At 58.2% G+C, this 55,209-nt stretch carries 59 protein-coding genes and 1 other RNA gene (1 of these 60 only partly in view); 35 read left to right on the forward strand and 25 right to left on the reverse strand.

Annotated elements, in window-relative coordinates:
* Window positions 1-144: 144 nt before the first annotated feature.
* The 4 genes from ACMWKK_RS18455 to mutY all read right to left on the reverse strand — a co-directional run bounded on the left by ACMWKK_RS18455 (window position 145) and on the right by mutY (window position 4,179).
* Window positions 145-1,401 carry a nucleoside permease gene (locus ACMWKK_RS18455; protein ID WP_023618641.1) on the reverse strand — a complete coding sequence of 419 codons (1,257 nt, stop codon included), beginning with the start codon at window positions 1,399-1,401 and terminating at the stop codon, window positions 145-147.
* A gap of 225 nt (window positions 1,402-1,626) precedes the next feature.
* Window positions 1,627-2,703 carry a membrane-bound lytic murein transglycosylase MltC gene (gene mltC, locus ACMWKK_RS18460; RefSeq protein WP_045329300.1) on the reverse strand — a complete coding sequence of 359 codons (1,077 nt, stop codon included), beginning with the start codon at window positions 2,701-2,703 and terminating at the stop codon, window positions 1,627-1,629.
* Between the two features lie 124 nt (window positions 2,704-2,827).
* On the reverse strand, window positions 2,828-3,100 hold the full coding sequence (locus ACMWKK_RS18465; protein ID WP_023309138.1) for an oxidative damage protection protein: 273 nt from the start codon (window positions 3,098-3,100) through the stop codon (window positions 2,828-2,830).
* A gap of 26 nt (window positions 3,101-3,126) precedes the next feature.
* Entirely contained in the window at window positions 3,127-4,179 is a 1,053-nt protein-coding gene (gene mutY / locus ACMWKK_RS18470) for an A/G-specific adenine glycosylase (RefSeq protein ID WP_181663652.1), read from the reverse strand.
* A gap of 144 nt (window positions 4,180-4,323) precedes the next feature.
* On the opposite strand from mutY, the gene trmB reads away from it, so the two are divergent.
* The 3 genes from trmB to ACMWKK_RS18485 are packed head-to-tail and all read left to right on the forward strand — an operon-like array spanning window position 4,324 to window position 6,142.
* Complete coding sequence (gene trmB / locus ACMWKK_RS18475) at window positions 4,324-5,043, forward strand: tRNA (guanosine(46)-N7)-methyltransferase TrmB (protein ID WP_045329297.1); 720 nt, start codon at window positions 4,324-4,326, stop codon at window positions 5,041-5,043.
* Complete coding sequence (locus ACMWKK_RS18480; RefSeq protein WP_045329295.1) at window positions 5,043-5,369, forward strand: YggL family protein; 327 nt, start codon at window positions 5,043-5,045, stop codon at window positions 5,367-5,369. Before trmB ends, ACMWKK_RS18480 begins: the two co-directional genes overlap by 1 nt.
* Window positions 5,370-5,425: 56 nt before the next feature.
* Window positions 5,426-6,142, forward strand: a complete 717-nt coding sequence (locus ACMWKK_RS18485) for a DUF2884 domain-containing protein (RefSeq protein WP_112780577.1) — start codon at window positions 5,426-5,428, stop codon at window positions 6,140-6,142.
* An 82-nt stretch (window positions 6,143-6,224) separates the two neighbouring features.
* On the opposite strand, the gene ACMWKK_RS18490 is transcribed toward ACMWKK_RS18485, so the two are convergent.
* From ACMWKK_RS18490 to ACMWKK_RS18515, 6 genes are all read right to left on the reverse strand, one after another.
* A complete protein-coding gene (locus tag ACMWKK_RS18490) occupies window positions 6,225-6,563 on the reverse strand; it encodes an endonuclease domain-containing protein (protein ID WP_112780580.1) in 339 nt (112 codons plus the stop codon).
* Window positions 6,564-6,626: 63 nt separating this feature from the next.
* Window positions 6,627-7,769, reverse strand: coding sequence for a radical SAM family heme chaperone HemW (gene hemW, locus ACMWKK_RS18495; RefSeq protein WP_112780576.1), 1,143 nt, complete (start codon window positions 7,767-7,769; stop codon window positions 6,627-6,629).
* The gene (locus tag ACMWKK_RS18500) at window positions 7,762-8,355 is read right to left on the reverse strand and encodes an XTP/dITP diphosphatase (protein ID WP_112780575.1); all 594 of its coding nucleotides are present in this window, start codon (window positions 8,353-8,355) and stop codon (window positions 7,762-7,764) included. Before ACMWKK_RS18500 ends, hemW begins: the two co-directional genes overlap by 8 nt.
* Window positions 8,356-8,358: 3 nt before the next feature.
* Window positions 8,359-8,655 carry a DUF167 family protein YggU gene (gene yggU, locus ACMWKK_RS18505; RefSeq protein WP_032643337.1) on the reverse strand — a complete coding sequence of 99 codons (297 nt, stop codon included), beginning with the start codon at window positions 8,653-8,655 and terminating at the stop codon, window positions 8,359-8,361.
* Window positions 8,652-9,218: a YggT family protein gene (locus ACMWKK_RS18510; protein WP_045329288.1), complete on the reverse strand. Its 567-nt coding sequence runs from the start codon at window positions 9,216-9,218 to the stop codon at window positions 8,652-8,654. The genes yggU and ACMWKK_RS18510 overlap by 4 nt, the downstream gene beginning before the upstream one ends.
* A gap of 21 nt (window positions 9,219-9,239) precedes the next feature.
* The gene (locus tag ACMWKK_RS18515; RefSeq protein WP_045329287.1) at window positions 9,240-9,941 is read right to left on the reverse strand and encodes a YggS family pyridoxal phosphate-dependent enzyme; all 702 of its coding nucleotides are present in this window, start codon (window positions 9,939-9,941) and stop codon (window positions 9,240-9,242) included.
* Between the two features lie 17 nt (window positions 9,942-9,958).
* On the opposite strand from ACMWKK_RS18515, the gene ACMWKK_RS18520 reads away from it, so the two are divergent.
* The gene (locus tag ACMWKK_RS18520) at window positions 9,959-10,939 is read left to right on the forward strand and encodes a type IV pilus twitching motility protein PilT (protein ID WP_112780574.1); all 981 of its coding nucleotides are present in this window, start codon (window positions 9,959-9,961) and stop codon (window positions 10,937-10,939) included.
* Window positions 10,940-10,949: 10 nt separating this feature from the next.
* On the opposite strand, the gene ruvX is transcribed toward ACMWKK_RS18520, so the two are convergent.
* The 8 genes from ruvX to metK all read right to left on the reverse strand — a co-directional run bounded on the left by ruvX (window position 10,950) and on the right by metK (window position 18,011).
* Window positions 10,950-11,366, reverse strand: coding sequence for a Holliday junction resolvase RuvX (ruvX, locus tag ACMWKK_RS18525; protein WP_021242076.1), 417 nt, complete (start codon window positions 11,364-11,366; stop codon window positions 10,950-10,952).
* On the reverse strand, window positions 11,366-11,926 hold the full coding sequence (locus tag ACMWKK_RS18530; protein ID WP_045329285.1) for a YqgE/AlgH family protein: 561 nt from the start codon (window positions 11,924-11,926) through the stop codon (window positions 11,366-11,368). Before ACMWKK_RS18530 ends, ruvX begins: the two co-directional genes overlap by 1 nt.
* A gap of 89 nt (window positions 11,927-12,015) precedes the next feature.
* Window positions 12,016-12,963: a glutathione synthase gene (gshB, locus tag ACMWKK_RS18535; RefSeq protein ID WP_045329321.1), complete on the reverse strand. Its 948-nt coding sequence runs from the start codon at window positions 12,961-12,963 to the stop codon at window positions 12,016-12,018.
* A 19-nt stretch (window positions 12,964-12,982) separates the two neighbouring features.
* Window positions 12,983-13,714: a 16S rRNA (uracil(1498)-N(3))-methyltransferase gene (gene rsmE / locus ACMWKK_RS18540; RefSeq protein ID WP_112780573.1), complete on the reverse strand. Its 732-nt coding sequence runs from the start codon at window positions 13,712-13,714 to the stop codon at window positions 12,983-12,985.
* Window positions 13,715-13,765: 51 nt separating this feature from the next.
* On the reverse strand, window positions 13,766-14,473 hold the full coding sequence (endA, locus tag ACMWKK_RS18545) for a deoxyribonuclease I (RefSeq protein WP_112780572.1): 708 nt from the start codon (window positions 14,471-14,473) through the stop codon (window positions 13,766-13,768).
* A 94-nt stretch (window positions 14,474-14,567) separates the two neighbouring features.
* Window positions 14,568-15,065 (reverse strand): SprT family zinc-dependent metalloprotease, encoded by a 498-nt coding sequence (locus ACMWKK_RS18550; protein ID WP_112780571.1) that lies wholly within the window; start codon window positions 15,063-15,065, stop codon window positions 14,568-14,570.
* 58 nt (window positions 15,066-15,123) lie between these two features.
* Window positions 15,124-16,521, reverse strand: a complete 1,398-nt coding sequence (galP, locus tag ACMWKK_RS18555) for a galactose/proton symporter (protein WP_112780570.1) — start codon at window positions 16,519-16,521, stop codon at window positions 15,124-15,126.
* Between the two features lie 335 nt (window positions 16,522-16,856).
* Window positions 16,857-18,011, reverse strand: a complete 1,155-nt coding sequence (gene metK / locus ACMWKK_RS18560) for a methionine adenosyltransferase (protein ID WP_008499745.1) — start codon at window positions 18,009-18,011, stop codon at window positions 16,857-16,859.
* Between the two features lie 138 nt (window positions 18,012-18,149).
* On the opposite strand from metK, the gene ACMWKK_RS18565 reads away from it, so the two are divergent.
* The 4 genes from ACMWKK_RS18565 (at window position 18,150) to speB (ending at window position 21,942) form a co-directional block, all read left to right on the forward strand.
* Window positions 18,150-18,368 carry a hypothetical protein gene (locus tag ACMWKK_RS18565; protein WP_139156891.1) on the forward strand — a complete coding sequence of 73 codons (219 nt, stop codon included), beginning with the start codon at window positions 18,150-18,152 and terminating at the stop codon, window positions 18,366-18,368.
* A gap of 306 nt (window positions 18,369-18,674) precedes the next feature.
* The gene (gene yqgB / locus ACMWKK_RS18570; RefSeq protein ID WP_127312443.1) at window positions 18,675-18,806 is read left to right on the forward strand and encodes an acid stress response protein YqgB; all 132 of its coding nucleotides are present in this window, start codon (window positions 18,675-18,677) and stop codon (window positions 18,804-18,806) included.
* An 8-nt stretch (window positions 18,807-18,814) separates the two neighbouring features.
* Window positions 18,815-20,791: a biosynthetic arginine decarboxylase gene (gene speA / locus ACMWKK_RS18575; protein ID WP_008499744.1), complete on the forward strand. Its 1,977-nt coding sequence runs from the start codon at window positions 18,815-18,817 to the stop codon at window positions 20,789-20,791.
* Window positions 20,792-21,021: 230 nt separating this feature from the next.
* Complete coding sequence (gene speB, locus ACMWKK_RS18580; protein ID WP_014071686.1) at window positions 21,022-21,942, forward strand: agmatinase; 921 nt, start codon at window positions 21,022-21,024, stop codon at window positions 21,940-21,942.
* Between the two features lie 3 nt (window positions 21,943-21,945).
* Here the strand turns inward: speB and ACMWKK_RS18585 are convergent, their stop codons facing one another.
* Window positions 21,946-23,157: an MFS transporter gene (locus tag ACMWKK_RS18585; RefSeq protein ID WP_112780569.1), complete on the reverse strand. Its 1,212-nt coding sequence runs from the start codon at window positions 23,155-23,157 to the stop codon at window positions 21,946-21,948.
* A 414-nt stretch (window positions 23,158-23,571) separates the two neighbouring features.
* Here ACMWKK_RS18585 and ACMWKK_RS18590 point away from each other — a divergent pair, with 414 nt between their 5' ends.
* The 14 genes from ACMWKK_RS18590 to ACMWKK_RS18655 all read left to right on the forward strand — a co-directional run bounded on the left by ACMWKK_RS18590 (window position 23,572) and on the right by ACMWKK_RS18655 (window position 36,266).
* Complete coding sequence (locus ACMWKK_RS18590) at window positions 23,572-23,895, forward strand: Rieske (2Fe-2S) protein (protein WP_112780568.1); 324 nt, start codon at window positions 23,572-23,574, stop codon at window positions 23,893-23,895.
* Window positions 23,892-24,200: a recombinase-like helix-turn-helix domain-containing protein gene (locus ACMWKK_RS18595; RefSeq protein WP_045329274.1), complete on the forward strand. Its 309-nt coding sequence runs from the start codon at window positions 23,892-23,894 to the stop codon at window positions 24,198-24,200. The genes ACMWKK_RS18590 and ACMWKK_RS18595 overlap by 4 nt, the downstream gene beginning before the upstream one ends.
* A 10-nt stretch (window positions 24,201-24,210) precedes the next feature.
* Entirely contained in the window at window positions 24,211-25,233 is a 1,023-nt protein-coding gene (locus tag ACMWKK_RS18600; RefSeq protein WP_112780567.1) for an aromatic ring-hydroxylating oxygenase subunit alpha, read from the forward strand.
* Window positions 25,233-25,982, forward strand: a complete 750-nt coding sequence (locus ACMWKK_RS18605; protein WP_112780566.1) for an SDR family oxidoreductase — start codon at window positions 25,233-25,235, stop codon at window positions 25,980-25,982. Before ACMWKK_RS18600 ends, ACMWKK_RS18605 begins: the two co-directional genes overlap by 1 nt.
* A 12-nt stretch (window positions 25,983-25,994) precedes the next feature.
* Window positions 25,995-26,783, forward strand: a complete 789-nt coding sequence (locus tag ACMWKK_RS18610) for an IclR family transcriptional regulator (protein ID WP_045329267.1) — start codon at window positions 25,995-25,997, stop codon at window positions 26,781-26,783.
* Window positions 26,784-26,861: 78 nt separating this feature from the next.
* Window positions 26,862-27,788, forward strand: coding sequence for a VOC family protein (locus ACMWKK_RS18615; RefSeq protein WP_112780565.1), 927 nt, complete (start codon window positions 26,862-26,864; stop codon window positions 27,786-27,788).
* Window positions 27,785-28,972, forward strand: coding sequence for an NAD(P)/FAD-dependent oxidoreductase (locus ACMWKK_RS18620; protein WP_112780564.1), 1,188 nt, complete (start codon window positions 27,785-27,787; stop codon window positions 28,970-28,972). The genes ACMWKK_RS18615 and ACMWKK_RS18620 overlap by 4 nt, the downstream gene beginning before the upstream one ends.
* Window positions 28,973-28,997: 25 nt before the next feature.
* Window positions 28,998-30,254 (forward strand): MFS transporter, encoded by a 1,257-nt coding sequence (locus tag ACMWKK_RS18625; RefSeq protein ID WP_112780563.1) that lies wholly within the window; start codon window positions 28,998-29,000, stop codon window positions 30,252-30,254.
* A 10-nt stretch (window positions 30,255-30,264) separates the two neighbouring features.
* Window positions 30,265-30,795: a cupin domain-containing protein gene (locus tag ACMWKK_RS18630; protein WP_045329260.1), complete on the forward strand. Its 531-nt coding sequence runs from the start codon at window positions 30,265-30,267 to the stop codon at window positions 30,793-30,795.
* A 9-nt stretch (window positions 30,796-30,804) separates the two neighbouring features.
* A complete protein-coding gene (locus ACMWKK_RS18635) occupies window positions 30,805-31,575 on the forward strand; it encodes an alpha/beta fold hydrolase (RefSeq protein ID WP_112780562.1) in 771 nt (256 codons plus the stop codon).
* Entirely contained in the window at window positions 31,559-32,353 is a 795-nt protein-coding gene (locus ACMWKK_RS18640; protein WP_045329256.1) for an SDR family oxidoreductase, read from the forward strand. Before ACMWKK_RS18635 ends, ACMWKK_RS18640 begins: the two co-directional genes overlap by 17 nt.
* Window positions 32,354-32,362: 9 nt before the next feature.
* A complete protein-coding gene (locus ACMWKK_RS18645; RefSeq protein ID WP_112780561.1) occupies window positions 32,363-33,133 on the forward strand; it encodes an aspartate dehydrogenase in 771 nt (256 codons plus the stop codon).
* A 9-nt stretch (window positions 33,134-33,142) separates the two neighbouring features.
* The gene (locus tag ACMWKK_RS18650) at window positions 33,143-34,612 is read left to right on the forward strand and encodes an aldehyde dehydrogenase (RefSeq protein ID WP_112780560.1); all 1,470 of its coding nucleotides are present in this window, start codon (window positions 33,143-33,145) and stop codon (window positions 34,610-34,612) included.
* A 13-nt stretch (window positions 34,613-34,625) separates the two neighbouring features.
* Window positions 34,626-36,266, forward strand: a complete 1,641-nt coding sequence (locus tag ACMWKK_RS18655; protein ID WP_112780559.1) for a thiamine pyrophosphate-binding protein — start codon at window positions 34,626-34,628, stop codon at window positions 36,264-36,266.
* 112 nt (window positions 36,267-36,378) lie between these two features.
* Here the strand turns inward: ACMWKK_RS18655 and ACMWKK_RS18660 are convergent, their stop codons facing one another.
* Window positions 36,379-37,647 (reverse strand): OprD family outer membrane porin, encoded by a 1,269-nt coding sequence (locus ACMWKK_RS18660; protein WP_112780558.1) that lies wholly within the window; start codon window positions 37,645-37,647, stop codon window positions 36,379-36,381.
* 210 nt (window positions 37,648-37,857) lie between these two features.
* On the reverse strand, window positions 37,858-38,616 hold the full coding sequence (locus tag ACMWKK_RS18665) for a M48 family metallopeptidase (RefSeq protein WP_045329245.1): 759 nt from the start codon (window positions 38,614-38,616) through the stop codon (window positions 37,858-37,860).
* A 272-nt stretch (window positions 38,617-38,888) separates the two neighbouring features.
* On the opposite strand from ACMWKK_RS18665, the gene tkt reads away from it, so the two are divergent.
* From tkt to ACMWKK_RS18700, 7 genes are all read left to right on the forward strand, one after another.
* On the forward strand, window positions 38,889-40,880 hold the full coding sequence (gene tkt, locus ACMWKK_RS18670) for a transketolase (RefSeq protein ID WP_112780557.1): 1,992 nt from the start codon (window positions 38,889-38,891) through the stop codon (window positions 40,878-40,880).
* A gap of 326 nt (window positions 40,881-41,206) precedes the next feature.
* On the forward strand, window positions 41,207-42,226 hold the full coding sequence (gene epd / locus ACMWKK_RS18675) for an erythrose-4-phosphate dehydrogenase (RefSeq protein ID WP_045329242.1): 1,020 nt from the start codon (window positions 41,207-41,209) through the stop codon (window positions 42,224-42,226).
* Window positions 42,227-42,275: 49 nt separating this feature from the next.
* Complete coding sequence (pgk, locus tag ACMWKK_RS18680) at window positions 42,276-43,439, forward strand: phosphoglycerate kinase (protein ID WP_024906565.1); 1,164 nt, start codon at window positions 42,276-42,278, stop codon at window positions 43,437-43,439.
* A gap of 92 nt (window positions 43,440-43,531) precedes the next feature.
* Entirely contained in the window at window positions 43,532-44,611 is a 1,080-nt protein-coding gene (gene fbaA / locus ACMWKK_RS18685; protein WP_014885155.1) for a class II fructose-bisphosphate aldolase, read from the forward strand.
* 186 nt (window positions 44,612-44,797) lie between these two features.
* Window positions 44,798-45,652: a small-conductance mechanosensitive channel MscS gene (mscS, locus tag ACMWKK_RS18690; protein ID WP_045329240.1), complete on the forward strand. Its 855-nt coding sequence runs from the start codon at window positions 44,798-44,800 to the stop codon at window positions 45,650-45,652.
* A gap of 148 nt (window positions 45,653-45,800) precedes the next feature.
* Window positions 45,801-46,436, forward strand: coding sequence for an arginine exporter ArgO (gene argO / locus ACMWKK_RS18695; protein WP_021242063.1), 636 nt, complete (start codon window positions 45,801-45,803; stop codon window positions 46,434-46,436).
* Between the two features lie 91 nt (window positions 46,437-46,527).
* A complete protein-coding gene (locus ACMWKK_RS18700; protein WP_406542910.1) occupies window positions 46,528-47,259 on the forward strand; it encodes an oxidative stress defense protein in 732 nt (243 codons plus the stop codon).
* Window positions 47,260-47,303: 44 nt separating this feature from the next.
* Here ACMWKK_RS18700 and argP read toward each other — a convergent pair whose 3' ends face one another.
* Entirely contained in the window at window positions 47,304-48,197 is an 894-nt protein-coding gene (gene argP / locus ACMWKK_RS18705) for a DNA-binding transcriptional regulator ArgP (RefSeq protein WP_008499727.1), read from the reverse strand.
* 127 nt (window positions 48,198-48,324) lie between these two features.
* Here argP and rpiA point away from each other — a divergent pair, with 127 nt between their 5' ends.
* Together rpiA and serA are read left to right on the forward strand one after the other, a co-directional pair.
* A complete protein-coding gene (rpiA, locus tag ACMWKK_RS18710) occupies window positions 48,325-48,984 on the forward strand; it encodes a ribose-5-phosphate isomerase RpiA (protein ID WP_010435366.1) in 660 nt (219 codons plus the stop codon).
* A gap of 265 nt (window positions 48,985-49,249) precedes the next feature.
* A complete protein-coding gene (gene serA, locus ACMWKK_RS18715; protein WP_045329234.1) occupies window positions 49,250-50,482 on the forward strand; it encodes a phosphoglycerate dehydrogenase in 1,233 nt (410 codons plus the stop codon).
* 154 nt (window positions 50,483-50,636) lie between these two features.
* Here serA and ACMWKK_RS18720 read toward each other — a convergent pair whose 3' ends face one another.
* The 3 genes from ACMWKK_RS18720 to zapA form a co-directional block, all read right to left on the reverse strand.
* Window positions 50,637-51,233, reverse strand: a complete 597-nt coding sequence (locus tag ACMWKK_RS18720) for a 5-formyltetrahydrofolate cyclo-ligase (protein ID WP_112780555.1) — start codon at window positions 51,231-51,233, stop codon at window positions 50,637-50,639.
* Window positions 51,234-51,257: 24 nt separating this feature from the next.
* Window positions 51,258-51,441: non-coding RNA, 6S RNA (gene ssrS / locus ACMWKK_RS18725), on the reverse strand.
* Window positions 51,442-51,482: 41 nt separating this feature from the next.
* On the reverse strand, window positions 51,483-51,812 hold the full coding sequence (zapA, locus tag ACMWKK_RS18730; RefSeq protein WP_006811891.1) for a cell division protein ZapA: 330 nt from the start codon (window positions 51,810-51,812) through the stop codon (window positions 51,483-51,485).
* 168 nt (window positions 51,813-51,980) lie between these two features.
* On the opposite strand from zapA, the gene ACMWKK_RS18735 reads away from it, so the two are divergent.
* The 4 genes in view from ACMWKK_RS18735 to ubiI are tightly spaced (at most 31 nt apart) and all read left to right on the forward strand, a layout consistent with a single transcriptional unit that may run on beyond the window.
* On the forward strand, window positions 51,981-52,559 hold the full coding sequence (locus ACMWKK_RS18735; protein WP_406542911.1) for a YecA family protein: 579 nt from the start codon (window positions 51,981-51,983) through the stop codon (window positions 52,557-52,559).
* A 31-nt stretch (window positions 52,560-52,590) separates the two neighbouring features.
* The gene (gene pepP / locus ACMWKK_RS18740; protein WP_112780579.1) at window positions 52,591-53,904 is read left to right on the forward strand and encodes a Xaa-Pro aminopeptidase; all 1,314 of its coding nucleotides are present in this window, start codon (window positions 52,591-52,593) and stop codon (window positions 53,902-53,904) included.
* Entirely contained in the window at window positions 53,901-55,079 is a 1,179-nt protein-coding gene (gene ubiH, locus ACMWKK_RS18745) for a 2-octaprenyl-6-methoxyphenyl hydroxylase (RefSeq protein WP_112780554.1), read from the forward strand. Before pepP ends, ubiH begins: the two co-directional genes overlap by 4 nt.
* A 12-nt stretch (window positions 55,080-55,091) precedes the next feature.
* Window positions 55,092-55,209 carry the beginning of an FAD-dependent 2-octaprenylphenol hydroxylase gene (ubiI, locus tag ACMWKK_RS18750; protein ID WP_112780553.1) on the forward strand. 1,085 nt of this gene lie beyond the right edge of the window, so only the first 118 of its 1,203 coding nucleotides appear in the window; the start codon lies at window positions 55,092-55,094; its stop codon lies beyond the right edge, outside the window.

Consider the following 55,209-nt stretch of genomic DNA (forward strand, 5'->3'; position numbering starts at 1 on the left):
TAACGGGATAACGCTTGCGTACTACGACCGAAAAACCCAGAGTGTGATCCGGATAGACTAAAAGTGTTACCTATGTTCCCGGTCTGATCTGTCACCTATGTATCCGGTCATACAGCAGCGCTACCGGGCACAACACACCAAAGATTAGTGCGCGATCGGCTGCGCACCGTTCGGCACGCGCACGTGCTTGTACTTGAACAGCGCGATGAACGCGAAGAACAGCACCAGCGAGTACGCCGCGAAGATCAGCCACACCGGCTGCCAGTTGGTGATGCCGTTGGTGGTGTACATCTCAACCACCTTACCGCTCACCACGCCGCCCAGAATACAGCCGAAGCCGTTGGTCATCATCAGGAACATGCCCTGCGCGCTGGCGCGGATCTCAGGCTTCACCTCTTTCTCCACGAACACCGAACCGGAGATGTTGAAGAAGTCGAAGGCGCAGCCGTACACAATCATCGACAGCACCAGCAGCACGGTACCGAACGGGCTTGGGTCGCCGTAGGCGAACAGGCCGAAGCGCAGCATCCACGCCGCAATACTGATCAGCATGACGTTCTTGATGCCGTAGCGGCTCAGGAAGAACGGGATGGTCAGGATGAACAGCGTCTCGGAAATCTGAGAGATGGACATCATCACCGACGCGTGCTCAACGATAAAGCTGCCGGAGAACAGCGGGTTGTTGTCGAAGCTGTGCAGGAAGGTGTTGCCGAACATGTTGGTGATCTGCAGCTCAGCGCCCAGTAGCATGGAGAAGATAAAGAAGATCGCCATGCGTTTGTTTTTAAACAGCGCGAAGGCGTCCAGGCCAAGCATGGTGCTCCAGCTCTGGTTTTTCTGCTGGTTAGACACCGGAATGGTCGGCAGCGTCAGGGTGAAGATTGCCAGCAGTACGGAGAGCGCGGCACCGATGTAGAGCTGCATATGGCTCAGTTCGAAGCCCGCGAAGCTGACGCCCCACATCGCCATGATAAAGCCGATGGTGCCCCAGATACGGATTGGCGGGAAATCGGTCACGATGTCCATATCCGCGGATTTCAGGCGGTAGTAGGAGATGGTGTTGATCAGCCCAAGCGTTGGCATATAGGCCAGCGAGTTAAGCAGGATCACCATGAACATCGCCCCCGGCGTGGTCACCTGGGCTGCCATAAACAGCGTCCCCGCGCCCACCAGATGGCAGAGCATGTACAGCCATTTGGCGCTTAACCATTTATCCGCCACGATGCCCAGCAGCGTTGGCATGAAGACCGCCGCAATACCGAGCGAGCTGTATACGGCACCGATTGACGCTCCGTCGAACTTGAGCGTCACAAACATATAGGAGCCGAGTGTAGTCAGCCAGCTACCCCACAGGCAGAACTGCAGAAACGACAATATTTTAAGCTGCAGCTTAAGGTTCATGTTACTTTCCTCACAAGTGAGCGGGAGATATGTTGTTTTGGGAACATTCAGGGTTGTTATTTGATGCGATTCTATCAGTTGCCAACGATATGTTTTGTTACCTCCCGCAAAAAAATGCAATCCACATTAATTTGCAGTTTGGATTGTGATGCAAATAACATTTTCGTATGGGTGGGAGAGGGGAAGCAGAACACCTTCTCCTTGCAGGAGAAGGTGTGTTGATTATTACCGGCGACGGTAGTTCTTCTGCGCCGTGTTCACCTTATACAGATACCGGCGGGATTCCGCTGACGGGTGGCGGGTGGTGAGGGTGGAGTAGACATCCCCCGGCGCCATGCTGTTGATGATGTTGGCGGCCTGCACTTTGTCATTCGAGAAGACGCGCAGCACGCTGCCCGCGCCGCCGTTATAGGCGGTGATCACCGCATAGCGACGTGACGTCGGGTTATCAATACCGCTCAGGTAGACATTGTTCAGCATCGCCAGATAGGCCGTACCGGTATCAATGTTGCTCTGCGGGTCGAACAGATAGCTGCGGCTCGGCGTGCCGGATTTCCCCTGCGCGCGGAAGACGTCTTTACCGGCGCTGTGCTGCACAACCTGCATCAGCCCCAGGGCGTCGGAACGGCTTACCGCGTAAGGGTTGAACGACGATTCGGTCTGCATAATCGCCAGGATCAGCGACTCGTCCACGCCGTACTTGCGTGACGCCTGACGCACCATCCCAATGTACTTATGCGCACGCTTGTCGAGGTGGTTCGGGACGAGGTTGATGGTGACGCTGTAGATAATCTTCAGGCCGTTAGAGCGGCTCTTCAGACGCGTCTGCAGCAGGTAGTCGGCAAACTTCGTGGCGCGGCCTTCCCAGCGGATCGGCTGACCGGTCTGATCGACGACCTGGCCGTACAGGAACGGCTCTTTCGAGATGGTGATATCGTCGGCATCGGAGTAGAGATCGATTGAGCCCGGATCGTCACCCATCAGCAGGGTTTTGATAATCGCCTGACGCAGTCGTGCCGCAGGATCGGTGCCTGCGATGGTCTCAATGGTGATCGTACCCTCATCAAAGTTGATGTGGCTACGGGTCAGATAGGCGTCGGTGTACTTAACGTAGTCCTTCGGTCCGGCAATAAGAACTTCGTTAAATCCCCATATGTTCTCGATGTTGTGGGCAAACTGCCCCATCAAAATGTCAAAACCGTTGGTGTCCTTGATCCAGGCTTCGTTGTAATCCTCGCCTTTTTTTGACGAACACGAGACAAGCAACGGCGCAACAAGGGCTAGCGCTAAAAGTTTTTTCATCATTCCGGGAGTGCGTGTTGTGTTTGCTTAGTCGTTGCTGTTGCCCGGCGGCGCTTCGCTTGCACGGGCCTACGGTTTTGTAGGCCGGGTAAGCGAAGCGCCACCCGGCAACAGCGGCGCGATACTATTTTTCCGGTGGCGTATAGCCTTCGATGTGCACGTCTTTACCCTCAAACAGGAAGCTCACCATCTCCTGCTCCAGCAGCTTGCGGTGTTCCGGGTTCATCATGCTGAGCTTTTTCTCGTTGATCAGCATGGTCTGCTTTTTCTGCCACTGTCCCCAGGCCTCTTTGGAAATCTCGTTATAAATGCGTTTACCCAGGTCGCCCGGATAAAGCTGGAAATCCTGGCCTTCAGCGTCGCGCTGCAGGAAAGTACAAAAAATCGTTCTGGCCATACTCATTCCTCTTTTTCTTGTCGATGCTAAATCATTGCACCGGCACGTAATTGCTGTAACAGGCGCTCCACGGGAGCCGCCAGCCCGACTGATGGCGGTTGCGCTAAGTTATACCAGAGAGCGCTGCCTTCATCCATGCACGAGGCAAAGGAGGACACGGGAAGCCACATCGGCACAATATCCAGGTGGAAATGGCTGAAGGTATGGCGAAACGCGGTCAGCTGCGTCAGGTTATCGGCAGCAATCCCGCGCTGTTTAAGCCATTCACGCAGCAGGTCTTCATTTTCAAACTGTGGGAAGCAGTATAGACCACCCCACAGGCCGCTCGGTGGACGCTGGGCGAGGAAGACCTCATCGCCGTGCTGCATCAGCAGCATATAGCCGGTGCGCTCCGGCAGCGTCTGTTTGGGTTTCTTACCCGGATACTGCGCCCACGAATGGTTGGCGTACGCTACGCAGAGATTATTCACCGGGCAGAGTTCGCATTTCGGCTTCGAACGCGTGCAGACCATCGCGCCGAGATCCATCATCGCCTGGTTAAAACGCTCGACGCCGTTCGCCGGGGTGACCGCTTCACTGATTTCCCAAAGGCGTTTTTCAACGTCCTTCTTCCCCGGCCAGCCGTCGACGGCGTAGCAGCGCGCCAGCACGCGCTTCACGTTGCCGTCGAGGATCGGGAAATGCTTGCCTAAAGACAGGGAGAGAATGGCGCCCGCGGTGGAACGTCCTACGCCGGGTAGGTCTGCTACTTCATCGAAGGTTTCCGGGAATTTTCCGTTGTGGCGCATGGCGACCTGCTGCGCCGCCTTGTGAAGGTTGCGCGCGCGGGCGTAATAGCCAAGACCGGTCCACAGGTGCAGCACCTCATCCAGCGGCGCGTTGGCGAGATCGGTCACCGTCGGGAAGCGCGCCATAAAACGCTCGAAGTAAGGGATCACCGTGGCGACCTGCGTTTGTTGCAACATCACCTCGGAGAGCCATACTTTGTACGGCGTTTTTTCAATTTGCCAGGGCAGGGTTTTGCGCCCGTATTTGTCGTACCAGTCCAGCACCTGGGCTGAAAATTGAGAGGCTTGCATGGTCATCGATTCGCATAATCAGGGACGCAGATTGCAGCACAGCGTCAATCTGCTGTAAACCGGATCTTTCCCATGCTTGCATAGACGCCTTAACTTTGGATAATGCCCGTTTCCCGAACATTCTCACAAGCAGACAACTCTTTTATGAAAAACGACGTCATTTCACCGGAATTTGATGAAAACGGTCGCCCGCTGCGCCGTATTCGCAGCTTTGTCCGCCGTCAGGGCCGCCTGACAAAAGGGCAGCAACACGCGCTGGACAGCTACTGGCCGGTGATGGGCGTTGAGTTCAGCGAGCAGCCTCTGGATTTTAGCGAGCTGTTTGGCCGCGACGCACCCGTCACGCTGGAGATCGGTTTCGGTATGGGCACCTCGCTGGTGGCCATGGCGAAAGCGCGACCGGAGCAGAACTTCCTCGGTATCGAAGTCCACTCCCCGGGCGTGGGTGCATGCCTGGCAACGGCCCATGAAGAGGGCGTTGAGAACCTGCGCGTGATGTGTCACGACGCGGTGGAAGTGCTGCACAAAATGATTCCTGACAATTCTTTAACCATGGTTCAGCTCTTTTTCCCTGACCCGTGGCACAAAGCGCGTCATAATAAACGCCGTATCGTTCAGGCGCCGTTTGCCGAGCTGGTAAAAAGCAAGCTGAAGCTGGGCGGTGTCTTCCATATGGCGACCGACTGGGAACCGTATGCGGAACATATGCTGGAAGTGATGTCGTCGCTGGACGGTTACAAAAACCAGTCGGAAAGCAACGACTATGTACCGCGTCCGGAATCGCGTCCGGTAACGAAATTTGAACAGCGTGGCCATCGTCTTGGTCACGGTGTATGGGACTTAATGTTCGAGAGGGTGAAATAATGGCAAAGAATCGTAGCCGTCGTCTGCGTAAAAAAATGCACATCGAAGAATTCCAGGAAGTGGGCTTCTCCGTTGCGTGGCGTTTCCCGGAAGGCACCAGCGTTGAGCAGATCGATCGGGACGTGGATGCGTTCATCAACGAGGTGATCGAGCCTAACAAGCTGGCCTTCGACGGTAGCGGCTACCTGGCCTGGGAAGGTCTGATCTGCACCCAGGAAGTGGGTAAATGCACCGAAGAACATCAGGCCCTGGTGCGTAAATGGCTTGAAGACCATAAGCTCGAAGATGTCCGCGTCAGCGAACTTTTCGACGTTTGGTGGGACTAATAAAGCAGTAAGGGGCCAGCATTAGCTGGCCCATTTTGTCTGAGGGAGTGTTTAAGATGCGCAAAACGTTGCTGGCTGTTGCTTTGATGGCAACCGGATTTACCGCCCATGCGGATTATCAATGTAGCGTCACCCCGCGTGATGACGTGGTGTTGAGCCCGCAAACCGTGCAGGTCAAAGGCGAGAACGGCAATCTGGTGATTACGCCGGAAGGAAACGTCACCTATAACGGCAAGCAGTACAACCTGACCGCCGCACAGCGTGAGCAGGCGAAAGATTATCAGGCCGATTTGCGTACCGCGCTGCCATGGATTAATGACGGCGCGCTGACGCGCGTCGAAAAGAGCCGCGTCGCGCTGGATAAGATCATCACCAAAGAGGTAGGTGAGAGCAGCAACATGCGCACCCGCCTGACCAGGCTGGACAAGCAGCTCAAAGAGCAGATGAACCGCATTATCGAGACGCGCACCGACGGCCTGACCTTCCACTACAAGGCGATCGATCAGGTGCGTGCTGACGGACAGCAGCTGGTGAACCAGGCGATGGGCGGCATCCTGCAGGACAGCATCAACGAGATGGGCGCCAGGGCGGTGCTGAAAGGCGGCGGTAATCCGCTGCAGGGCGTGTTGGGCAGCCTGGGCGGCCTGCAGACCTCCATTCAGAACGAGTGGAAGAACCAGGAAGATGATTTCCAACAGTTCGGCAAAGACGTGTGTAAACGCGTGGTGTCGCTGGAAGATAGCCGGAAGGCGCTGGTGGGGACGTTGAAGTAAGATCTCTGCGCGCTGGGCCCCTCACCCCGGGCCTCTCCCCAGGGGAGAGGGTGTAATCGTTCCCTCTCCCTGTGGGAGAGGGTTAGGGTGAGGGCATCAGGCATTGCAGTCGTTGCAGAATAGCCATCAATACTTCTTCCTCATTAGCTCTGAATTCATTATTCCAGAACCGTAGTATTTCCCAGCCATTTACGTTCAAAAATTCAGCACGACGTGAATCATACATTTCGTTGTTCTGATGTTGTCCACCGTCCAGCTCGATAATCAGCTTTGCCTTAAAACAGGCAAAATCGACGATATACGGCCCAATCGGCATCTGGCGGCGAAACTTATAGCCAAAGAAGCGGCGTCCCCTGAGTAAATACCAGAGGCGTAATTCTTCGGGCGTCATTTGTTTGCGAAGCTGTTTTGATTTGTCCATCCCCATACTCTGCCAGCCTTTCCCTCAGCCGGCAGAACGGGATGCAAAATCCTGAATCAGCCTTCAGGAATCTTCGGAGAGGAACAGCTCAAGAAGGGAATTCAGAAACAGTTTGCCGTGCTCGGTGATCTGCCAGTATTCCTCGCTCTCGGTGAGATATCCCTGAGCCAGCGCCTCGTCGATCTGCGGGCGAATCACCGACTCCGGCAGCCCGGTGTAACGGGTAAACTCCGCGCGCGGCGCGGCTTCCAGCAGGCGGAAGCGGTTCATAAAGAACTCAAACGGCTTATCCGCCGCCTCGACGTCGTGCTGACGCTCCAGGTAGCGGCCTTCCATATACCCGCGCGGGTGACGGGTTTTGGCGGTGCGCAGAATGCGCCCGTCCGGGAAGGTCACCTTGCCGTGCGCGCCGCAGCCAATCCCCAGATAGTCGCCGAAGCGCCAGTAGTTCAGGTTGTGCTGGCACTGGTAGCCCGGCTTCGCATAGGCGGACGTCTCGTACTGCTGGTAACCTGCGGCGGTCAAAAGCCTATGGCCCTGCTCGAAGATATCCCACAGCGCGTCGTCGTCCGGCAGCACCGGCGGGCGCGAGCCAAACAGGGTGTTGGGCTCGATGGTGAGCTGATACCACGACAGGTGCGGCGGGTTCAGTTCAATTGCCTGGCGCAGATCGTCCAGCGCCTCTTCGAGCGACTGGTCCGGCAGGCCGTGCATCAGATCGAGGTTAAAGCTGCGAAGATTAAGCCCCGTCGCCAGGTGTGCCGCGCGCTTTGCCTCTTCCGGGCCGTGAATGCGCCCCAGGCGCTTTAGCTTCGGCTCGCTAAAGCTCTGCACGCCGATAGAGATACGGTTCACGCCCGCGCGCTGATAGTCGACAAAACGGTCGGCCTCAACGGTGCCGGGGTTAGCCTCCATCGTAATCTCCGCATCCGCCGCCAGGTTCAGGCGCGCGCGCACGCCGTCCAGCAGCGTTTGCATCGCCGGGCCTGACAGCAGGCTCGGCGTACCGCCACCAATGAAAATGGTCTTAACTTCACGTCCCTGTGCGTAAGGTACATCGGCGTCCAGGTCGGCCAGCAGATGCGCAACGTAGTCATCGTGCGGCACTTCGCCCTTCAGCGCGTGCGAGTTGAAATCGCAGTACGGGCACTTCTGCACGCACCACGGGATGTGAATATACAGACTCAGAGGCGGCAAATTAGCCATTACGCAGTGCTTCCAGTAACAGTTTCAGCGCGCGTCCACGGTGGGAAATCGCGCTTTTCTCTTCGCGGGTCAGTTCCGCGGCGGTTTTGTCCTCGGTCGGGACAAAGAAAATCGGGTCGTAGCCAAAGCCGCCGTTGCCGGCCGCTTCACGGGTAATCATGCCCGGCCAGCTGCCGTGGCAGACGATAGGGGTCGGGTCTTCCGCATGACGCAGATAGACCAGCACGCAGTGGAACTGCGCGGTGCGCTGATCGTCAGGCACGTCCTTCAGGGCGACAAGCAGCTTTTCCAGATTCTGCTGGTCGGTGGCGTCAACGCCGGAATAGCGCGCAGAGTAAATCCCCGGCGCACCGCCGAGAAAATCCACCGCCAGGCCAGAGTCATCGGCAATGGCGGGCAGGCCGGTAATCTGCGCCGCGTGGCGCGCTTTCAGGATCGCGTTTTCGATAAACGTCAGCCCCGTCTCCTCGGCGGACTCCACGCCAAGATCGGTCTGAGCGACCACATCCAGCCCAAAATCATTTAATAGCGAGGCCAGCTCGCGCACTTTACCGGCGTTGCCGGTCGCGAGAACAACTTTCTGCATGGTTTAGTCCTGTTCTTTCAGAGCCGCGACTTCCGTCGGGATAGCTTGCGGATTGAGGATTTTTACCTGTTTATGTCGCCCAAGTTCACCTTTTTCAATGATGACCTGGCTTTTGGCGACGCGAAACTGTTTTGCCAGATATTTGGTCAGATGCGCGTTCGCCTGGCCGTCAACCGGCGGGGCGGTGATGGCGACCTTTAACTCGTCGCCATGCAGCCCAACAATACTGTCGCGGCTGGCTTTCGGCTGAATATACAGCCGCAAAACCAGCCCGTCAGCGCAGGTGCTTACTGCACTCATAGCGCCATCCACAGCCCCGGCAGCAGCATGTTGCCCGTAGACTGTAACAGTTCAGCGATCCCCATGTTGATCACATAGAGCAGCAGAACCAGGATCATCGGCGAAAAATCGATGCCGCCCATGGACGGAAGCAGATTACGGATCGGACGCAGCAGCGGCTCGGCCAGCTGAATCAGGGCGTACTCCACCGGGCTACGCCCCTGGCTCACCCAGCTCATGATCGCCATGACCAGCAGCACCCAGAAAATCAGCAGGCCGACGGTTTTGATCAGAATCAGGACGGCAGCAATCCAGATAATCGGCTGGAAGGTGATGACCATAAACAGCACGATGGCTTTGATCACGCTGAGAATAAATGCCACCAGCAGAGACGAACTGTCAATGGGGCCCATGGCCGGGATAATGCGGCGCAGCGGCCCGACAACGGGCTGCGTGATTTTCACGACAAACTGCGAGAACGGGTTGTAAAAGTCACAGCGGGCCCACTGCATCCAGACGCGCAGCAAAAGCGCCATCGTATACAGCTCAAGCACAGTTGAGAGCAGGAAAGTCAACGTCTTCATGGCGTTCCTCAGGTTTCCTTATTATTTTGAGTAGTCGCGCGCACCGAAAATAGCCGTGCCGATGCGCACCATAGTGCTGCCTGCCGCGATGGCGGCTTCCATATCATCCGACATGCCCAGAGAAAGCGTGTCTACCGTTTCATAGCGCGCTTTAAGCGCCTCAAATGCTACAGCCATTTGCTGTGCCACGGCAAACTGCCTTTCATAACTTGACTCAGGGGCCGGAATGGCCATCAGCCCGCGCAGGGTTAAGCGCGGCAGTTCGGCCACCTCTGCGGCAAGCGCGTCCAGCTCGCTCAGCGCAATGCCGGACTTGCTGTTCTCGTCGCTGATGTTGACCTGAATCAGCACGTTAAGCGCAGGCATCTCTGCCGGACGCTGGTCATTCAGACGGGTAGCAATACGCAGACGGTCAATGGTGTGGCACCAGTCGAAGTGCTCTGCCACCAGACGGCTTTTGTTCGACTGCAGGGGGCCAATAAAGTGCCACTGCAGATTCGTATTCCCCTGTTCCTGGAAGTGGCGAATTTTATCCACGCCTTCCTGAACGTAATTTTCACCAAACGCCCGCTGGCCTGCATTAATGGCTTCTGCGATGGCGCTCGCAGGCTTGGTTTTACTGACTGCAAGCAGCGTAATTTCTTCTGAAGCCCGCCCGCAACGCGTTGCGGCGGCTGAGATTTTGTCCCGGACCTGTGCCAGGTTATGCGCAATGTCGTTCATTTTCCGAGGAGTAGTCTATGGATGTGGAAGAAATTGTGGCCCTTAGTGTAAAGCATAACGTCTCCGATCTACACCTGTGCAGTGATTCGCCACCGCGCTGGCGAAGAACGGGCCGGCTTGAGCCCGCTCCCTTTCCGCCTCCTGACGTGGGGGCATTATTAAAGACGTGGCTCAACGATGAGCAGCAGGGGATATGGTGGGCAAATGGGCAGGTGGATTTTGCCGTGACGGTGGCGGGAGGCCAGCGCCTGCGCGGCAGCGCCTTTAAGCAGATGCGCGGCGTTTCTGTGACGCTGCGGCTGTTGCCGCGTACCTGCCCGCAGCTCGCTTCGCTGGGGGCACCGCGGGCAATCCCGGAACTGTTGTCCAGTGACGCCGGGATGATTCTGGTCACGGGGGCGACCGGCAGCGGCAAGTCCACGACGCTGGCGGCGATGGTCGATTTTCTCAACCACCATACTGACGGGCATATCCTCACGCTTGAGGATCCGGTGGAGTTTATCTACCAGAGCGAACGTTGCCTGATCCAGCAGCGGGAGATAGGTCAGCACAGCCCGTCATTTGCCGACGCGCTGCGCAGTGCGTTGCGCGAGGATCCGGACGTGATTCTGCTTGGGGAGCTGCGCGACAGCGAAACGATCCGCCTGGCGCTCACGGCGGCGGAAACCGGGCATCTGGTGCTGGCGACGCTACACACGCGCGGGGCATCGCAGGCGATTGAGCGGCTGGTGGATACGTTTCCGGCGCAGGAGAAAGACCCGGTGCGTAACCAGCTGGCCGGCAGCCTGCGGGCGGTGCTGGCGCAGAGGCTGCTTCCCGATCTCCAGGGCGGGCGCGTCGCGCTGTATGAACTGCTGGTGAACACCGCCGCGGCGGCGAATCTTATTCGTGAAGGAAAAACGTGGCAGCTGCCCGGCATTATTCAAACCGGTCAGCAGGCGGGAATGCAGAATTTTGACCAGAGCCTGGCGGAGAGGCGGGCGCAGGGCCGGCTGTAGGCCCCTGTGCTTAGAAGCCCTGCTCGAAATAGCTTTCGAGGATGATGACGGCAGAAGCGGAGTCCACGCTGCCTTTGTTGAGCGCCCGGAATCCACCGTGCTCGAACAGACCCGCACGCGCTTCGACGGTGCTGAGACGCTCGTCGTGCAGCTTCACGGAGACGCCAAAGCGGCCATGGATTTTATTGGCGAACTTACGCGCCCGGGCGGTCAGCGGCTGTTCCGTGCCGTCCATGTTGAGCGGTAACCCGACAATCACGTCATCCGGCTGCCACTCTTTGAGCAGACGTTCGATAAGGTTCCAGTCCGGCGTACCGTCGTTGGCCTTGAGGGCCGTAAGCGGGCGCGCGGTACCGGTGATGCGCTGCCCCACGGCGACGCCAATGCTTTTGGTGCCAAAATCAAAGGCCAGAAGCGTTCCGCTCATCAGGCGTGCCCCGCTACGCCAGGCATGGTCAGGATATCAATGCCAATCAGCTTCGCCGCGTCACGCCAGCGATCGGCAATAGGGGTTTTAAACAGGATATTCATGTCCGCAGGCGCGGTCAGCCAGGCGTTATCGAGGATCTCTTGCTCAAGCTGGCCTTTCTCCCACGACGAATAGCCCAGCGCCACCAGCACTTCAGAAGGCTGTTCTGCGGTGCCCAGCGTTTCGAGCACGTCGCGCGAGGTGGTGATGACGGTGTTGTCCGAAATGCGAATGCTGGAAGAGAACACCGGCGGCGTATGCAGGATAAAGCCGCGATCTTCTGCAAGAGGTCCACCCAGCATCACGGGTTTATCGAGCCGGATTTCCGGCAGTCGCGCGTCCGCCGGGATTTTCAGCTTGTCCAGAATGCCTTCAACCTGAAGATTTTCGAGCGGTTTATTGATGATAATGCCCATCGCGCCGTCTTCGTTGTATTCACAGATATAAACCACGGCGCGGCGAAAAATCGGGTCCTGGAGAGCAGGCATGGCAATAAGAAAGTGATGCTGTAAATTCATTGTCAGAGGTACTGTTTCCTGGTTTAAAAAGCGACATCGCCCAGTATGGGGACAAACTCAGGCGCTGTCACTAATAGAGTATTGTAAGGTTATTTCTGTAAACGTTTTTCGATAGCGTCCATCAGCATTCCGGTGATCGAGATCGGGAATTCCGCTTCAATTTCGCGAATGCAGGTTGGGCTGGTGACGTTCACTTCGGTCAGACGATCGCCGATGATGTCCAGACCGACGAAGATCAGGCCTTTGGCTTTCAGCGTCGGGCCAACGCGGCGGGCAATTTCCCAGTCGCTTTCGGTCAGCGGACGAGGCTCGCCGCGGCCACCGGCCGCCAGGTTACCACGGGTCTCGCCACCCTGCGGGATACGCGCCAGGCAGTAAGGGACCGGTTCGCCATCCACCACCAGAACGCGTTTGTCGCCGTCTTTGATCGCCGGAATATAGTTCTGCGCCATGCAGTAACGGGTGCCCAACTCGGTCAGCGTTTCGGCAATCACGCCAATGTTCGGGTCGCCTTCCTTCACGCGGAAAATCGACGCGCCGCCCATGCCGTCCAGCGGCTTCATGATGATGTCGCCGTGCTTCTGCCAGAATTCTTTCAGCTGCGCTTTGCTGCGGGTCACCAGCGTTTCCGGCGTCAGGTCAGAGAACCAGGCGGTGTAGAGCTTCTCGTTGCAGTCGCGCAGGCTCTGCGGCTTGTTGACGATCAGCGTGCCTTTCTCTTCGGCACGTTCAAGAATATAGGTGCAGTAGATGTATTCGGTGTCGAACGGCGGATCTTTACGCATCAGGATGACGTTGAGATCGGCAAGCGCAATGTCCTGCTCGGTGCCGAATTCGTACCATTTGTCGTAGTTCTGCTCGACGTTAACGATACGGGTGCGCGCGCGGGCTTCACCGTTGATCAGGTAAAGATCGTTCATCTCCATATAGTGGAGTTCATAGCCGCGACGCTGCGCTTCCAGCAGCATGGCGAAGCTGGAATCTTTCTTGATGTTAATGTTTGCGATGGGGTCCATCACGATGCCGAGCTTGATCATGTTCTTCTCCGTTAATGCTTCAACCCAGATCGCCAAACCGTACCTGTAGCGCGGTAATGGCCGTGAGTGCCGTTGTCTCAGTGCGCAGAACGCGAGGTCCCAAAAGAATATCAGTAAACTGGTAACGTGCCGTCATTGCAATTTCATCCGCCGACAGGCCGCCTTCGGGGCCAATCAGCAGGCGTACGCGCTCAACGGGCAGCGGCAGCGTATTGATGCTGGCGCTGGCGCGCGGATGAAGGTTGAGCTTCAGCCCACTGTCCTCTTCTGCGCACCAGTCCTCCAGATCCATCGCCGGGCGGATCTCCGGAATACGGTTGCGGCCGCTCTGCTCGCACGCCGCAATGGCAATTTTTTGCCACTGCTGGATCTTTTTGTTCAGACGTTCCGCATCCAGTTTAACGCCACAGCGTTCAGAAAAAAGTGGCGTAATGAGGCTTACACCCAGTTCAATGGATTTCTGGATCGTGAACTCCATCTTTTCCCCGCGCGACATGACCTGGCCCAGATGAATATGCAGCGGTGATTCCCGGTCATCTACTTCACCACGCAGGACGTTAACGTGGACGCTTTTTTTATCAGACCGCGTGATTTCCGCGTCAAAAACCTGGTTCGAGCCGTCGAACAGCAGTATGGCCTGACCGGCCCCCATGCGCAGCACGCGGCCAACGTGGTTAGCGGCGTCATCAGACAGGGCGATTTCGCGGCCTGCGGTAATCGGTTCAGGATGGTAAATGCGGGGAATGCGCATAGTCAGAAATTCCATGTGTCATGCGAGATAAGCGAATTGCCGTAGTGTAGGTTAGCTCTTTTGCGCCTGGCAAGCCCGCTGGACGTAAGGGTTGTGATTCCCCTGGACCCTGGCGATACGTTCGTCGCGCTGGCATTCCCACTCCGTCACCGGGTACTGCTTGTCCCAGGCGTTGAACAGCTGCGTCTGCTGGCGGGAGAGGCTGAGGTCGTAGCGGTCGCGCATGTAGAAATAGGTGCGGGCGATACTGCCGCGCGCGCGGGCAGGGGGCTCGGCCACTTTTTCTTTGAAATCTACCTTCATGCCGCACTGGCCGTACTGGCCTTCGCCACCGTTCCACTGGCCGTACATGAAATTACCCCGGTCGCCGTTCACTTCACCCACGGCGGGCTGCAGGTTGTGCATATCGCTTTCCATCTGGCGATAAACCGGATCTTTGGCGCAGTTTTTACGTCCACCATCCTGCCAGCACTGGCGCTGGTGGCCGAACTGCCATGCCGGAACGACATGCTCCCATTCGATGCGGTTGGCGCGGTTTTCGTTTTTACGCACCTTATAGCCGCAGGACTCAAGGTCGACGACCCCTTTTTTACCCTGCCAGTTAATTTTACAGCCGCAGTAGAAATCGCCCGGCACGTCGGCGTTCACCTTCACGCCTGCCGCCTTGGCCTGGGAAAAACTGTTGATACCGTCGGCCAGCGCGTGGCCGGAAAGCGCCGTCGTCAGAAAGGCGACCGCGAGAGAAATATTACGGGACATCTTACACTCCGTGTCAAAACGAGCCCGCAACGTAACGAATGTTGTTCCTGTATGCAATCAGTCAGATCAGGAAAGTTCCTGAAAGTTCAGATGATTATTCCGCCACCAGCGGCTCGCCGCATTTGACGCAGCGGTAAGTGGCCTCGCCGCGCACCACGCGATTATGGCGGCGGACGGTAAGCTGGTGCTGCTGACACTGGCAGCGATAGGGGAAGGTATTGCGGCGCACCGATTCCAGCTCAAACTGATGGGTCCGGCGTGCCGGTACGCCGAGCACCGCTTCCATCATCCACTTCCACTCTTTTCCGTGGGGGGCGACGCGTCCGAAGTGTTTCCACACCAGCAGATGGGCCAGCTCGTGCGGCACCACTTCCTCAATAAACGCCTGCTGGTTTTCCATCATCAGCACCGGGTTCAGGCGGATCTCATACGATTCCAGCCAGGCGGTGCCCGCCGCGGTGCCGCGCTGTTGATAAACAACCTTAGGTTCAGGGTAGCTGCGGCCGAGCTTCAGGTTCGCCTGGGCGAGCTTTTCCCGCAGGCTGCGCATAACGGCCTGCTGAATGGCGATGGGGAGACGGGGTGCTTTCATAGGGGCAGAGCATAAAGCGCGAAGCGGGGAGGCGCAAGCGGCGCCTCCCGCGTGAGGATCAGTCGTGGGCGCCGATTTCGCGCAGCGGACGACCTTTCATCAGGTTACGTTCAATATGTTCCAGCGAAACGTGCTTGGTTTCTGGAACCAGCCAGATGGTCAGCACAATAAAGAAGATGTTCAGACCGGCGTAGACCCAGAAGGTGTTCGCGTTGCCCAGGGTGTTGAGCATGGTCAGGAACGTTGCGCCGACGATCATGTTGGCAATCCAGTTGGTTGCGGTAGAGCAGGTGATACCAAAATCACGCCCCTTCAGCGGCTGGATCTCAGAGCACAGTACCCAAATCAGCGGACCGGCGCTCATTGCAAACCCGACGATAAACATCAGCAGCATGCCAACGGCAAAGTACTGGGCGGTTGGTGAGTGAATGCCCACATGCATCATGGTACCGAGCACGCCCATACCGGCCGCCATCACCAGGAAGCCCAGCGTCAGGGTAGGCTTGCGTCCCCAGCGGTCCACCAGGCCGATGGCAATAAAGGTCGCCAGCACGTTGGTCAGGCCGACGATAACGGTGCCCCACATCTGCTCGGTGGTGTTGGTATAGCCCGCCAGCTCAAAGATTTTCGGCGCGTAGTACATGATGACGTTCATCCCGGTGAACTGCTGCATCACCTGAAGCAGCACGCCGAGGAACACCGCGCGGCGGAAGTTGCTGTTCTCTTTAAACAGCGCCCAGCCGGACTGCTTCACCTTCAGGCTTTCGCGGATCTCTTCCAGCTCGTTTTTCGCTTCCGCGCTGGTGTCGCGCAGGCGCATCAGGACGCGCTCGGCATCGTGGAATCGGCGTTTGGCGGCAAACCAGCGCGGGCTGTCCGGCAGGAAGAAGACGCCAATCAGCAGCAGAATAGCCGGAATGATGATCACGCCAAGCATCCAGCGCCATGCGCCGCTGTAGCTGAACGCGGTGTCGGAAAGGTACGCGCCCAAAATACCGATGGTGATCATCAGCTGGTACATGGAAATCATGCTGCCGCGAATTTTCTCTGGCGCGATTTCGGACAGGTAAAGCGGGGCAGTATAGGACGCCACGCCCACGGCCAGGCCGAGCAGCACGCGAGAAACCAGCAGAACCTCAACGTTAGGCGCTGCGGCAGAGAAGAGTGAACCGGCAACGAACAGGATCGCGCCGATCATCAGGCTCTTTTTACGTCCGAGCTTGAAGGAGAGCCAGCCGCTGCCGACGGCCCCGACGGCAGCGCCGAACATCATCGAGCTGACTACCCACTCCTGGGTGTGAGCGCTGATCTTGAATTCGTCAGTGATGAAAGGTAACGCACCGGCAATCACGCCGATATCCAGGCCAAAAAGCAATCCTGCCAGGGCGGCGAGGAAACAGACGAAGAATGTCATCGCCTTGTTGGACGTACGCCCCTGTTTTTTATTGTCAGGCATTATGCCCTCCAGTTGGGTTATCAGTTTTATTGATGTTAAGGGTAGGTGAGTGACCCGTAAAAATATGTGAGATTAATCACATAGGTGTAATCGGTTACACTCGTGTGCAACCGTAAATAAAATTAAAGCTTTGAAAATATAGAGGTAAATGAGGTGATGCGCATCGCGAAAGGACACATTTCAGACTTAACTGAAAGGGAATGTAACAGCATAAGAAATGGCATCACGCAAAGAGATTATTCTGAAAGCGGGATATATTCGGCATGGTGTAAGCGGTTTCAAACATAAAAAAAGCCAGCACAAAGGCTGGCTTTTTTAACGCGCGTGTCAGTCGATTATTTCAGACCGGCAGCTTCACGCAGCAGCGCCGCTTTGTCGGTTTTTTCCCATGGGAAATGTTCACGACCAAAGTGACCGTATGCCGCGGTTTCTTTGTAGATTGGGTGCAGCAGATCCAGCATCTGAATCAGGCCGTACGGACGCAGGTCGAAGAACTCGCGCACCAGCAGCGTCAGCTGTTCTGAAGGCACTTTCTCGGTACCGAAGGTTTCAACCATGATGGAGGTTGGCTCAGCCACGCCGATAGCGTAGGAAACCTGGATCTCACAGCGGTCAGCCAGGCCGGCAGCAACGATGTTTTTCGCTACATAACGTGCCGCGTACGCCGCAGATCGGTCAACTTTAGACGGATCTTTACCAGAGAACGCACCGCCGCCGTGACGCGCCATGCCGCCGTAGGTATCCACGATGATTTTACGACCGGTCAGGCCGCAGTCACCCATTGGGCCGCCGATAACGAAGCGTCCGGTTGGGTTGATGAAGAATTTGGTCGCAGAGCTCAGCCATTCGGTCGGCAGCACCGGCTTGATGATCTCTTCCATCACCGCTTCCTGCAGGGATTTCTGATCGATATCTTCAGCGTGCTGGGTAGACAGAACCACCGCGTCAATCCCGACGATTTTACCGTCGTCGTACTGGAAGGTGACCTGGCTTTTCGCATCCGGACGCAGCCACGGCAGGGTGCCGTTTTTACGCACTTCTGCCTGACGCTGCACCAGACGGTGTGCGTAGGTGACAGGGGCTGGCATCAGCACGTCGGTTTCGTTGGTTGCATAGCCGAACATCAGGCCCTGGTCGCCCGCGCCCTGTTCCAGCGGATCGGCACGGTCAACGCCCTGGTTGATGTCTGGAGACTGTTTGCCAATCGCGCTCAGTACCGCGCAGGAGTTGGCATCAAAGCCCATATCAGAATGCACATAGCCGATCTCACGCACCGTGTTGCGGGTGATCTCTTCGATATCAACCCATGCGCTGGTGGTGATCTCACCGCCAACCAGAACCATGCCGGTTTTGACATAGGTTTCACACGCGACGCGCGCTTTTGGATCCTGCGCTAGGATCGCATCCAGCACCGCATCGGAGATTTGGTCAGCAATTTTATCAGGATGTCCTTCTGATACGGACTCGGACGTAAACAGGTGTTTTGCCATGTTTTATTTCACCTAAGAGGAATTTGGTTAGCTCAAGCTGCTGTGTGGATTAGCCAAAGGAGATAATTCTACCAAGGCCTGCAGGTTTTTGACACTGGCAGTATGAGTGTTAATCAGTATAGATGGATTAACATCTGGATGGCTATTTTAGGTCACTTCTTCGCCCGATTTCCAGTTTTTTTTGACTTACCTCTCACTGAGTTGAAAACACCGCTGGAAATATTTCCTGACGCTGCTGCCAACATGCGCATTTTTATTTTGCTTTTTAGCGGCCTTCTCGGTATAAAACGCGGCGCGCGGCTCATACAAAAAAAGCGCTCGATGAACTCATCGTGTCGCCACTTCCAGCCGGGTTGAGCAGTGAACTTTTAGCTTTGGCTTGGGGTCCGTTTCAGCAGAGGCGGCCGTGGAGGTGATACGAGATAATGAACCATCGTTTTCCGCTAATTCAGCGCTGCCGTTCTGGCGCGCATTTGATTCCCGCAACCCGCATTTCTAGTCTGCAAACCTGCCGATGTTATACCCATCTCGGCGCTTCTCAGGATTCCAGGGCCGGTCACGCTTTGTGAAAACTGAACAAGGGCGCTCTTGTTAATACAAGAGTTTTCTCGTGGTTTCGCCGAACCTTGTCATACAGAGTTCGGATACGTGTTTTACAATGATATGAATAAGAAACCGGTCGCACGGTCTGGATTTCAGCATACTCTGCTGGGAAACGGAGCCGTTTATGGGTTGTTATCGCCGTATAACGCTGCGATAGTAGTCAACTGTTTTACACTTAATACAAAGAGTTGAGGTTCGCTATGTCTGACGACATGTCTTCTTTTTCGCCTTCGTCAGCGGGCGAACAGGGTGTACTACGTTCTATGCAGGAGGTTGCGATGAGCTCCGAGGAAGCCAGCAAGATGCTGCGCACTTACAATATTGCCTGGTGGGGCAATAACTACTACGACGTCAACGAACTGGGCCACATCAGCGTCTGCCCGGATCCGGACGTCCCTGAAGCGCGCGTGGACCTTGCTAAGCTGGTGAAAGCCCGTGAAGCTCAGGGCCAGCGTTTGCCTGCACTGTTCTGCTTCCCGCAGATCCTGCAACATCGCCTGCGTTCGATTAACGCCGCGTTCAAGCGCGCGCGTGAATCTTACGGCTATAAAGGCGACTACTTCCTGGTTTACCCGATCAAGGTGAACCAGCACCGCCGCGTGATTGAATCCCTGATCCACTCCGGCGAGCCGCTGGGGCTGGAAGCGGGCTCCAAGGCGGAGCTGATGGCGGTTCTGGCCCATGCGGGGATGACCCGCTCGGTGATCGTTTGTAACGGCTATAAAGACCGTGAATACATTCGTCTGGCGCTGATTGGCGAGAAGATGGGCCACAAGGTCTATCTGGTTATCGAAAAGATGACTGAAATCGCCATCGTGCTGGAAGAGGCTGAACGTCTGAACGTGGTGCCGCGCCTCGGCGTGCGTGCGCGCCTGGCGTCCCAGGGTTCCGGTAAATGGCAGTCCTCCGGCGGCGAAAAATCCAAGTTTGGCCTTGCGGCAAACCAGGTGCTGCAACTGGTGGAAATTCTGCGCGAGCGCGGTCGTCTGGACAGCATTCAGCTGCTGCACTTCCACCTCGGCTCGCAGATGGCCAACATTCGCGATATCGCCACCGGCGTGCGTGAATCCGCCCGTTTTTACGTTGAGCTGCACAAGCTCGGCGTGAATATTCAGTGCTTCGACGTGGGCGGCGGCCTGGGCGTGGACTACGAAGGGACCCGCTCGCAGTCTGACTGCTCGGTGAACTACGGCCTGAACGAATACGCCAACAACATCATCTGGGCGATTGGCGATGCCTGTGAAGAGAACGGCCTGCCGCACCCGACGGTGATCACCGAATCCGGTCGCGCGGTGACCGCGCACCATACGGTGCTGGTCTCTAATATCATCGGCGTTGAGCGCAGCGAAACCACCGAAGCGACGCCTCCGGCAGACGATGCCCCGCGTTCCCTGCAGAGCATGTGGGAAACCTGGCAGGAGATGCACGAGCCGGGCACGCGCCGCTCCCTGCGCGAATGGCTGCACGACAGCCAGATGGATCTGCATGACATCCACGTCGGTTATTCCTCAGGCACCTTCAGCCTGCAGGAGCGCGCGTGGGCGGAGCAGCTCTATCTGAACATGTGCCACGAAGTGCAGAAGCAGCTCGACCCGAGCAACCGCGCGCACCGTCCGATTATTGACGAGCTGCAGGAGCGTATGGCGGATAAGATCTACGTCAACTTCTCGCTGTTCCAGTCGATGCCGGATGCCTGGGGTATTGACCAGCTGTTCCCGGTTCTGCCGCTTGAAGGGCTGAACCACGCTCCGGAACGCCGCGCGGTGCTGCTGGACATCACCTGTGACTCCGACGGCGCAATCGACCACTACGTTGATGGCGACGGTATCGCCACGACGATGCCAATGCCGGAGTACGACCCTGAGAACCCGCCGATGCTGGGCTTCTTTATGGTTGGGGCGTATCAGGAGATCCTCGGCAACATGCACAACCTGTTCGGCGATACCGAAGCGGTGGACGTGTTTGTCTTCCCTGACGGCAGCGTGGAAGTTGAGCTGTCCGACGAAGGTGACACCGTGGCGGACATGCTGGAATACGTTCAGCTTGATCCGAAAACCCTGCTCACGCAGTTCCGCGATCAGGTGAAAAACACCGGTCTGGACGATGCGCTGCAGCAGCAGTTCCTGGAAGAGTTTGAAGCGGGTCTGTACGGGTACACCTACCTGGAAGACGAGTAACCGCTGATGCCCGATGGCGCTGCGCTTACCGGGCCTACGAATGTAGGCCGGATAAGGCGAAGCCGTCATCCGGCAGAATGCTATACTCACTTGAACCCGCATGCATTACCGGCGATAATTCGCCCCAATTAGCGATTTACGAATCAATCCCTTCCTCGTCGGGTTTAACGACGCGGAGGGGATTTTTTTTCATCTGTTTTTAATGTATCGACTTTAAAAGAGGTCAGGACATGAGCACTTTAGGTCATCAGTACGATAACTCTCTGGTATCTAACGCGTTTGGTTTTTTACGCCTTCCGATGAACTTCCAGCCGTACGACAGCGACGCTGACTGGGTGATCACCGGCGTGCCGTTCGACATGGCAACGTCAGGCCGCGCGGGCGGTCGTCATGGCCCGGCGGCGATCCGTCAGGTCTCCACTAACCTGGCGTGGGAGCACAACCGCTTCCCGTGGAACTTCGACATGCGCGAGCGCCTGAACGTGGTGGACTGCGGTGACCTGGTGTACGCCTTTGGCGACGCGCGCGAGATGAGCGAGAAGCTGCAGGCGCACGCCGAGAAGCTGCTGGCTGCCGGTAAGCGCATGCTCTCCTTCGGCGGTGACCACTTCGTGACCCTGCCGCTGCTGCGCGCCCACGCGAAGCACTTCGGTAAAATGGCGCTGGTACACTTCGATGCGCACACCGACACCTACGCGAACGGCTGCGAATTTGACCACGGCACCATGTTCTTCACCGCGCCGAACGAAGGCCTGATCGATCCGAACCATTCCGTGCAGATCGGCATTCGCACCGAGTTCGACAAAGACAACGGCTTCACCGTGCTGGACGCGGGCCAGGTGAACGATCGCGGCGTGGACGACATCATCGCGCAGGTGAAGCAGATCGTCGGCGATATGCCTGTCTATCTGACCTTCGACATCGACTGCCTGGATCCGGCCTTTGCGCCTGGCACCGGTACGCCGGTGATCGGCGGCCTGACCTCAGACCGCGCCATCAAGCTGGTGCGCGGCCTCAAAGACCTGAACATTGTCGGTATGGACGTGGTGGAAGTGGCGCCTGCCTATGACCAGTCCGAGATCACTGCGCTGGCCGCAGCGACCCTGGCACTGGAAATGCTCTACATTCAGGCAGCCAAAAAAGGCGAATAAGCCCTACGCGCTGAGTGCTGCTGCGCGATGCATGCGCAGCAGCAATATTCCGCCCGCCAGCAGGGTAATTCCCTGCGACACGATCAGCACCGAAAAACCTGAACTCACCGACCCTGCCGATTTCATCACTATCCCCATCAGCAGCGGAATAAACGCCGCGCAAATATTCCCAATCCCATTAATGATGCCGTATGCGCTACCTACCGCTTCCCGCGCGGCGTGGTGCTGTAGCACCGCGGGTATCGCGGCACCCTGCAGTCCCCAGAACATGTTGGCGGACAGCATAAACAGCGCCAGCCATGCGGGCTGATGGCTGAGCATCAGCGCAACTACGGACAGCGCCGTCAACGCTCCGCCCACCACAAACAGCACCGGTGCCTGCTCCGGGCGCATTTTGTCGAGCAGTACGCCGCCGAGGAACTTAGACCCCAGGCTCAGAAGGAAGGGAATGGCCGCAAGCATTCCCGTGGCCTGCAGCGAGAAGTGATGCTCGTCGCGCAGCCATGCGGGCAACCACGCGCTGCTGCCCCACAGATAGCTCAGCGTGGCGATTTCAACCAGCAGGATCCAGCCCAGTAGCGGCGTTTGCCATGCAAGCATGAAGATCTGCATAAGCCCGGGTTTTTTTAGCCGTATCGGATTTTCTGGCGCGGGCAGAAAACGCCAGATTAACCCGCCGCCCAGCAGCAGATTGCCTGCCGCCAGCGCATAGAACGAGCCGGCCCAGCCGAGATGGGCCATCAGCCAGGTGACCAGCGGAAAACCCACCGCCAGCCCGAGGGAAACGCCCAGGGCGGTCACGGCATTGGGCTTGCCGATCTCCTCTGCGCGAAAGTTCTCGCTGATAAAGCGCGTTTTCATCGAAAAGAGCGGCCCTTCGGCAATACCCAAAATCACGCGGGCGATAAGCATCCCCATCAGCGAGCCCAGCAGCGGAGAAACTGCGCAGACCACGGCCCAAACCGCAATGCTGCTTAATAATCCCTGCCGATAATGGAGCTTGCTTTCAATAACTGGTGTTAATAATAAAGCCGAAAAACCATAACCCAGCAGAAAGCAGGTCATCAGCATTCCCTGTAACATTCTGTTTTCATTTAGCTGAAAATGTTCGGCAAATTCCGGATTTAAAATCATTATCGAGATATTTACCCGATCGACGTAGGAAATAATAATGAGTAATAACAGTGCAATTGTGCCTTGCCATCTTGCCGTCATAAATCCTGCCTTGTGCGTGCGGTTATTTATATTTTTATCTGAGTGATTGTCACGGGGCTAAAATGGTTCGCCTGTGAAACTCATTGTTTATTAAACATAAAATAAAAGTGAGTTTCACGGGTGAAACGCGATGCTCTGCAACTCTTTTATTTTTAAGGAAGAAAAAGAAAAGAAGTCAATATCTCTTTCTTTAAATTTATAACCATCGATAAAACGTATTCATTCACGCTGCAATAATGAAAATTTCATATCGCTGCATTTTTTCGTGATCCTTTGCACACTTAGTTAATTAATTGTCCATCAATTAACAAATTCGTCACATTGTCGCTTGACGAAACATTCATCGCTTTTATATTGACCGTATTAAATAAGAAACAGAGTTTCATATATGAAACAAAAGCCTGGAGGATCGTGATGAGCTGGATAGGCGTATGTGACGCAGAACAAGTACAGGAAGATTTCCCTTTTAGCGGCAACGTCGACGGTAAGGAGATCGGCGTTTACCTGATTGACGGCGAATATTACGCGCTGGAAGACGTATGCCCTCATGCCTATGCGCTGCTGAGCCAGGGCTTTGTGGAAGATGGCAAAGTAGAGTGCCCGCTGCATGAGGCGGTGTTTGACGTCAAAACCGGCCAGTGCCTCCACGGCCCGGGCGGCCGCAACCTCAACCGCTACCCGGTTCGGGTCTTTGAAAATCAAATTCAGATTACCTTCGTCGAGGAGACCGTGGAATGAGTGACACCCTGAACTACAACCCGGCGCTGCCGGAAAGCCGCCAGTTTACCCCGCCAGCCGAGGGCGGTAACGGTGCCATTCATAAGCCGGGTGAGTACCAGAACCTGATCTGGCAAACCCGCAGCCGCGTGCCGGAAAGCTGGGAGGTAAATCTCATTGCCACGCTGGAAGAACTCTTTGAGCAGGGCGTTGAAACGCTGCCGGAGCTGGTTAACGGCCTAAACGCGGTGCGCATGCATGACCAGCAGGGGGAGCCGTGGAGCGACGCCAGCTTCCGGGCTTTCTTACAGGTAAACGGCTACTGAGGACAACGCGATGACGACTACCGTACAAAACTATCTCGATAAAGGCCTGCGCGGCCTCTGGTATCCGGTACTGGCGAGCTGGGAAGTGCAGTCTGCTCCTGTGGGCATTACCCGTCTGGGCGAGCAGATTGTGGTCTGGCGCAATAAGGACGGCCAGGTGCAGGCGCTGGAAGACCGCTGTCCGCACCGCGGCGCGCGCCTGTCGATGGGCTGGAACCTTGGCGACCGCATCGCCTGCTGGTATCACGGCGTGGAAGTGGCGGGCAACGGCGAGGTGAAAGACGTGCCCGCCGTGGACAAATGTCCGCTGGTCGGCCAGCAGTGCGTGCGCAGCTATCACGTGCAGGAGGCGCACGGCGCGATTTTCCTGTGGTTTGGCGTCACCGCTGACCAGCAGCCGGACGCGCTGACTTTCCCGGACGAGCTCGCCGATGCCGAAAATTTCAGCAACTTTCTCTGCACCGCTGCGTGGAAATGCAACTACCAGTACGCGCTGGAAAACGTGATGGACCCGATGCACGGCACATATCTGCATTCGTCGTCGCACTCGATGGCGGAAGGGGATCGCAAGGCAGACATGGTGCTTCAGCCGACCCAAACCGGCTTTATCTTTGAGAAAAAAGGGCAGAGCGGCGTCAACTTCGACTGGGTTGAGCTGGGTAATAGCGGCACCTGCTGGATGCGCCTCTCTATTCCCTATAAGAAACGCTTCGGGCCGGGCGGCCACTTCTTTATCGTCGGCATGGTGGTCCCGGAAGATAACGACAGCTGCCGCGTCTTCTTCTGGCGCATCCGCCGCGTGCAGGGCTGGCAGCGCGATATGTGGCGCTTTATGTACCGCAACCGCCTGGAAAAACTGCACTGGGAAGTGCTGGAGCAGGACCGCGTGGTGCTGGAAAGCCTGGCCCCGAACGCGCGCGAGCATGAATACCTGTACCAGCACGATGTCGGCCTCTCACGCCTGCGCCGCATGATGCAAAAGGCGGCGAAAGAGCAGCTGGCATTGCGTGAAGAACAGCAGGGAGCCGCCTGATGAACGGGCTGCTGAACGGAAAGCGCATCGTGGTGACCGGCGCCGCGCGCGGTCTGGGCTACCACTTTGCCAAAGCCTGCGCGGAGCAGGGCGCGGCGGTGGTGATGTGCGACATCCTCGAAGGGGAGCTGGCTGAAAGCGCGCACGGGCTGCGCGAGCAGGGTTACGCGATCGAATCCCACGCTATCGATCTGGCCGATCCGCATTCCATTGGACATGCGTTCAGCGCCATCGGCGAGCAGGGGCAGATTGACGGGCTGGTCAACAACGCGGCGATGGCCACCGGCGTCGGCGGCAAAAACATGCTCGATTACGATCCGGAGCTGTGGGATCGGGTCATGCGCGTAAACGTCAAAGGCACCTGGCTGGTGACGCGCGCGGCCGTTCCGCTGCTGCGCTACGGGGCGGGGATTGTGAACGTGGCGTCCGACACCGCGCTGTGGGGCGCACCGCGCCTGATGGCCTACGTCGCCAGCAAGGGCGCGGTGATTGCCATGACCCGCTCGATGGCGCGCGAGCTGGGCGAAAAACGCATTCGTATCAACGCCATCGCCCCGGGATTAACCCGCGTCGAGGCAACCGAATATGTCCCGGCCGAGCGGCATCAGCTTTACGAAAACGGTCGCGCATTAGCGGGCGCGCAGCAGCCGGAAGATGTCACCGGCAGCGTGGTGTGGCTGCTCAGCGATCTGTCGCGGTTCATCACCGGACAGCTGATTCCGGTCAACGGCGGTTTTGTCTTTAACTAAGGTAGGGCGACGATGGCAAACGATCGGGAAGTGAAGTATCTGGTGCCGGGGCTGGAGCGCGGCCTGCAGCTGCTGTTAGCCTTCGGCGAGCAGCATCGCGAACTGACCTTTGCCGAGCTGCACCGGCTGGTGGATATGCCAAAAGCCACCGCCTACCGCGTGGTGCAGACCCTGGAGTTCATGGGGTTTCTGGAGCGCAACGCGCGCACCAACACCTTCTCGCTGGGCATGAACGTGCTGCGCCTCGGCTTTGAGTACATCGCCTCGCTGGACGTGGCGCAGGTCGGCCAGCCGGTGATTGAGCAGCTGCGCGACGTGAGCCAGTGCAGCAGCCATCTGGCGATCCGCGACGGGCGAGACATTATCTACATCGCCCGCGTCAGCGCCGCCGGGTCGCGCATTAATCAGGTCAGCATCGGTACCCGCCTGCCGGTGCACTGCACCTCGCTTGGCCGCATGCTGTTGACCGATATTTCCCGCGCCGATTTTGAACGGCTGTTCCCGCACGAGCGCCTGCCGGGCAACACGCCGGGTCAGATTCACGACCGCGAGGCCCTGTGGCAGATGGTGCAGCAGGATAAAGCCCGCGGGTACGTGATTGGCGAATCCTTCTTCCGCCACGGCATCTCCTCCATCGTCTATCCGGTATTTGACCGAAGCGGCCGCGTCGCGGCGGTGGTCAGCATCCTGGTGCCCTCGGAGGAGATCCCGCAGGCCGACCGCGAGCGTCTGCAAAACGAGGTTCGCCTCGCGGCGGATAAAATTTCTGGCTTCTTAGGATACCTGTCACAGGCCAGTTAAATCAGCGAGTTAACGCCAGACGCTTGGCTGCGTCGGGCATGTTTTACGCCCAATTTGGGCCAGATGAGGCAACGAACGATGAGTGTAACCGGAATTGAAAAGCTGGAATTTGGCGTCGATGACCTGACGCACTGCGCCAAATTTATGCGTGATTTTGGCCTGACGGGCGATGCCAGCGGCCAGCGTTTTACCACCCTGAGCGGCGCGCGCGTGGAGCTTAACCCGCTCGACAGCCCTGAGCTGCCGCCCGCGTTTGAAGCAGGCAACACCCTGCGGCGCATGACCTGGGGCGTGGGCACAACGGAGGAGCTGGACGCGCTGCGCCCGAAACTCGCGCAGCAGCCCGGCTTTCGCGACGTGGGCGACGTGCTGGAGTGCCTTGACCCGAACGGCATGACGCTGCGCGTGCAGGTCAGCCAGCAGACCGACGTCGAGCTGAACGTTGAGCCGATCAACCAGTGGGGCGACATGCGCCGTATCGACACGCCCAGCCCGGTTTACGATCGCGCCCAGCCGATCAACGTCGGCCACGTGGTGTTCTTCGTCGAAGAACTGGCGGCGGTGGAGACATTCTACCGGGAGGTGCTCGGTTTCCAGGTTTCCGATCGCTACATCAACCGCGCCGTATTTCTGCGCTGCGGCCCGCGCGGCGGCCACCACAACCTGTTCCTGTTACAGCTGCCGAACCGCAGGCGCGGCCTGAACCACGTCGCTTTTACCGTGCGAGACATCCACGAGGTGATCGGCGGCGGCATCGCGATGAATAAAAACGACTGGAGCACCTTTATCGGGCCGGGCCGCCATCCGGTGTCGTCGGCGTACTTCTGGTACGTCAACAGCCCGACCGGCGGCGCGTTTGAGTATTACACCAACGATGACTACCTGACCGAGAACTGGCAGCCGCGCGAGCTGGAGCACTCTCTGGTCTCCTTTACCGAATGGGCCGTGGAAGGCGGGATTGATCACGACACCCGCCGCCAGCAGAAAAAGCCGGAGGCGGTATGACCTCGCGCATTGTCATTATCGGCGGCGGCCAGGCGGGCGGCTGGGCGGCGAAAACCCTGCGCGACGAGGGCTTCAACGGCGAGATTTGCGTAGTTGCGGAAGAAGAGTGGGATTTTTACGAACGCCCGCCGCTGTCGAAAGCCTCTCTGCTGGACGCCAATGCCGCCCTGCCGCGCCTGTTTTCAGAGGAGGCGCAGCAGGCGCTGCACCTGACGTGGTATCGCCCGCTGCGCGCGGAGCAGATCGATCGCGACGGCAAAACGGTGTTTTTGAGCAGCGGCGAGCGTCTTAGTTACAACATACTTTTAATCGCGACCGGTGGGCGGGCGCGCCTGCCGGGCGAGGCGTGGATGAATCATCCGCAGGTGTACACCCTGCGACACTGGCAGGACGCGCAGCGCCTGAAGGGGCGTTTGGCCGAGAGCGCAACGCTGGCGATTGTCGGCGGCGGCTGGATCGGCCTGGAGATTGCCGCCTCCGCGCGCAAAAGCGGCGTGGCGGTCACGCTGTTCGAGCAGCAGCCCGCGCTGTGCATGCGCTCGGTGAGCGCCGACGTGTCACAGCGGCTGGAGACAATCCACCGCGAGCAGGGCGTCGACATCCGCACCGGCTGCGGCGCGCTGGAGCTGGAGGATAGTAACGGTCTGCCGGTCATTCACTGCGACGGCAGGCGGGAAACGTTCGATGCGGTTGTCGTCGGGATCGGCGTCGATCTCAACCTGGAGCTGGCGCGCGAGGCCGGGCTGAAAACCGATCGCGGGATCGTGGTTGACGCGCAGGGCCGTACGTCCGATCCGTCGATCTTCGCCGCGGGCGACGTGGCGCAGCACCACCGCTACGGCCTGTGCATTCAGTCCTGGGCCTTTGCCCAGAACCAGTCGGTGGCAACGGCGAAAGCGATGCTTAATGCGGACGCGCCCGGCTACGACGAAGCGCCGTGGCTGTGGTCGGATCAATACCAGCACAACATTCAGATCCTCGGCATTCCGCAGGCGGGAAGTAAAACCCTCGTCCGCGACGGCGCGCTCTTTTTCTCACTGGACGAGAACGGACGCCTGACGCAGCTGGTGGCGTTTAACGACGCACGCACCGTCAAGCTGGCGAAGCGCTGGATGGCGGCCGGGCGGGATCTGTCCGACGTGCCGCTCGCCGACCCGGCCTTTTCACTGATGTCACTGCGATAGCAAACGCGCGCCCGTAGGGGGAGACATGACCACATTAGACACCAACGCCGCGCCGGAACAGGCGAGCGGCGAGGGCATCCGTACGCCCGAAAAGGCGGTTCGCTGGGCGATCCCGCTGTCGCTGCTGGCCTGCGTGCTGCTGGCGTTTTTCGACAAAATCAGCATTGCGGCGCTGTTCTCTGACGGCCATTTCCAGCAGGCGATGGGCATCGATTTTGACACCACGCGCCTCGGCATTCTGATGAGCGCGTTCCTGCTGAGCTACGGTTTCTCGTCGGTCTTTTTAAGCGGCCTGGGAGACAAAATCCCCCCGCTGCGCCTGCTCACCGGCATGATGGCGGTGTGGTGCGTGCTGATGGTCGCGATGGGCTTCACCCATAACTACACGCTGATGATCGTCCTGCGCATCCTGCTCGGCGTGGCGGAAGGGCCGCTGTTCCCGCTGGCCTTCGCCATAGTCCGGCACAACTTCCCGCAGCACCTGCAGGCGCGCGCCACCATGCTCTGGCTGCTCGGCACGCCGGTGGGCGCGGCGATCGGCTTCCCGCTCTCGCTGTGGCTGCTTAACACCTTCGGCTGGCAGAGCACCTTCTTTGTAATGGCGATGCTGACCGTTCCGGTGCTGATCTTCGTGCGCATTGGCCTGCGCGGTATTCGCCTGGAGGCGAAACCGACCAGCACCCAGGCGTCTCAGGAAGAGCGGCGCGCGGCGCGGCGCGAGCTGTTTGTGAGCCCGCACTTCTGGATCATCTGCGTTTTCAACATCGCCTTTCTCACCTACCTGTGGGGCATCAACGGCTGGCTGCCGGGCTACCTGATCAAAGGCAAAGGCATTCATCTTGAGCACGCGGGCTGGCTGTCGTCGATGCCGTTTATCGCCATGCTGGCGGGGGAAGTGATTGGCGCCTGGCTTTCGGACCGGGTCGATAAGCGCGCGGCGGCCTGCTTTATCTCTATGGCTGGGGCGGCCGTCGGGCTGGCGGTGGTGATGCATCTCGATACGCCGCTCGCCATCATCGCGGCGATGAGCTTCAGCACCTTTATGTGGGGCACCGGCGCACCCAACATTTTCGCCCTGCTGGCGAAAGCGACCCACCCGCGGGTGAGCGCCACGGCGGGCGGTATTTTCAACGGGCTGGGAAACTTTGCGGGGGCGCTGTCGCCTGCGGTGATGGGGGCGCTGATTGCCTTCACCCACAGCATGGATTCCGGGCTTATTTTTCTGGCGGTGATGGCGGCGGTGGGCTGCGTCCTGTTACTGCCGCTGCTGAGACGTTACTGAGGAGAGTGTCATGACTGATTCAACCGTAACCAACACATCAGGCATCAAGCCTGACCACCTGACGATGGAAGAGTGGGTCGAGTCGCGCATTGCGCGCTTCGAAGGCCGTAAATACGACTGGAACGCGCTGAAGTTCCAGGCCGACTTCGACCCGAAATACCGCCGGGCGCAGATGCGCTACATCGGCACCGGCGCGACGGGCGTGGCGAGCGACACCAACACCGTCCAGGCGGAACATTTTACCTTCTCTACCATGGTGCTGCCGTCGAAGTGCGAAGGGCCGCTGCACCTGCACGACGACGTGGAAGAGGTGTTCTTCATGCTGAAAGGGCAGATCACGCTGATGATCCAGGATGGCGACAGCTACACCGAAACCGTGCTGCGCGAGCGGGACCTGATCTCCGTTCCGGCGGGCATCTATCGCGGGCTGTTTAACCACGGCGAAGAAGAGGCGCTGATGTGCGTGATGCTGGGAACCAACAAGCCGGAAATCCCGACCTATCCGGCCGATCACCCGCTGTCAAAAGTGAAGCGGAACTAAGGGGGCGTGATGACGGGCTTTCGTGAACAGGGAAGCGGCATCCCGCTGATGCTGCTCCACGGCATCAGCTCCGGCGCGGCTTCCTGGCATAAGCAGATGGCGCTGAGCGGCTTTCGCGTGCTGGCGTGGGACATGCCCGGTTACGGCGAAAGCCCGATGCTGGCGGTGGCGCGCGCCAGCGCGGGCGACTACGCCGACGCGCTGGCAGCGATGCTCGACCGCGCGGGCGTCTGGCAGACGGTGCTGGTGGGCCATTCGCTGGGGGCGCTGGTGGCCTCGGCTTTTGCGGCGAAGTTCCCGGCGCGCGTGCTGCACCTGGTGCTGGCGGATGCCGCGCAGGGCTACGGCCAGGCCGCGCCGGAGCAGCGCGAGCAGGTCTGGCGCAGCCGCGAGCAGCAGATGGCGCTGGGCGGTGAAATTCTTGCCCAGACCCGCGCGGCGAAGCTGCTGCGCCCCGGCGCGCGCGCGGAGGACATTGCCACCGTCGCGGCGGGCATGCGCAGCCTGCGGGCGGAGGGCTACCTGGCCGCCGCGTGGATGCTGGCGCACGACGATATTCACGGCTGGCTAAAGCGTTATTCCGGCGCGTTTGAGGTGTGGTGCGGCGAGCAGGACGCCATTACCCAGCCGGAGCTGGTTCAGGGGCTGGCGCTGCGCTACGGCATGCCGTTTACCGCGATCCCCCTGGCCGGGCACGCCAGCTATCTTGATAACGACGCGTTTTTTAACCAACGGCTTTTACGCATTAAAGAAGAGGTGCGCGATGAATGCACAAATTGACGGGCGCGTGGCGGTTGTCACCGGCGGGTCTTCGGGCATTGGCTTCGAAACGCTGCGCCTGCTGCTCGGCGAAGGCGCAAAGGTCGCCTTCTGCGGCCGTAACCCTGACCGGCTCGCCAGCGCCCACGCGGCGCTACAAAACGAATACCCCGACGGGGACATTTTCTCTTACCGCTGCGACGTGCTGAAGGCCGAAGAAGTGCACGCCTTCGCGGAGGCGGTGAAATCCCGCTTCGGCGCGGCGGACATGCTGATCAACAACGCCGGGCAGGGCTACGTGGCCCACTTCAGCGACACCCCGCGCGAGGCGTGGCTGCACGAGGCCGAGCTTAAGCTGTTCGGCGTCATCAACCCGGTGCAGGCGTTTCAGCCGCAGCTGGAGCAGTCCGATATTGCCTCGATTACCTGCGTGAACTCCCTGCTGGCGCTCCAGCCGGAGGAGCACATGATTGCCACGTCTGCCGCCCGCGCCGCGCTGCTCAACATGACGCTGACGCTCTCAAAAGAGCTGGTGGGCAAAGGCATTCGCGTCAATTCCATTCTGCTCGGCATGGTGGAATCCGGGCAGTGGCAGCGCCGCTTTGAAAACCGGGCGGATAAAAGCCAGAGCTGGCTGGAGTGGACGGCGGATATCGCGCTCAGGCGCGGCATTCCAATGGCGCGCCTCGGCAAGCCGCATGAGCCCGCGCAGGCGCTGCTGTTTCTCGCCTCGCCGCTGGCCTCGTTTACCACCGGCGCCGCGCTGGACGTTTCCGGCGGCTTCTGCCGCCATCTGTAAGGACGCATCATGAAAAAGGTCATGTTAATTGGTTTTGGCGCAATGGCGCAGGCGGTGATTGAGCGCCTGCCCGCGGGGGTGGCTATCGGTTGGATCGTGGCGCGCGAGCCACACCATGCGGCGATTAGGCAGCAGTTTGGCAACGAGACGGTTGCGCTGGCCTCGCCGATGGACTGCCCCGAATCGCCGGACCTGGTGCTGGAGTGCGCCAGCCAGCAGGCGGTCGCCGAGTATGGCGAAGCGATTCTCCGCCGCGGCTGGCACCTGGCGGTAATCTCAACCGGCGCGCTGGCGGACAGCGAACTGGAAGCGCGCCTGCTGAATGCGGGCGGAAAGCTGACGCTGCTCTCCGGCGCGGTGGCGGGCATCGACGGGCTGGCGGCGGCAAAGGAGGGCGGGCTTGAGCGCGTCACCTATCAGTCGCGCAAAAGCCCGGCCAGCTGGCGCGGCAGCTACGCCGAGCAGCTTATCGATCTCAATGCGGTGTCGGAAGCAAAGGTCTTCTTTGAGGGCAGCGCCCGCGAGGCGGCGCGACTCTTCCCGGCCAACGCCAACGTGGCGGCGACCGTGGCGCTCGGCGGCGTCGGAATGGACGACACCCGCGTGCAGCTGATGGTCGATCCGGCCACAACGCGGAATACCCACACGCTGCACGTCGAGGGCCTGTTTGGCGAATTTCATCTTGAGCTGAGCGGGCTGCCGCTGGCGTCTAACCCTAAAACCTCCACCCTTGCGGCACTCAGCGCGGTACGCGCCTGCCGCGAGCTGGCCCTGCGCTGAGGAGTGACGATGGACGATCTGAAGATTTTTATTGGCGGTCACTGGCGACGCGGAGGCGGCAACCCGATGCAGAGCCACTTCCCGGCAGACGGATCGATCGCTGCGACGCTGAATGCGGCAAGCCTCGACGATCTGCATGACGCAATCGAAGCCGGAGAGCGGGCGTGGCGCGATCCGGCCTGGCGCAGCGCGCTGCCGCACATGCGCGCAAAGATCCTGCATAAGGTTGCCGATCTGATTGAATCCCGCGTTGACGCGCTGGCGCAGATGCAGAGCCGCGATAACGGCAAGCCGCTGGCGGAAGCGCGCGGGCTGGTGATGAGCGCGGCGGGCACGGCCCGCTATTTCGCCGCCGCCTGCGAACTGCTGGAAGGGGAACTTCCGACCCCGCGTCAGGCTGATTTGCTGACGCTGAGCCGCTACGAGCCGCTCGGCGTGGTGGCCGCCATCACGCCGTGGAACTCGCCGATTGCCAGCGAAATGCAGAAGGTTGCTCCGGCCATCGCGGCGGGAAACGCGGTGATCCTCAAACCCGCCGAAGCGACGCCGCTGATGGCGCTGGAGCTGGCGCGCATTTTTGAGCAGGCAGGCCTGCCCGCCGGGCTGCTGAGCGTGCTGCCGGGCAAAGGTTCGGTGATTGGCGACGCGCTGGCGCGCCACCCTCGCGTGCGGAAAATTTCCTTTACCGGCGGCACCACTACCGGTCGCCATCTGGCACACGTGGCGGCGGAAAAGCTGATCCCGGCATCGCTCGAGCTAGGCGGGAAATCCCCGACTATCGTGCTGGAGGATGCGGACGTCGAGCAGGCCGCGCGGGGCATTTGCTATGGCATTTTCAGCTCGGCGGGGCAGGCGTGCATCGCCGGATCGCGTCTGTTCATCCACCAGAGCCTTTACGCGCCGCTGATGGCGCGGCTGCTGGAACTCACCCGCGGCCTGCGCGTTGGGCATCCGTTTACCGAGGGTGTCCACGTTGGTCCGCTGATTAACGAAAAACACCGCCAGAGCGTCATGGAGTACGTTGCGCTGGCAAAACGCGAAGGGGGCCGCGTGCTGTGCGGCGGGGAGATCCCGGCCGATCCGTCTCTGACGAACGGCAGCTTCTTTCTGCCGACGATTATCGAAGGGCTGAGCAACGCCGCGCGCGCCTGCCAGGAGGAGATCTTCGGCCCGGTGCTGGTGGCGATGCCGTTCAGCGACGAGGCGGCGCTTATCCGCGAGGCCAACGACTCGGTATACGGGCTGGCGGCGGGCATCTGGACGCGCGATACCGGGCGCGCGCTGCGCCTGAGCGAGCAGCTGGAAGCGGGCACGGTGTGGATCAACACCTATAAAGTGTTTGCGATTTCGACCCCGTTCGGGGGCTTTAAGGAGAGCGGTCTGGGCCGCGAAAAGGGCATTCAGGGATTAAAAGCCTGGATGCAGCAAAAGAGCATTTATCTGGCGACGGGTAATAGCGTCAACCACTGGTGCGACTGAGAAAGGGTGAGCAATGAGCGAAATGATAACCGTCGGCGACGCCATCGCCAGAACGCTGGAGCAGTATCAGGTTGAAGCCATCTACGGCGTCATCTCCATCCACAATTTGCCGATCGCGGATGCGGTTGGGCAGCGCGGCAACATTCGCTTTGTGCCCGCACGCGGCGAAGCGGGGTCCGTCACCATGGCCGACGCGCACGGGCGATTTTCGGGTCTCGGCGTGGCGCTGACCAGCACCGGCGCGGGCGCGGGTAACGCCGTCGGCGCGCTGATTGAGGCAATGAACGCCTGCACGCCGCTGCTGCACCTGACCGGCCAGGTTGAAAAGGCGTGGCTGGACGCCGACACCGGGTTTATTCATGAAACCCGCGACCAGCTGACCTTCCTCAAGGCCAGCTCAAAGCGGGCGTACCGCATCAGCAACGCGAATCAGGCGATCGCGATTTTGCACAAGGCGATACAGGAGGCGCAGACGCCGCCGTGTGGCCCGGTGTCGGTCGAGATCCCGATTGATATTCAGGGGGCAAAAATTCCGGCATCGCTGGTGACGGCGGCGGTGAAAGCGCCTGCGGCTTCACCCGCTGATGCTGGCGCTGTCGACGCGCTGTGGGCGCAGCTGAAGCAGGCGAAACAGCCGCTGCTTTGGGTCGGCGGCGGGGCGCTGGCAAGCGCTGAGGCGGTGAAACGGCTGGCGGACGCGGGCGTGACGGTGATTTCCAGCACCCACGCGCGCGGCGTGCTGCCGGACGCTCATCGCGCCAGCCTGCGGGCGTTCCACAACTCGCCGTCCGTTGAAGCGCTTATCGCACAATGCGACTTCACGCTGGTCGCGGGCTCGCGCCTGCGCAGCAACGAAACCCGCTCCTGGACGCTCGAACTGCCGCACCCGCGCGTGCAGATTGATATCGATCCGGCGGCGGCAAGCCGTAACTATCTGATGGACGGTACGCTCATTGCCGACTGTTCCGCGCTGCTGACCGCGCTGGCTGAAAAAACGCAGGGGCGCGAGTGGGGCAGCGCCCAGTGGGATGCGCAGGTTCAGCAGGCGGTTGAGCAAGCCGAGCAGGGGCTGCGCGAACAGTGCGGGGCGTATGCGAAGCTTAACGATGCGATTGAAAAGGCGCTGCCGAATGATGGCCTGCTGGTACGCGATATCACCGTGTCCGGCAGCCTGTGGGGCAGCCGCCTTTTTCGCGCCAACGGCCCGCTGATGAACATTCACTCTCTGGCGGGAGCGATTGGCATGGGTCTGCCGATGGCGATCGGCACCGCAATTGCCAACCCGCAGCGTAAGGTCGTGGGGCTGGTGGGCGACGGCGGCCTGAGCCTGAACCTGGGCGAGCTGGCGACGCTGGCGCAGGAAAAAGCCAACGTGACGCTGCTGATCATGAACGACGGCGGCTACGGCGTGATGCGCGGTATACAGGATAAGTATTTCGGCGGTCGTCAGTATTTTAACGAACTGCACACGCCGGACTTTACGCTGCTGGCGCAGGCGATAGGCCTCCAGGCCTGGAGCGTTGAGCGGGCGGAGGATTTTGATGCCGTGATGACCGAAGCGCTGGCAATGCCGGGGCCGTCGGTGGTGGAAGTGCGGATGGGGCAGATTGGCGCGCTGAAGTTCGCCGGACCGCCGCAGAAGACGCTTTACTAGCCGTTGTGCCCGGTGGCGCTGCGCTTACCGGGCCTACGAATGTTAATGCTCTTCAGTGAGAGGGCGAAAACCGTAGGCCGGGTCAGGCGAAGCCGCCACCCGGCCTGTTTCATCAGAACACGTTGAACGGGTATTCCACATAGGCGCGGATCTCATCCCCGCCCACGTTGTACTCGCTGGCGTTGCGGGAGACGCGCAGGACGGAGTAGCGCAGTTTCAGCTTCAGATCTTTCGCCGGGCCATCCTGCACCTGGTACTGGATCTGGTTAAACCACTCGTGCTCTTTGCCGTTGCTGGTTTCAGAGGTTTTGATATTGTCGCCGCGCACGTAGGCGATGGTCCAGCTCAGGCCGGGCAGGCCAAGGCCGCCAAAGTCCAGACCGTAGGATGCCTGCCAGGAACGTTCATCCTCACCGTTAAAATCAGACCAGTAGGAGTTTGCCAGCCAGATGGTGTTACCGCCGTCACCCACGCCACCCTTGTCGCGATAGCCGCCGTAGTTATAGCCGGTGCTGCCGCTGCTCTGCTGATAGGCCACTTTAAACGTGTGAATGTCCCAGATGTAGCTCGCCGCCAGGCTCCAGATGGTGTTGCTGCGGCCCGTGTTGAGGCTGTCAGCGTAACCCTGGTCCAGGCGAGAGTTATAGCCGTTGAAGTCGAGTACCAGCTGTTGCCCGGTGCTGAAAGGCTGTTTGAAGTTCATGCCCAGGTACTGCTTGTTCATCACCTCTTCGTTATGCGAGGCGTACAGCGCGCCGCTGAACTGGTCGTTGAACTGGTAGCTCGCGCCGCCGAAGGAGAGGCTCTTCAGCCCGCTGTCGTGGCGATCGTCGCTTTTGCGCTGCTCGTCGGTGAAATAACCCGCGTTGATTTCCAGACCGTCGATCTCTTTTGAGGTCAACATAGTGCCGGTGTAGCTTTCAAACAGCAGGCGGGAGCTGTCGGCATTCACGATCGGCAGCTCAGGACGCTGGTTCCCGTAGCTCAGTACGGTATTCGAGATGCGCATTTTGGCGGTTGCGCCAAACTTTGCCAGATCGGATTTTGCCCGGCCATCCTCTTCCTGTTTAAAGAAGTCGATGCCGCCCGCGCCGCTTTTGCCACGGCCGCCGTCCAGGCGTACGCCATATTGAGCAATACCGTCCACGCCAAAGCCCACCAGCCCTTCGGTATAGCCGGATGCAAACGTGGCGATAATCCCCTGACCCCACTCGGCTTTGTCCTGCTGGCCCTGATGGTAGTCGCGGCTGATATACGCATTGCGTAAGAACAGATCCAGATGGCTGTCGTTAATAAAACCCTGTCTGTCGGATTGCTGGCTTGCAGCAGCAGGTAATGCGGTAAATAAGCTTAAGGCAATTAATGATAATTCTTTTTTCACGGAGGGAACGTCTCTGTCAGGATATATTAATTTGAATGATTGCGTGGTTGATAATTACCGTAAATATTAACGATTGCAATAAATATGTGACCAGACATTTCAGGGGCTAAATGCAGATGTGGCGGGGCTTGCTGGCGAGTTACCGATACGTGCTTTTAAATTAGCAATTCATGCGAAATAAAAGGGAGGCAAATATGCCTCCCGGTAAAATTATTTAATTCCGTCTGCGGCCATACGGTCGCGAATATGCTGTGCGCGTTCTTCCGAGGCCGGGTGATCGTCAAACATGGAGCTTTGGCGTCCCGCTTCCAGCTTGGCCAGCTTTTCGAAGCTGGTGGCTAAACCGGATGGATTAATGCCGCGTTTGCGCAACAGATCGTAGGAGTAGTCATCCGCCTCGGACTCCTGACGCTGGGAGAACTGGGAGTTAACCAGCTTTTCGCCCACGTCGCCAAGCTGTGACTGCGACAGGCTGCCCACGATACCGCCCGCCGAGGCAGCCGCTGCGCGGATGGCATTGGTGCCCAGCGCAACCTGCATCCCTTTCTTCACGTGGCCCAGGGCAACGTGGCCCATTTCATGGCCGATGACCGCCTCCACTTCGTTGTCGGTCATCATGTCCATCAGCCCGCTGTAGACGCGAATACAGCCGTTCGCCATCGCGAAGGCGTTCACGTCTTTCGCCACGTACACCTTGTAGTTCACCGGCTGGCCGTTGATGTTATCGCCCAGCGCGGAAGCAATCTTATTCAGACGCTGCGTGTAGGTGCTGTCAGCCGGCGCAAGCGTGGCTTTTCCGTCCATATCTTTACAGGCCTGGTCGCTCAGCGCTTTCACCTGCGCGTCGCTCAGGGAGTAGGCCTGAAAGGCTTCTGCGCCAGACGTCATCAGACCGTTAGAATCCATATTCTGACAGCCGCTCAGCAGGAGCGTTGTACCCAGGGCCAGCACTATTGCACGCATTTTCATGAGGTTGCTTCCGTACTCGTTAATCTGAATAAAATCTGAAAAGTGCACCGTCAGCGAAGCCGGTGTCGGGCTAAGTATAAGGAATATCCACAGGGCCGGGCGAGCAGATTGCGCAACATGCGAGCATGATCCAGAGATTTCTTAACAAGCAAAAGAATGCTCCATGTACATGACTTGCGGCTTGGGTTACATTGTTGGCACTTTTTTCCGGCGTAGCCCAAAACGCGCTGTCGTCAAGGGCATGGCCTTTAACAGTCCGATCTGGAGTTAAAATGTCCTCACGTAAAGAGCTTGCTAATGCTATTCGTGCGCTGAGCATGGACGCAGTACAGAAAGCCAAATCCGGCCACCCAGGGGCCCCTATGGGTATGGCTGATATCGCCGAAGTCCTGTGGCGTGATTTCCTGAACCACAACCCGCAGAACCCGGCATGGGCTGACCGCGACCGCTTCGTGCTGTCCAACGGCCACGGCTCTATGCTGATCTATAGCCTGCTGCACCTCACCGGCTACGATCTGCCTATCGAAGAGCTGAAAAACTTCCGTCAGCTGCACTCCAAAACTCCAGGTCACCCGGAAGTGGGCTACACCGCTGGCGTAGAAACCACCACCGGCCCGCTGGGACAGGGTATTGCGAACGCTGTAGGTATGGCGATTGCTGAGAAGACGCTGGCGGCGCAGTTCAACCGCCCTGGTCACGACATCGTTGACCACTTCACCTACGCGTTCATGGGCGACGGCTGCATGATGGAAGGCATTTCTCACGAAGTGTGCTCCCTGGCAGGTACCCTGAAGCTGGGCAAGCTGGTGGCGTTCTATGACGACAACGGTATCTCCATCGACGGTCACGTAGAAGGCTGGTTCACCGACGACACCGCAGCCCGTTTCGAAGCCTACGGCTGGCACGTTGTGCGCGGCGTTGATGGCCACGATGCTGACTCGATTAAACGTGCGGTAGAAGAAGCGCGCGCCGTGACGGACAAGCCGTCCCTGCTGATGTGCAAAACCATTATCGGCTTCGGTTCACCGAACAAAGCGGGTACGCACGACTCCCACGGCGCGCCGCTGGGCGACGCGGAAATCGCACTGACCCGCGAAGCGCTGGGCTGGAAACACCCTGCATTCGAAATCCCCTCTGAGATCTACGCTCAGTGGGACGCAAAAGAAGTGGGCCAGGCGAAAGAAGCGGCCTGGAACGAGAAGTTCGCTGCCTATGCGAAAGCCTTCCCACAGGAAGCGGCTGAATTCACCCGTCGTATGAAAGGCGACATGCCGTCTGACTTCGACGCGAAAGCGAACGAGTTCATCGCTAAGCTGCAGGCGAACCCGTCTAAAATCGCGAGCCGTAAAGCGTCTCAAAATGCGATTGAAGCGTTCGGCCCATGGCTTCCAGAATTCCTGGGCGGCTCCGCTGACCTGGCGCCATCTAACCTGACCCTGTGGTCCGGTTCTAAGCCAATTAACGAAGACGCTGCCGGTAACTACATCCATTACGGTGTCCGTGAATTCGGTATGACCGCGATTGCCAACGGTATCTCCCTGCACGGCGGTTTCCTGCCGTACACCTCTACCTTCCTGATGTTCGTCGAATATGCCCGTAACGCCGTGCGTATGGCTGCGCTGATGAAGCAGCGTCAGGTGATGGTCTACACCCACGACTCCATCGGTCTGGGCGAAGATGGCCCAACTCACCAGCCGGTAGAGCAGGTGGCTTCCCTGCGCGTCACCCCGAACATGAGCACATGGCGTCCATGTGACCAGGTTGAATCCGCGGTGGCGTGGAAATACGGCGTTGAGCGTCAGGACGGTCCAACCGCGCTGATCCTCTCCCGTCAGAACCTGGCGCAGCAGGAGCGTACGCCTGAGCAGCTGGCGAACATCGCTCGCGGTGGTTACGTGCTGAAAGACTGTGCGGGCCAGCCTGAGCTGATCTTCATCGCTACCGGTTCTGAAGTTGAGCTGGCGGTTGCCGCATGGGAAAAACTGACTGCCGAAGGCGTGAAGGCGCGCGTGGTCTCCATGCCGTCTACCGATGCGTTCGACAAACAGGATGCGGCTTACCGTGAATCCGTCCTGCCTAAAGCGGTTTCCGCTCGCGTGGCGGTGGAAGCGGGTATCGCTGACTACTGGTTCAAATACGTGGGCCTGAACGGCGCTATCGTCGGCATGACCACCTTCGGTGAGTCTGCTCCGGCAGAGCAGCTGTTCGAAGAGTTCGGCTTCACCGTTGAGAACGTTGTCGCGAAAGCGAAAGAACTGCTGTAATTGCCGTTTTGCCCGGTGGCGCTTACGCTTACCGGGCCTACAAATGGCACGAAAATTGGCCGGGTAAGCGCTAGCGCGCCACCCGGCTTTTTTGTAGACATTATTCCACCGAAAATGTGACGCAAGTCATATAGCTCGCTTATTCATCTGGACAGACATTCCTTTTATTCCCCGATTCGCTTATTCTTGCTGAAGCGTTTCAGTCGATTAAATGTTCGACAATTGACCAATCAATCGCAGTTTGTGACAGCAAGGATTCCCCTTCGGGCGTAGCTGGATTACTCTTTCAGCCACCTCAAACTCAGGGATTGCTTTGCAGGAGATCTATGACCGTACGCGTAGCGATTAATGGCTTCGGTCGCATCGGGCGTAATGTGGTTCGTGCTTTGTATGAATCCGGACGCCGGGCGGAAATCACCGTGGTGGCAATCAATGAACTGGCGGATGCTACGGGCATGGCGCATTTGTTGAAATATGACACCAGCCATGGACGTTTTGCCTGGGATGTCCGTCAGGAAAGAGAGCAACTGTTTGTCGGTGACGATGCCATCCGCGTGCTGCATGAAAGCAGCATTGCAGGGCTACCGTGGCGTGAACTGGGTGTGGATGTGGTGCTTGACTGTACCGGCGTGTACGGCAACCGCGAACATGGAGAAGCGCATCTGGCCGCAGGCGCGAAAAAAGTCCTGTTTTCTCATCCCGGCAGTAACGATCTCGACGCGACCGTCGTGTTTGGCGTCAACCAGCATGAGCTGCAGGCCGAACACCGCATAGTCTCCAACGCCTCCTGTACCACTAACTGCATTATTCCGGTCATCAAACTGTTAGACGATGCGTATGGCATTGAGTCCGGCACCGTGACCACGATTCATTCCGCCATGCACGATCAGCAGGTTATCGACGCCTACCATCCGGATTTACGACGCACGCGCGCCGCGAGCCAGTCAATCATTCCGGTGGATACAAAACTGGCGGCAGGGATCACCCGAATCTTCCCGCAGTTTAATGACCGTTTTGAAGCGATTGCCGTGCGTGTCCCAACGATTAACGTCACCGCAATCGACCTTAGCGTGACGGTGAAAAAGCCGGTAAAAGCCTGTGAAGTCAACCTGTTGCTGCAAAAAGCGGCACAGGGAGCATTTCATGGTATAGTTGACTATACGGAATTACCGTTGGTCTCAGTAGATTTTAACCACGACCCGCACAGCGCCATCGTCGATGGCACGCAAACGAGGGTCAGTGGCGCACACCTTATCAAGACGCTGGTCTGGTGTGATAACGAATGGGGCTTTGCTAACCGAATGCTCGACACCACGTTAGCAATGGCCGCTCAAGGTTTCAGGTAAGACGCATCGTGCGTCTGCAAAACTTTAAGAATCAACGAGAGGATTCACCATGTCTGTAATTAAGATGACCGATCTGGATCTGGCTGGTAAACGCGTTTTCATCCGTGCCGATCTGAACGTACCGGTTAAAGATGGCAAAGTGACCAGCGACGCGCGTATCCGTGCATCTCTGCCAACCATCGAACTGGCTCTGAAGCAGGGCGCTAAAGTGATGGTCACCTCCCACCTGGGTCGTCCAACTGAAGGCGAGTACAACGAAGAGTTCTCTCTGCTGCCAGTGGTTAATTACCTGAAAGACAAACTGTCCAACCCGGTTCGCCTGGTGAAAGATTACCTGGACGGCGTTGACGTTGCAGCGGGTGAACTGGTTGTTCTGGAAAACGTTCGCTTCAACAAAGGCGAGAAGAAAGACGACGAAACCCTGTCCAAAAAATACGCTGCACTGTGCGACGTATTCGTGATGGATGCATTCGGTACGGCTCACCGTGCCCAGGCGTCTACCCACGGTATCGGTAAATTCGCAGACGTAGCGTGTGCCGGTCCTCTGCTGGCTGACGAACTGGAAGCGCTGGGTAAAGCACTGAAAGAACCTGCTCGTCCAATGGTGGCTATCGTTGGTGGTTCTAAAGTTTCTACCAAGCTGACCGTTCTGGATTCCCTGTCTAAAATTGCTGACCAGCTGATCGTTGGCGGTGGTATCGCGAACACCTTCGTTGCCGCTCAGGGCCACAACGTGGGTAAATCCCTGTACGAAGCAGACCTGGTTGATGAAGCCAAACGCCTGCTGAGCACCTGCGATATCCCGGTTCCAACTGACGTTCGCGTCGCGACCGAGTTCTCCGAAACCGCAACCGCGACCCTGAAATCTGTTAACGACATCAAAGACGAAGAGCAGATTCTGGACCTGGGCGACGTTTCTGCACAGAAACTGGCTGAGATCCTCAAAAACGCAAAAACTATCCTGTGGAACGGTCCTGTTGGCGTGTTCGAATTCCCGAACTTCCGCAAAGGTACTGAAATCGTTGCTAACGCTATCGCAGACAGCGAAGCGTTCTCTATCGCAGGCGGTGGTGACACCCTGGCAGCAATCGACCTGTTCGGTATCGCTGACAAAATCTCCTACATCTCCACTGGTGGCGGCGCATTCCTCGAATTCGTGGAAGGCAAAGTACTGCCAGCAGTAGCAATGCTCGAAGAGCGCGCTAAGAAGTAAGCCATTCAAGGGCAGGGAAACCTGCCCAATTTTCAGCGCGCTTTTAAGAGCTCGCACCTTTTCTAACGGCCGAAGATACAGGACTAAGCAACATGTCTAAAATTTTTGATTTCGTAAAACCTGGCGTTATCACTGGTGATGACGTACAGAAAGTGTTCCAGGTAGCTAAAGAAAACAACTTCGCTCTGCCAGCAGTTAACTGCGTGGGTACCGACTCCATCAACGCCGTACTGGAAACTGCTGCTAAAGTTAAAGCTCCAGTTATCGTTCAGTTCTCTAACGGCGGCGCTGCGTTCATCGCAGGTAAAGGCGTAAAAACTGACATTCCTCAGGGTGCTGCAATCCTGGGCGCTATCTCTGGTGCGCACCACGTACACCAGATGGCTGAGCACTACGGTGTTCCAGTTATCCTGCACACTGACCACTGCGCGAAGAAACTGCTGCCGTGGATCGACGGTCTGCTGGACGCGGGTGAGAAACACTTCGCGGCAACCGGTAAGCCACTGTTCTCTTCTCACATGATCGACCTGTCTGAAGAGTCACTGCACGAAAACATCGAAATCTGCTCTAAATACCTGGCGCGCATGGCCAAAATGGGCATGACCCTGGAAATCGAACTGGGTTGCACCGGTGGCGAAGAAGACGGCGTGGACAACAGCCACATGGACGCTTCTGCCCTGTACACCCAGCCAGAAGACGTTGATTACGCGTACACCGAGCTGAGCAAAATCAGCCCACGCTTCACCATTGCAGCGTCTTTCGGTAACGTGCACGGCGTTTACAAACCAGGTAACGTGGTTCTGACCCCAACCATCCTGCGTGATTCTCAGGAATACGTTTCCAAGAAACACAACCTGCCGCACAACAGCCTGAACTTCGTCTTCCACGGCGGTTCCGGTTCTTCTGCTCAGGAAATCAAAGACTCCGTCAGCTACGGCGTAGTGAAAATGAACATCGATACCGACACCCAGTGGGCAACCTGGGACGGTATCCTGCAGTACTACAAAGCGAACGAAGCTTACCTGCAGGGCCAGCTGGGCAACCCGAAAGGCGAAGACCAGCCGAACAAGAAATACTACGATCCGCGCGTATGGCTGCGCGCTGCCCAGACTTCTATGATCACTCGTCTGGAGCAGGCATTCAAAGAACTGAACGCAGTAGACGTTCTGTAATTTGAGCTGCTAACAGCGTCAGAAGGCCCGCCAATGCGGGCCTTTTTTTATGCTTTTTCAATACCCTGTCAGACCTGTTTTTGTGATCTGTTTGGCAAAGCCGGTGCTTTTTGTTTACCCTTTACTGACCTGCCTGTCTCCATGGGGGATGGATTTTGTGTTTTGGTTTAACAAAAGGAAGAATAAATGGAACAACTCGATGTTGTAGACAGCATCAATAATGCCGGTAACTGGCTGGTGCGCAACCAGGCCCTGCTGCTGAGCTACGCCGTGAACATCGTCGCGGCAATTGCCATCATCATCGTCGGGATGATCGTGGCGCGCATTGTCTCGAATACGGTTAACCGCGTGATGCTGGCCCGTCACATTGACGCCACGGTGGCTGACTTCCTCTCAGCCCTGGTGCGTTACGGCATTATCGCCTTTACGCTGATTGCGGCGCTGGGCCGCGTGGGCGTGCAGACGGCATCCGTGATCGCCGTGCTCGGTGCCGCCGGTCTGGCCATTGGTCTGGCGCTGCAGGGCTCGCTGTCCAACCTGGCGGCTGGCGTGCTGCTGGTGACCTTCCGTCCGTTCCGCTCTGGCGAATACGTTGATCTTGGCGGCATTGCCGGCACCGTGCTGCAGGTGCAGATTTTCTCAACGACCCTGCGTACCGTCGATGGCCGCATCGTGGTGGTGCCGAACGGGAAAATTATTGCGGGCAATATCATCAACTTCTCCCGTGAGCCGGTCCGTCGTAACGAGCTGATTATCAGCGTGGCGTACGACTCCGACATCGATCAGGTGAAGTCGCTGATTACCAACATTATTGCGTCAGACGATCGCATTCTGAAAGACAAAGAGCAGACGGTTCGCCTGAACGAACTCGGCGCTTCCTCGATTAACTTCGTGGTGCGTATCTGGAGCAAAAGCAGCGATCTGCAAACCGTATACTGGGACGTGCTGGAGCGCATTAAGCGCGACTTCGACGCCAACGGCATTAGCTTCCCGTATCCGCAGATGGACGTGAATCTTAAACGCGAGAAAGCCGCCGAGTAATCCCCGACGTTTTAGGCCCGGTAAGCGCTAGCGCCACCGGGCTTTAACTTCATAAGCTTCGCTAATACCCAATTAATATTATCCATTTCCTCTAATGTGATTCGCGCAGTATAGTCAGCTTCCAGAACAACACTGCGAGAAAAACTTCATGCTATCTTATTATTTTCAAGGGCTTGCCTTAGGTGCAGCCATGATCCTTCCGCTCGGCCCGCAAAATGCGTTCGTGATGAATCAGGGTATCCGCCGCCAGTATCATCTGATGATTGCCCTGCTGTGCGCGGTAAGCGATTTACTGCTGATCTGTGCCGGGATTTTTGGCGGCAGCGCGCTGCTGATGCAGTCTCCGTGGCTGCTGGCGCTGGTCACCTGGGGCGGCGTTGCGTTTCTGCTCTGGTACGGATTCGGCGCCCTGAAAACGGCGATGAGCAGTAACCTCGAGCTGGCGAGCGCGGAAGTCATGAAGCAGGGCCGCTGGAAGATTATCGTCACCATGCTGGCGGTCACCTGGCTTAATCCGCATGTTTATCTGGACACCTTCGTGGTGCTGGGCAGCCTGGGTGGACAGCTGGACGTTGAGCCGAAACGCTGGTTTGCGCTCGGTACGGTCAGCGCATCGTTCCTCTGGTTCTTTGGCCTCGCCATTCTGGCGGCATGGCTGGCTCCACGCCTGCGCACCGCCAAAGCCCAGCGCATCATTAATACCCTGGTGGGGCTGGTGATGTGGTTTATTGCTTTTCAGCTGGCAAAAGAGGGGATTCACCACGTTCAGGAATTGTTCAACTAATCCTTGTCTTATGGACATCTGAACAAGACCCGCTAAGCTTGCTGGCATGCGCCCTGTTAATGGGCACTCTTCGCAACATGGAGGAATAACAGTGAAGTTTAAGGTGATGGCCCTGGCGGCATTAGTCAGTTTCGGAGCGGTATCGGCGCAGGCAAACGAGCTGCCGGAAGGCCCGCACATCGTCACGTCAGGCACCGCATGCGTGGACGCGGTACCCGATGTTGCAACCCTGGCAATTGAAGTGAATGTGGCCGCGAAAGATGCGGCTACCGCCAAGAAGCAGGCTGACGATCGCGTTGCGCAATACCTCTCTTTCCTCGAGCAGAACGGTGTCGGTAAAAAAGATATCAACTCCGCGAACCTGCGTACTCAACCCGATTACGACTACCAGAACGGCAAAAGCATCCTGAAAGGCTACCGTGCCGTGCGTACCGTTGAAGTGACCGTTCGCCAGCTGGATAAGCTTAACTCGCTGCTGGACGGCGCGCTGAAGGCGGGCCTGAACGAGATCCGCTCCGTGTCGCTGGGCGTTGCGCAACCGGAGAAATACAAAGACGAAGCGCGTAAGGCGGCGATTGATGATGCTATTCATCAGGCTGAACAGCTGGCGTCCGGCTTCAAGAGCAAGCTTGGCCCGGTTTACAGCGTGCGTTACCACGTCTCTAACTACCAGCCAAGCCCGATGGTGCGGATGATGAAGGCTGATGCAGCCCCGGTATCCGCGCAGGAAACTTACGAGCAGCCAACCATTCAGTTCGACGATCAGGTGGACGTGGTGTTCCAGCTGGAGCCCGTTGCAGCGCAGCCGAAACCGGCTCAGTAACCTGCAGGCCGGGTAAGGCGTTACCGCCACCCGGCTTTTTCTTTTTAATCCTGTCTTAACACCTTGTGCCCGTAAGCCAGCAGCGCGTCGGTGACGTTGCGCATCATGCGGCTTTCCGGCGCAAAACGGTGCCAGTAAAGCATCCGGCGCTGATACAGCCCCGGCGTCAGGTCAATCAGCTCACCGCTTTTCAACTCTTTCTCAATCTGCAGATGCGGGATCATGCAGCAGGTGGTGCCCTGGCGCGCAAGCTGCACGAAGGCTTCAGACGAGTTAACGATATGGCACGGCACGCTGCCCGGCGGCAGATCGAAGTTTTGCTGCAGGAACGCCTGATGCATATCGTCCAGATGGTCGAACGCCACGGCAGGGGCCTTCAGCAGCGCCGCGCGGGTGACGCCGTTCGGGAAGTAGCGCTCGGCAAAGGCTTTTGAACCCACAAACAGGTAGTCCAGGGCACCCAGCTGATCGACAAGGCAGCTCGGCAGCGCCTGAGGCTGGATACTGACCGCCCCAACCACTTCGCCGCGACGCAGGCGCTCCTGGGTGCGGGTTTCATCTTCAACCTGCAAATTAAGGCGGATAGGGGAATCGGCCAGTACCGGCGCAAGGGCCGGCAGCAGCCAGGTTGCCAGACTGTCGGCGTTGACCGCCAGAGAGAGCAGCAGCGGCGTAGAGCCCGTTTGTTCGTCACCCAGCCACTCGTCTTCCAGCAGTTCAACCTGGCGCAGCAGGGCGAGAAGCTTTTGCCCTTGCTCGGTTGGGCGTGGCGGCACGGTGCGCACCAGCAGCGGCTGGCCGAACATGTTTTCAAGCTGTTTGATACGCTGTGATACGGCGGACTGGGTGATGCAAAGCTTTTGCGCCGCGCGCTCAAAACCGCGTTCACGAATAACTGCATCAAGTGCCTGTAGTGTTCTGTAGTCCGGACGTTTCATTGCTCTGGGTGGCTCCTTAATTTTGCTTATTCTGCACTATGACACAATTTTCCCTTCGTGGCAGACGAATTCCATTCGACGTGTTCTATAATGCGCCCTGAGTTTTCACACCACAGGCAAAACGATCATGACGCAGGATGAACTGAAAAAAGCAGTAGGATGGGCCGCTCTCCAGTACGTACAGCCGGGTACCATTGTCGGTGTCGGTACGGGATCGACGGCGGCACACTTTATCGATGCGCTGGGCACGATGAAGGGGCAGATCGAGGGCGCGGTTTCGAGCTCTGATGCGTCCACGGAAAAGCTGAAAAGCCTCGGCATTACCGTTTTCGATCTCAACGAAGTGGATCGTCTGGGGATTTACGTTGATGGCGCGGATGAAATCAACGGCCACATGCAGATGATCAAAGGCGGCGGCGCGGCGCTGACGCGCGAAAAAATCATCGCCTCCGTTGCGGACAAGTTCATCTGCATCGCGGACGCCTCCAAGCAGGTCGACATTCTGGGGAATTTCCCGCTGCCGGTCGAAGTGATCCCGATGGCGCGCAGCGCGGTTGCCCGTCAGCTGGTGAAGCTGGGCGGTCGTCCGGAATATCGTCAGGGCGTCGTCACCGACAACGGTAACGTGATCCTCGATGTACACGGTCTGGAAATTCTCGACGCAGTTGCGCTGGAAAATGCCATCAACGCTATCCCAGGCGTAGTGACCGTAGGGCTATTCGCCAACCGGGGCGCGGACGTGGCGCTCATTGGCACCGCTGACGGCGTGAAAACCATCGTAAAATGATCTGACGGGGGGAGTCCTCCCCCCGCTAAAAATTTTTGAAATGCTAAATTCGGTGACTTGTGTCACGTTTTTCCGCCTCTTTTGCCGATCCTGCCGCATTTGTAAATTTCCATAGCATTTTCCTCTGTCATTTTGCTCTGGATGACTTTCCTTCAAGGTGCCGACGCAAACGTTCATATTGCTGCAATAGTTTTTTTTGATATGTTGGCTACAGCGGATTCATATCCAGCACAACATCAGTTCAGACAAAAACAGGGTCGGGTAAATGGCAAAGGTATCACTGGAGAAAGACAAGATTAAATTCCTGCTGGTCGAGGGCGTGCATCAAAAAGCAATCGATAGCCTTCGTGCGGCAGGCTACACCAACATCGAATTTCACAAAGGCGCGCTCGATACCGAAGAGCTGAAAGCGTCCATCCGTGATGCCCACTTCATTGGCCTGCGATCCCGTACTCACCTGACTGAAGAGGTTATTGCCGCGGCGGAAAAGCTGGTGGCAATCGGCTGCTTCTGCATCGGCACCAACCAGGTTGACCTGAATGCTGCTGCGAAGCGCGGTATTCCCGTCTTCAACGCCCCGTTCTCCAACACCCGTTCCGTAGCGGAGCTGGTGATTGGCGAACTGCTGCTGCTGCTGCGCGGCATTCCTGAGGCTAACGCCAAGGCGCACCGCGGCGTGTGGAACAAGCTGGCGTCTGGCTCCTATGAAGCGCGTGGTAAAAAGCTGGGGATTATCGGCTACGGCCACATCGGTACGCAGCTCGGTATTCTGGCGGAATCCCTGGGCATGCACGTGTTTTTCTACGATATCGAAAGCAAGCTGCCGCTGGGCAATGCGACCCAGGTTCAGCATCTGTCTGACCTGCTGAACATGAGCGACGTGGTGAGCCTGCACGTGCCGGAAAATGCCTCCACCAAAAACATGATGGGCGCGGAAGAGCTGGCGCTGATGAAGCCGGGCTCACTGCTGATTAACGCCGCGCGCGGCACGGTTGTCGATATCCCGGCACTGGCGGATGCGCTGAAGCGTAAGCATCTGGCGGGCGCGGCCATCGACGTCTTCCCGACGGAGCCTGCGACCAACAGCGATCCGTTTACCTCTCCGCTGTGCGAGTTCGACAACGTGATCCTGACGCCGCACATCGGCGGTTCTACTCAGGAAGCGCAGGAAAATATCGGTCTGGAAGTGGCGGGTAAACTGAGCAAATATTCCGACAACGGCTCTACGCTCTCTGCCGTTAACTTCCCGGAAGTGTCGCTGCCGCTGCACGGCGGTCGTCGTCTGCTGCATATCCACGAAAACCGTCCGGGCGTGCTGACCGCGATCAACCAGATCTTTGCCGAGCAGGGCGTTAACATTGCCGCGCAGTATCTGCAAACAAACTCGCAGATGGGCTACGTGGTTATTGATATCGAAGCGGATGACGATGTCGCCGAGAAAGCGTTGCAGAGCATGAAGGCCATTCCGGGGACGATTCGCGCGCGTCTGCTTTACTGATGGTGCGGAGTGTGGTGTCGAGTGGCGGCTGCGCCTTACCCGACCTACAACGGATGTGCGGTTTGTTTTGTCGGGTGGCGCTTGCGCTTACCCGACCTACAATGTTCGAGGATGTATTCAGGCCGGGTAAGCGTAAGCGCCACCCGGCTTTATTCTACCAGGTCCAAATCTTACTGGGCGTCACCACCGCCGGTAACGGCACATCCCACTTCTCCACCGGCAACGCCTCCACGCCCTGGCAATCATGCGCGTAACCCACCGGCTGCAACCCGTACTGCTGCCAGTTTTGCAGCGTCCTGTCATAGAAACCGCCGCCCATGCCCAGACGCTGACCCTGTTCATCAAACGCCACCAGCGGCGTAATCAGTACGTCCAGCTGTGACAGCGGCAGCACGTCGCGCACGTCGAGCTTCGGCTCGGTGATTTTCAGACGATTCACCACCAGCTCGCTGTGCGGGTGATAGTGTAGAAACAGCAGATTGCCTTCGCTAAATGGGTGCAGCACCGGCAGATAAACCTTCTTTCCGGCTCGCCAGAGCTGCTCTATCAGCGGTTGGGTATCCAATTCGCCATCAAACGACAGAAACAGGGCAACCGTATGCGCCATCACGACTGGCGGGTACGCCATCATGCGGGCGGCGGCCTGCTGGGCAAAATGCGCTTGCTGAGCGGGGGTTAACGCACGGCGGCGTTGACGAATAAGCTGACGGATGTCCTGGCGTGAAGCCGAAACTTCAGGGAATTGAGTCATGGTAGCTGGTAGAAGAAAAGAGAGGGAATCTCCGAGATGCCGCCGCAGGCTGTAACCCTTGAACCCTTGGTTCAAGGTGAATGTGTCGTCATAGTTTTAAGGCTTCTCGGACGGACCGAGCATGCTCACCAACCATGGAGCGCCACATTCTTGTGGTATGAAATATCGGCTCAGGGGACTGGCCCGCTTGCGAACATCTCAGAGAAATTTTGTCTTCACAGTTACTCTACCATAGTCAACTGAGAAGTGTTATTCAAACTTTGGTCCCGGTCTTTCGGGATTGCGACCCTGATCAAGCAACGCCTGTTCTATGGTCTGCTGGAGCATTTTAATGCGCTGCTCCATGCTTGCCGCGTAGTCGCGGGTCTTCGCTTTTTCCTGAGTCAGTTCATAGCTGATGTTCAACGCGGCGATGAAAACCAGCTGCTCAGTATTTGTGACTCTAGTGCGTTCTTTTAGATCTTGCAACCGCTGATTCAAATCGTCCGCTGCCTGATTCAAAGCATCCCTTTGTTCAGGCGGACAATTCACTCGCAGTGAACGGCCAAAAATCTGGAGATCGACGGGTTGTGCAGACATGCCACCTTCCTGCTGATTGACTGCGCTACCTTCGCTCACTGCCCAGGGGGCTGCGAAGGGGCGACACTATAGCTACCCTGATATGAAGATACAAGCCCTTTTCTGGTATCACCAGGGTCCAAAGTGGTAGCATATCATGAAACTTCCCCCCTTTGACGACGAATGCTCATGTCTATACAGAACGAAATGCCTGGTTACAAGGATTTAAACCAGTTACTGAACCAGCAGGGAGTCGGACTTACCCCTGCCGAAATGCACGGTCTGATCAGTGGCATCCTGTGCGGCGGAAACAGCGACAGCTCATGGCAGCCGCTGATCCACGACCTCACGAATGAAGGGCTGGCGTTTGGTCACGAGCTGGCGGAAGCGCTGCGTAAAATGCACGCCGCCACCAGCGATTCGCTGGAAGACGATGGCTTTCTTTTTCAGCTTTATCTGCCTGAAGGCGACGACGTCAGCGTGTTCGATCGCACCGATGCGCTGGCGGGCTGGGTAAACCACTATCTGCTGGGGCTGGGCGTGACGCAGCCTAAACTGGATAAAGTGACCGGCGAAGCGGGTGAGGCGATCGACGATCTGCGTAACATCGCCCAGCTCGGCTACGATGAAGACGAAGACCAGGAAGAGCTGGAAATGTCGCTCGAAGAAATAATCGAGTACGTGCGCGTGGCGGCACTGCTGTGCCACGACAACTTTACGCGCTCGCAGCCGACCGCGCCGGAAGTCCGCAAGCCAACCTTACATTAAGAAAAATAACGCACAGGAGGGTGTCATGGTTATCTCAAGTCAAGAGTATTCGCGCCGCCGTCAGGCGCTGCTGGCGAAAATGCAGCCGGGCAGCGCCGCGCTGATTTTTGCTGCGCCCGAAGTGACGCGCAGCGCCGATAGCGAATATCCCTATCGCCAGAGCAGCGATTTCTGGTACTTCACCGGCTTTAACGAGCCGGAAGCGGTCCTGGTGCTGATTAAAAGCAATGACACCCACAACCACAGCGTGATTTTCAACCGCGTGCGCGACCTGACGGCTGAAATCTGGTTTGGCCGCCGCTTAGGGCAAGAGGCCGCACCGGAAAAGCTGGGCGTTGACCGCGCGCTGGCGTTTAGCGAAATCAACCAGCAGCTCTATCAGCTGCTTAACGGCCTCGATGTGCTCTATCACGCGCAGGGCGAATATGCCTACGCGGATGAGATTGTCTTCACCGCGCTGGACAAGCTGCGCAAAGGCTCGCGGCAAAACCTGTCCGCGCCGGCCACGCTGACGGACTGGCGTCCGGTGGTGCATGAGATGCGCCTGTTCAAGTCTGAAGAAGAGCTGAACGTGATGCGCCGCGCGGGCGAAATCAGCGCCCTGGCGCACACCCGCGCGATGGAAAAGTGCCGTCCCGGGATGTTCGAATACCAGCTGGAAGGCGAAATTCACCACGAATTTAACCGCCACGGCGCGCGTTACCCCTCCTACAACACCATCGTCGGCGGCGGTGAAAACGGCTGCATTCTGCACTACACCGAAAACGAAAGCGCGCTGCGCGACGGCGATCTGGTGCTGATTGACGCCGGCTGCGAATTTCAGGGCTACGCGGGGGACATCACCCGTACCTTCCCGGTGAACGGTAAGTTTTCCCCCGCGCAGCGCGCGATTTACGACATTGTTCTCGAATCCCTGGAAACGGCGCTCGGGCTGTATCGTCCGGGTACCTCCATTCAGGAAGTGACCGGCGAAGTGGTGCGCATCATGATTACCGGTCTGGTCAGGCTCGGGATCCTGAAAGGGGAAGTCGACACCCTGATCGCTGAAAACGCGCATCGACCGTATTTCATGCACGGCCTGAGCCACTGGCTGGGGCTGGATGTGCATGACGTTGGCGCGTACGGTACCGACCGTTCGCGCGTGCTGGAGCCGGGCATGGTGCTGACCGTGGAGCCGGGTCTGTATATCGCCCCGGATGCCGACGTGCCCGAAGCGTACCGCGGGATTGGCATTCGTATTGAAGACGACATCGTGATTACCGAAACCGGTAACGAAAACCTGACCGCCGGCGTCGTGAAAAACGCTGACGATATCGAGGCGCTGATGGCAGCGGCGCGCGTATGAGCGTGATTATCGTTGGCGGCGGCATGACCGGCGCCACGCTGGCGCTGGCGATCTCGCATTTGACGAAGGGCCAGCTTCCGGTGCATCTCGTCGAGGCGGTTGCGCCACAGGCGAAGAATCACCCCGGCTTTGACTCTCGCGCCATCGCCCTGGCGCAGGGAACCTGTCAGCAGCTGTCGCGCATTGGGATCTGGCAGGCGATAGCCGATTGCGCTACGGCCATTAAAACCGTTCACGTCAGCGATCGCGGTCATGCCGGGTTTGTCACGCTGGACGCGCAGGATTACCGCATTGATGCCCTGGGTCAGGTTGTTGAGCTGCACGACGTCGGATTACGTCTGTTCCGCCTGTTGCAGGACGCGCCGGGCGTCACGCTGCACTGCCCGGCTCGCGTGGCAAGCGTGAGCCGCAGTGAAGCGTCGGTCAGCGTGACGCTGGAAAACGGCACCGTCCTTGAAGGCCAGCTTCTGGTCGCCGCAGACGGCTCGCGCTCGTCGCTCGGCACCCAGTGCGGCGTGGAGTGGCGTCAGCAGCCTTACGGTCAGGCTGCGGTGATTGCGAACGTCTCTACCGCCGCAGAACACCGCGGCAGGGCGTTTGAGCGCTTTACGCAGCACGGTCCGCTGGCGATGCTGCCGATGTCGGACGGGCGCTGTTCGCTGGTCTGGTGTCATCCGCAGGATAAGGCCGAAGAGGTGAAGGCCTGGTCAGACGAACGTTTTTGTACCGAGCTGCAGAAAGCCTTTGGCTGGCGGCTGGGGCGTATTACCCATGCAGGCCAGAGGGCGGTCTACCCGCTTTCGCTGACTACCGCATCTCAGTCCATCACCCATCGTCTGGCGCTTGTCGGTAATGCCGCGCAGACGCTCCACCCTATCGCCGGGCAAGGGTTCAACCTGGGCTTACGCGACGTCATGAGCCTCGCGGAAACCCTTTCCCAGGCGTGGGGCGAACAAAAAGACTGTGGCGCATACCCGGTACTCAGCCATTACCAGAAGCGCCGTCAGGCGGATAAAGAGGCGACGATTGGCGTCACCGACGGCTTAGTCCATCTTTTTGCCAATCGCTGGGCACCGCTGGTTGCGGGCCGCAACCTCGGGCTGATGGCGATGGAATTATTCATTCCGGCACGTGACGTGCTGGCGCAGCGGACTCTTGGTTGGGTCGCGCGTTAAGGAGTTATCACCGTGCAAAATGTTGATGTCGCCATCGTTGGCGGCGGAATGGTCGGACTGGCATTGGCCTGTGGTTTGCAGGGCAGCGGCCTGCGCGTAGCGGTGCTGGAGCAAAAGCTGCCTCAGCCCG

The organism is Enterobacter sp. 01-M-03-SI-ECC, from assembly GCF_047530215.1.
Classification (GTDB): domain Bacteria; phylum Pseudomonadota; class Gammaproteobacteria; order Enterobacterales; family Enterobacteriaceae; genus Enterobacter; species Enterobacter chengduensis.

Bases quoted from the DNA above. Each gene is read 5' to 3' on its own strand.
- ACMWKK_RS18645 (WP_112780561.1), top strand. From the start codon at position 32,363: ATGAAAAAGGTCATGTTAATTGGTTTTGGCGCAATGGCGCAGGCGGTG.
- mscS (WP_045329240.1), top strand. From the start codon at position 44,798: ATGGAACAACTCGATGTTGTAGACAGCATCAATAATGCCGGTAACTGG.
- ACMWKK_RS18625 (WP_112780563.1), top strand. From the start codon at position 28,998: ATGACCACATTAGACACCAACGCCGCGCCGGAACAGGCGAGCGGCGAG.
- yggU (WP_032643337.1), bottom strand. From the start codon at position 8,655: ATGAGTGCAGTAAGCACCTGCGCTGACGGGCTGGTTTTGCGGCTGTAT.
- ACMWKK_RS18655 (WP_112780559.1), top strand. From the start codon at position 34,626: ATGAGCGAAATGATAACCGTCGGCGACGCCATCGCCAGAACGCTGGAG.
- rpiA (WP_010435366.1), top strand. From the start codon at position 48,325: ATGACGCAGGATGAACTGAAAAAAGCAGTAGGATGGGCCGCTCTCCAG.
- pgk (WP_024906565.1), top strand. From the start codon at position 42,276: ATGTCTGTAATTAAGATGACCGATCTGGATCTGGCTGGTAAACGCGTT.
- serA (WP_045329234.1), top strand. From the start codon at position 49,250: ATGGCAAAGGTATCACTGGAGAAAGACAAGATTAAATTCCTGCTGGTC.
- galP (WP_112780570.1), bottom strand. From the start codon at position 16,521: ATGCCTGACAATAAAAAACAGGGGCGTACGTCCAACAAGGCGATGACA.
- ruvX (WP_021242076.1), bottom strand. From the start codon at position 11,366: ATGAGCGGAACGCTTCTGGCCTTTGATTTTGGCACCAAAAGCATTGGC.
- argO (WP_021242063.1), top strand. From the start codon at position 45,801: ATGCTATCTTATTATTTTCAAGGGCTTGCCTTAGGTGCAGCCATGATC.
- ACMWKK_RS18605 (WP_112780566.1), top strand. From the start codon at position 25,233: ATGAACGGGCTGCTGAACGGAAAGCGCATCGTGGTGACCGGCGCCGCG.
- ACMWKK_RS18720 (WP_112780555.1), bottom strand. From the start codon at position 51,233: ATGACTCAATTCCCTGAAGTTTCGGCTTCACGCCAGGACATCCGTCAG.
- ACMWKK_RS18465 (WP_023309138.1), bottom strand. From the start codon at position 3,100: ATGGCCAGAACGATTTTTTGTACTTTCCTGCAGCGCGACGCTGAAGGC.
- ACMWKK_RS18615 (WP_112780565.1), top strand. From the start codon at position 26,862: ATGAGTGTAACCGGAATTGAAAAGCTGGAATTTGGCGTCGATGACCTG.
- speB (WP_014071686.1), top strand. From the start codon at position 21,022: ATGAGCACTTTAGGTCATCAGTACGATAACTCTCTGGTATCTAACGCG.
- ACMWKK_RS18610 (WP_045329267.1), top strand. From the start codon at position 25,995: ATGGCAAACGATCGGGAAGTGAAGTATCTGGTGCCGGGGCTGGAGCGC.
- ACMWKK_RS18600 (WP_112780567.1), top strand. From the start codon at position 24,211: ATGACGACTACCGTACAAAACTATCTCGATAAAGGCCTGCGCGGCCTC.
- ACMWKK_RS18485 (WP_112780577.1), top strand. From the start codon at position 5,426: ATGCGCAAAACGTTGCTGGCTGTTGCTTTGATGGCAACCGGATTTACC.
- tkt (WP_112780557.1), top strand. From the start codon at position 38,889: ATGTCCTCACGTAAAGAGCTTGCTAATGCTATTCGTGCGCTGAGCATG.
- ACMWKK_RS18590 (WP_112780568.1), top strand. From the start codon at position 23,572: ATGAGCTGGATAGGCGTATGTGACGCAGAACAAGTACAGGAAGATTTC.
- ACMWKK_RS18735 (WP_406542911.1), top strand. From the start codon at position 51,981: ATGTCTATACAGAACGAAATGCCTGGTTACAAGGATTTAAACCAGTTA.
- ACMWKK_RS18490 (WP_112780580.1), bottom strand. From the start codon at position 6,563: ATGGACAAATCAAAACAGCTTCGCAAACAAATGACGCCCGAAGAATTA.
- ACMWKK_RS18500 (WP_112780575.1), bottom strand. From the start codon at position 8,355: ATGCAGAAAGTTGTTCTCGCGACCGGCAACGCCGGTAAAGTGCGCGAG.
- metK (WP_008499745.1), bottom strand. From the start codon at position 18,011: ATGGCAAAACACCTGTTTACGTCCGAGTCCGTATCAGAAGGACATCCT.
- ACMWKK_RS18620 (WP_112780564.1), top strand. From the start codon at position 27,785: ATGACCTCGCGCATTGTCATTATCGGCGGCGGCCAGGCGGGCGGCTGG.
- ACMWKK_RS18650 (WP_112780560.1), top strand. From the start codon at position 33,143: ATGGACGATCTGAAGATTTTTATTGGCGGTCACTGGCGACGCGGAGGC.
- ACMWKK_RS18595 (WP_045329274.1), top strand. From the start codon at position 23,892: ATGAGTGACACCCTGAACTACAACCCGGCGCTGCCGGAAAGCCGCCAG.
- yqgB (WP_127312443.1), top strand. From the start codon at position 18,675: ATGAATAAGAAACCGGTCGCACGGTCTGGATTTCAGCATACTCTGCTG.
- epd (WP_045329242.1), top strand. From the start codon at position 41,207: ATGACCGTACGCGTAGCGATTAATGGCTTCGGTCGCATCGGGCGTAAT.
- ACMWKK_RS18455 (WP_023618641.1), bottom strand. From the start codon at position 1,401: ATGAACCTTAAGCTGCAGCTTAAAATATTGTCGTTTCTGCAGTTCTGC.
- ACMWKK_RS18635 (WP_112780562.1), top strand. From the start codon at position 30,805: ATGACGGGCTTTCGTGAACAGGGAAGCGGCATCCCGCTGATGCTGCTC.
- endA (WP_112780572.1), bottom strand. From the start codon at position 14,473: ATGTCCCGTAATATTTCTCTCGCGGTCGCCTTTCTGACGACGGCGCTT.
- speA (WP_008499744.1), top strand. From the start codon at position 18,815: ATGTCTGACGACATGTCTTCTTTTTCGCCTTCGTCAGCGGGCGAACAG.
- ACMWKK_RS18510 (WP_045329288.1), bottom strand. From the start codon at position 9,218: ATGAAGACGTTGACTTTCCTGCTCTCAACTGTGCTTGAGCTGTATACG.
- gshB (WP_045329321.1), bottom strand. From the start codon at position 12,963: ATGATCAAGCTCGGCATCGTGATGGACCCCATCGCAAACATTAACATC.
- fbaA (WP_014885155.1), top strand. From the start codon at position 43,532: ATGTCTAAAATTTTTGATTTCGTAAAACCTGGCGTTATCACTGGTGAT.
- trmB (WP_045329297.1), top strand. From the start codon at position 4,324: ATGAAAAACGACGTCATTTCACCGGAATTTGATGAAAACGGTCGCCCG.
- ACMWKK_RS18530 (WP_045329285.1), bottom strand. From the start codon at position 11,926: ATGAATTTACAGCATCACTTTCTTATTGCCATGCCTGCTCTCCAGGAC.
- ACMWKK_RS18585 (WP_112780569.1), bottom strand. From the start codon at position 23,157: ATGACGGCAAGATGGCAAGGCACAATTGCACTGTTATTACTCATTATT.
- argP (WP_008499727.1), bottom strand. From the start codon at position 48,197: ATGAAACGTCCGGACTACAGAACACTACAGGCACTTGATGCAGTTATT.
- ubiH (WP_112780554.1), top strand. From the start codon at position 53,901: ATGAGCGTGATTATCGTTGGCGGCGGCATGACCGGCGCCACGCTGGCG.
- ACMWKK_RS18550 (WP_112780571.1), bottom strand. From the start codon at position 15,065: ATGAAAGCACCCCGTCTCCCCATCGCCATTCAGCAGGCCGTTATGCGC.
- ACMWKK_RS18665 (WP_045329245.1), bottom strand. From the start codon at position 38,616: ATGAAAATGCGTGCAATAGTGCTGGCCCTGGGTACAACGCTCCTGCTG.
- ACMWKK_RS18520 (WP_112780574.1), top strand. From the start codon at position 9,959: ATGGATGTGGAAGAAATTGTGGCCCTTAGTGTAAAGCATAACGTCTCC.
- ACMWKK_RS18480 (WP_045329295.1), top strand. From the start codon at position 5,043: ATGGCAAAGAATCGTAGCCGTCGTCTGCGTAAAAAAATGCACATCGAA.
- hemW (WP_112780576.1), bottom strand. From the start codon at position 7,769: ATGGCTAATTTGCCGCCTCTGAGTCTGTATATTCACATCCCGTGGTGC.
- mltC (WP_045329300.1), bottom strand. From the start codon at position 2,703: ATGAAAAAACTTTTAGCGCTAGCCCTTGTTGCGCCGTTGCTTGTCTCG.
- ACMWKK_RS18630 (WP_045329260.1), top strand. From the start codon at position 30,265: ATGACTGATTCAACCGTAACCAACACATCAGGCATCAAGCCTGACCAC.
- ACMWKK_RS18565 (WP_139156891.1), top strand. From the start codon at position 18,150: ATGGCTATTTTAGGTCACTTCTTCGCCCGATTTCCAGTTTTTTTTGAC.
- mutY (WP_181663652.1), bottom strand. From the start codon at position 4,179: ATGCAAGCCTCTCAATTTTCAGCCCAGGTGCTGGACTGGTACGACAAA.
- ACMWKK_RS18640 (WP_045329256.1), top strand. From the start codon at position 31,559: ATGAATGCACAAATTGACGGGCGCGTGGCGGTTGTCACCGGCGGGTCT.
- zapA (WP_006811891.1), bottom strand. From the start codon at position 51,812: ATGTCTGCACAACCCGTCGATCTCCAGATTTTTGGCCGTTCACTGCGA.
- ACMWKK_RS18515 (WP_045329287.1), bottom strand. From the start codon at position 9,941: ATGAACGACATTGCGCATAACCTGGCACAGGTCCGGGACAAAATCTCA.
- rsmE (WP_112780573.1), bottom strand. From the start codon at position 13,714: ATGCGCATTCCCCGCATTTACCATCCTGAACCGATTACCGCAGGCCGC.